This is a genomic window from Streptomyces sp. PKU-EA00015, from assembly GCF_013387495.1.
Classification (GTDB): Bacteria; Actinomycetota; Actinomycetes; order Streptomycetales; family Streptomycetaceae; genus Streptomyces.
The window spans coordinates 1-56,626 of sequence record NZ_JABZEE010000020.1 but is presented as its reverse complement, the minus strand read 5'-3'; the positions used below and the strand labels follow the sequence as shown (position 1 = coordinate 56,626).

48 protein-coding genes, 1 pseudogene and 1 riboswitch are annotated in these 56,626 nt (G+C 71.2%); of the genes and pseudogenes, 27 read left to right on the top strand and 22 right to left on the bottom strand.

Annotated elements, in window-relative coordinates; all coding sequences use genetic code 11:
* A partial coding sequence (locus tag HW130_RS15020) for an ATP-binding cassette domain-containing protein (protein WP_375256536.1) occupies window positions 1-1,072 on the top strand: 1,072 nt, incomplete at its 5' end.
* Window positions 1,069-1,893 carry an ECF transporter S component gene (locus HW130_RS15015; RefSeq protein WP_309140443.1) on the top strand — a complete coding sequence of 275 codons (825 nt, stop codon included), beginning with the start codon at window positions 1,069-1,071 and terminating at the stop codon, window positions 1,891-1,893. The genes HW130_RS15020 and HW130_RS15015, both read left to right, overlap by 4 nt.
* An 84-nt stretch (window positions 1,894-1,977) precedes the next feature.
* On the opposite strand, the gene HW130_RS15010 is transcribed toward HW130_RS15015, so the two are convergent.
* Both HW130_RS15010 and HW130_RS15005 read right to left on the bottom strand, forming a co-directional pair.
* A complete protein-coding gene (locus HW130_RS15010; protein WP_177150058.1) occupies window positions 1,978-2,433 on the bottom strand; it encodes a nuclear transport factor 2 family protein in 456 nt (151 codons plus the stop codon).
* 47 nt (window positions 2,434-2,480) lie between these two features.
* The gene (locus HW130_RS15005; protein ID WP_177150057.1) at window positions 2,481-3,650 is read right to left on the bottom strand and encodes a steroid 3-ketoacyl-CoA thiolase; all 1,170 of its coding nucleotides are present in this window, start codon (window positions 3,648-3,650) and stop codon (window positions 2,481-2,483) included.
* A gap of 280 nt (window positions 3,651-3,930) precedes the next feature.
* Here HW130_RS15005 and HW130_RS15000 point away from each other — a divergent pair, with 280 nt between their 5' ends.
* Window positions 3,931-5,178 carry a cytochrome P450 gene (locus tag HW130_RS15000; RefSeq protein WP_177150056.1) on the top strand — a complete coding sequence of 416 codons (1,248 nt, stop codon included), beginning with the start codon at window positions 3,931-3,933 and terminating at the stop codon, window positions 5,176-5,178.
* A gap of 78 nt (window positions 5,179-5,256) precedes the next feature.
* Here the strand turns inward: HW130_RS15000 and HW130_RS14995 are convergent, their stop codons facing one another.
* The 4 genes from HW130_RS14995 to HW130_RS14980 all read right to left on the bottom strand — a co-directional run bounded on the left by HW130_RS14995 (window position 5,257) and on the right by HW130_RS14980 (window position 9,503).
* Window positions 5,257-5,922 (bottom strand): hypothetical protein, encoded by a 666-nt coding sequence (locus HW130_RS14995; protein ID WP_177150055.1) that lies wholly within the window; start codon window positions 5,920-5,922, stop codon window positions 5,257-5,259.
* An 86-nt stretch (window positions 5,923-6,008) separates the two neighbouring features.
* Window positions 6,009-8,069: an RICIN domain-containing protein gene (locus HW130_RS14990; protein ID WP_256356100.1), complete on the bottom strand. Its 2,061-nt coding sequence runs from the start codon at window positions 8,067-8,069 to the stop codon at window positions 6,009-6,011.
* A gap of 368 nt (window positions 8,070-8,437) precedes the next feature.
* Entirely contained in the window at window positions 8,438-8,686 is a 249-nt protein-coding gene (locus HW130_RS14985) for a DUF397 domain-containing protein (RefSeq protein ID WP_177150054.1), read from the bottom strand.
* Window positions 8,661-9,503, bottom strand: coding sequence for a helix-turn-helix transcriptional regulator (locus tag HW130_RS14980; protein WP_177150053.1), 843 nt, complete (start codon window positions 9,501-9,503; stop codon window positions 8,661-8,663). The genes HW130_RS14985 and HW130_RS14980 overlap by 26 nt, the downstream gene beginning before the upstream one ends.
* A gap of 99 nt (window positions 9,504-9,602) precedes the next feature.
* Here HW130_RS14980 and HW130_RS14975 point away from each other — a divergent pair, with 99 nt between their 5' ends.
* Complete coding sequence (locus HW130_RS14975) at window positions 9,603-10,037, top strand: ATP-binding protein (protein WP_309140442.1); 435 nt, start codon at window positions 9,603-9,605, stop codon at window positions 10,035-10,037.
* A gap of 54 nt (window positions 10,038-10,091) precedes the next feature.
* On the opposite strand, the gene HW130_RS14970 is transcribed toward HW130_RS14975, so the two are convergent.
* A complete protein-coding gene (locus HW130_RS14970) occupies window positions 10,092-12,107 on the bottom strand; it encodes a bifunctional glycosyltransferase 87/phosphatase PAP2 family protein (RefSeq protein ID WP_177150052.1) in 2,016 nt (671 codons plus the stop codon).
* A 263-nt stretch (window positions 12,108-12,370) separates the two neighbouring features.
* Between HW130_RS14970 and HW130_RS14965 the strand changes: the two genes are divergently transcribed.
* The 4 genes from HW130_RS14965 to HW130_RS14950 all read left to right on the top strand — a co-directional run bounded on the left by HW130_RS14965 (window position 12,371) and on the right by HW130_RS14950 (window position 15,429).
* Window positions 12,371-13,510 carry a DUF2330 domain-containing protein gene (locus HW130_RS14965; protein ID WP_177150051.1) on the top strand — a complete coding sequence of 380 codons (1,140 nt, stop codon included), beginning with the start codon at window positions 12,371-12,373 and terminating at the stop codon, window positions 13,508-13,510.
* Window positions 13,511-13,525: 15 nt separating this feature from the next.
* Window positions 13,526-14,221: an O-methyltransferase gene (locus HW130_RS14960; protein ID WP_177150050.1), complete on the top strand. Its 696-nt coding sequence runs from the start codon at window positions 13,526-13,528 to the stop codon at window positions 14,219-14,221.
* 352 nt (window positions 14,222-14,573) lie between these two features.
* Window positions 14,574-14,888: an antibiotic biosynthesis monooxygenase gene (locus tag HW130_RS14955; protein WP_177150049.1), complete on the top strand. Its 315-nt coding sequence runs from the start codon at window positions 14,574-14,576 to the stop codon at window positions 14,886-14,888.
* 61 nt (window positions 14,889-14,949) lie between these two features.
* Window positions 14,950-15,429 carry a GNAT family N-acetyltransferase gene (locus HW130_RS14950; protein WP_177150048.1) on the top strand — a complete coding sequence of 160 codons (480 nt, stop codon included), beginning with the start codon at window positions 14,950-14,952 and terminating at the stop codon, window positions 15,427-15,429.
* 2 nt (window positions 15,430-15,431) lie between these two features.
* On the opposite strand, the gene HW130_RS14945 is transcribed toward HW130_RS14950, so the two are convergent.
* Window positions 15,432-17,507 (bottom strand): MDR family MFS transporter, encoded by a 2,076-nt coding sequence (locus HW130_RS14945; protein WP_177150047.1) that lies wholly within the window; start codon window positions 17,505-17,507, stop codon window positions 15,432-15,434.
* Window positions 17,508-17,660: 153 nt separating this feature from the next.
* Here HW130_RS14945 and HW130_RS14940 point away from each other — a divergent pair, with 153 nt between their 5' ends.
* Window positions 17,661-19,094 (top strand): peptidoglycan-binding protein, encoded by a 1,434-nt coding sequence (locus HW130_RS14940; RefSeq protein WP_177150046.1) that lies wholly within the window; start codon window positions 17,661-17,663, stop codon window positions 19,092-19,094.
* A gap of 137 nt (window positions 19,095-19,231) precedes the next feature.
* Window positions 19,232-19,894: an HAD-IA family hydrolase gene (locus HW130_RS14935; RefSeq protein ID WP_177150045.1), complete on the top strand. Its 663-nt coding sequence runs from the start codon at window positions 19,232-19,234 to the stop codon at window positions 19,892-19,894.
* Window positions 19,895-20,004: 110 nt separating this feature from the next.
* Here HW130_RS14935 and HW130_RS14930 read toward each other — a convergent pair whose 3' ends face one another.
* Both HW130_RS14930 and HW130_RS14925 read right to left on the bottom strand, forming a co-directional pair.
* On the bottom strand, window positions 20,005-20,589 hold the full coding sequence (locus HW130_RS14930; protein WP_177150044.1) for a TMEM165/GDT1 family protein: 585 nt from the start codon (window positions 20,587-20,589) through the stop codon (window positions 20,005-20,007).
* A gap of 375 nt (window positions 20,590-20,964) precedes the next feature.
* Entirely contained in the window at window positions 20,965-21,714 is a 750-nt protein-coding gene (locus tag HW130_RS14925; RefSeq protein ID WP_177150043.1) for an ABC transporter permease, read from the bottom strand.
* Between the two features lie 193 nt (window positions 21,715-21,907).
* On the opposite strand from HW130_RS14925, the gene HW130_RS14920 reads away from it, so the two are divergent.
* The 5 genes from HW130_RS14920 (at window position 21,908) to HW130_RS14900 (ending at window position 27,933) form a co-directional block, all read left to right on the top strand.
* On the top strand, window positions 21,908-22,561 hold the full coding sequence (locus tag HW130_RS14920) for an HNH endonuclease family protein (RefSeq protein ID WP_177150042.1): 654 nt from the start codon (window positions 21,908-21,910) through the stop codon (window positions 22,559-22,561).
* Between the two features lie 88 nt (window positions 22,562-22,649).
* Window positions 22,650-24,332, top strand: coding sequence for an alkaline phosphatase D family protein (locus HW130_RS14915; RefSeq protein WP_177150041.1), 1,683 nt, complete (start codon window positions 22,650-22,652; stop codon window positions 24,330-24,332).
* Window positions 24,333-24,464: 132 nt separating this feature from the next.
* Window positions 24,465-26,483 (top strand): FAD/NAD(P)-binding protein, encoded by a 2,019-nt coding sequence (locus HW130_RS14910; RefSeq protein WP_177150040.1) that lies wholly within the window; start codon window positions 24,465-24,467, stop codon window positions 26,481-26,483.
* Window positions 26,484-26,539: 56 nt separating this feature from the next.
* The gene (locus HW130_RS14905; RefSeq protein ID WP_177150039.1) at window positions 26,540-27,007 is read left to right on the top strand and encodes a DoxX family protein; all 468 of its coding nucleotides are present in this window, start codon (window positions 26,540-26,542) and stop codon (window positions 27,005-27,007) included.
* 296 nt (window positions 27,008-27,303) lie between these two features.
* Window positions 27,304-27,933: a VTT domain-containing protein gene (locus HW130_RS14900; RefSeq protein ID WP_177150038.1), complete on the top strand. Its 630-nt coding sequence runs from the start codon at window positions 27,304-27,306 to the stop codon at window positions 27,931-27,933.
* Here the strand turns inward: HW130_RS14900 and HW130_RS14895 are convergent.
* Window positions 27,905-28,147 (bottom strand): DUF2277 domain-containing protein, encoded by a 243-nt coding sequence (locus tag HW130_RS14895; RefSeq protein ID WP_177150037.1) that lies wholly within the window; start codon window positions 28,145-28,147, stop codon window positions 27,905-27,907. The two genes, HW130_RS14900 and HW130_RS14895, sit on opposite strands and share 29 nt — an antisense overlap.
* A gap of 143 nt (window positions 28,148-28,290) precedes the next feature.
* On the opposite strand from HW130_RS14895, the gene cbiE reads away from it, so the two are divergent.
* Window positions 28,291-29,538, top strand: a complete 1,248-nt coding sequence (gene cbiE, locus HW130_RS14890; RefSeq protein WP_177150036.1) for a precorrin-6y C5,15-methyltransferase (decarboxylating) subunit CbiE — start codon at window positions 28,291-28,293, stop codon at window positions 29,536-29,538.
* Window positions 29,535-30,284: a precorrin-4 C(11)-methyltransferase gene (gene cobM, locus HW130_RS14885; RefSeq protein ID WP_177150035.1), complete on the top strand. Its 750-nt coding sequence runs from the start codon at window positions 29,535-29,537 to the stop codon at window positions 30,282-30,284. Before cbiE ends, cobM begins: the two co-directional genes overlap by 4 nt.
* 449 nt (window positions 30,285-30,733) lie before the next feature.
* Here cobM and HW130_RS14880 read toward each other — a convergent pair whose 3' ends face one another.
* Window positions 30,734-31,855 (bottom strand): cobalt-precorrin-5B (C(1))-methyltransferase, encoded by a 1,122-nt coding sequence (locus HW130_RS14880; RefSeq protein WP_177150034.1) that lies wholly within the window; start codon window positions 31,853-31,855, stop codon window positions 30,734-30,736.
* A gap of 12 nt (window positions 31,856-31,867) precedes the next feature.
* On the opposite strand from HW130_RS14880, the gene HW130_RS14875 reads away from it, so the two are divergent.
* Complete coding sequence (locus tag HW130_RS14875) at window positions 31,868-32,590, top strand: cobalt-precorrin-6A reductase (RefSeq protein WP_177150033.1); 723 nt, start codon at window positions 31,868-31,870, stop codon at window positions 32,588-32,590.
* A gap of 45 nt (window positions 32,591-32,635) precedes the next feature.
* Here HW130_RS14875 and HW130_RS14870 read toward each other — a convergent pair whose 3' ends face one another.
* The 4 genes from HW130_RS14870 to cobG form a co-directional block, all read right to left on the bottom strand.
* Window positions 32,636-34,342 carry a fibronectin type III domain-containing protein gene (locus tag HW130_RS14870; protein WP_309140441.1) on the bottom strand — a complete coding sequence of 569 codons (1,707 nt, stop codon included), beginning with the start codon at window positions 34,340-34,342 and terminating at the stop codon, window positions 32,636-32,638.
* Window positions 34,343-34,584: 242 nt separating this feature from the next.
* On the bottom strand, window positions 34,585-36,015 hold the full coding sequence (locus HW130_RS14865) for a precorrin-2 C(20)-methyltransferase (protein ID WP_256356102.1): 1,431 nt from the start codon (window positions 36,013-36,015) through the stop codon (window positions 34,585-34,587).
* Window positions 36,016-36,083: 68 nt separating this feature from the next.
* On the bottom strand, window positions 36,084-36,710 hold the full coding sequence (locus tag HW130_RS14860) for a precorrin-8X methylmutase (protein WP_177150061.1): 627 nt from the start codon (window positions 36,708-36,710) through the stop codon (window positions 36,084-36,086).
* A gap of 11 nt (window positions 36,711-36,721) precedes the next feature.
* On the bottom strand, window positions 36,722-38,155 hold the full coding sequence (gene cobG, locus HW130_RS14855) for a precorrin-3B synthase (RefSeq protein WP_256356098.1): 1,434 nt from the start codon (window positions 38,153-38,155) through the stop codon (window positions 36,722-36,724).
* A gap of 113 nt (window positions 38,156-38,268) precedes the next feature.
* Window positions 38,269-38,359, top strand: a riboswitch (cobalamin riboswitch).
* A gap of 54 nt (window positions 38,360-38,413) precedes the next feature.
* Here cobG and cobN point away from each other — a divergent pair.
* From cobN to HW130_RS14840, 3 genes are all read left to right on the top strand, one after another.
* The gene (gene cobN / locus HW130_RS14850; protein ID WP_177150031.1) at window positions 38,414-42,049 is read left to right on the top strand and encodes a cobaltochelatase subunit CobN; all 3,636 of its coding nucleotides are present in this window, start codon (window positions 38,414-38,416) and stop codon (window positions 42,047-42,049) included.
* Window positions 42,050-42,506: 457 nt separating this feature from the next.
* Complete coding sequence (locus HW130_RS14845) at window positions 42,507-43,307, top strand: SAM-dependent methyltransferase (RefSeq protein WP_177150030.1); 801 nt, start codon at window positions 42,507-42,509, stop codon at window positions 43,305-43,307.
* A complete protein-coding gene (locus HW130_RS14840; RefSeq protein ID WP_309140440.1) occupies window positions 43,235-43,519 on the top strand; it encodes a DUF664 domain-containing protein in 285 nt (94 codons plus the stop codon). The genes HW130_RS14845 and HW130_RS14840 overlap by 73 nt, the downstream gene beginning before the upstream one ends.
* A gap of 8 nt (window positions 43,520-43,527) precedes the next feature.
* On the opposite strand, the gene HW130_RS14835 is transcribed toward HW130_RS14840, so the two are convergent.
* The 4 genes from HW130_RS14835 to HW130_RS14820 all read right to left on the bottom strand — a co-directional run bounded on the left by HW130_RS14835 (window position 43,528) and on the right by HW130_RS14820 (window position 47,317).
* Window positions 43,528-44,919 (bottom strand): glycosyltransferase, encoded by a 1,392-nt coding sequence (locus HW130_RS14835; protein WP_177150029.1) that lies wholly within the window; start codon window positions 44,917-44,919, stop codon window positions 43,528-43,530.
* Complete coding sequence (locus tag HW130_RS14830; protein WP_177150028.1) at window positions 44,916-45,092, bottom strand: hypothetical protein; 177 nt, start codon at window positions 45,090-45,092, stop codon at window positions 44,916-44,918. Before HW130_RS14830 ends, HW130_RS14835 begins: the two co-directional genes overlap by 4 nt.
* 438 nt (window positions 45,093-45,530) lie before the next feature.
* Window positions 45,531-46,193 carry a response regulator transcription factor gene (locus tag HW130_RS14825; RefSeq protein ID WP_177150027.1) on the bottom strand — a complete coding sequence of 221 codons (663 nt, stop codon included), beginning with the start codon at window positions 46,191-46,193 and terminating at the stop codon, window positions 45,531-45,533.
* On the bottom strand, window positions 46,190-47,317 hold the full coding sequence (locus tag HW130_RS14820) for a sensor histidine kinase (RefSeq protein ID WP_177150026.1): 1,128 nt from the start codon (window positions 47,315-47,317) through the stop codon (window positions 46,190-46,192). The genes HW130_RS14825 and HW130_RS14820 overlap by 4 nt, the downstream gene beginning before the upstream one ends.
* Window positions 47,318-47,535: 218 nt before the next feature.
* Between HW130_RS14820 and HW130_RS14815 the strand changes: the two genes are divergently transcribed.
* Window positions 47,536-47,958: a DUF6223 family protein gene (locus HW130_RS14815; protein ID WP_177150025.1), complete on the top strand. Its 423-nt coding sequence runs from the start codon at window positions 47,536-47,538 to the stop codon at window positions 47,956-47,958.
* Between the two features lie 201 nt (window positions 47,959-48,159).
* On the opposite strand, the gene HW130_RS14810 is transcribed toward HW130_RS14815, so the two are convergent.
* Entirely contained in the window at window positions 48,160-48,657 is a 498-nt protein-coding gene (locus HW130_RS14810) for a hypothetical protein (RefSeq protein WP_309140439.1), read from the bottom strand.
* Between the two features lie 516 nt (window positions 48,658-49,173).
* Between HW130_RS14810 and HW130_RS14805 the strand changes: the two genes are divergently transcribed.
* The 5 genes and pseudogenes from HW130_RS14805 to HW130_RS14785 all read left to right on the top strand — a co-directional run.
* On the top strand, window positions 49,174-49,827 hold the full coding sequence (locus HW130_RS14805) for a hypothetical protein (RefSeq protein WP_177150023.1): 654 nt from the start codon (window positions 49,174-49,176) through the stop codon (window positions 49,825-49,827).
* Between the two features lie 107 nt (window positions 49,828-49,934).
* Complete coding sequence (locus tag HW130_RS14800) at window positions 49,935-50,888, top strand: DUF4344 domain-containing metallopeptidase (RefSeq protein ID WP_309140438.1); 954 nt, start codon at window positions 49,935-49,937, stop codon at window positions 50,886-50,888.
* Window positions 50,889-51,117: 229 nt separating this feature from the next.
* On the top strand, window positions 51,118-51,663 hold the full coding sequence (locus HW130_RS14795) for a hypothetical protein (protein ID WP_177150022.1): 546 nt from the start codon (window positions 51,118-51,120) through the stop codon (window positions 51,661-51,663).
* Window positions 51,664-52,910: 1,247 nt separating this feature from the next.
* Complete coding sequence (locus tag HW130_RS14790; protein ID WP_177150021.1) at window positions 52,911-53,093, top strand: hypothetical protein; 183 nt, start codon at window positions 52,911-52,913, stop codon at window positions 53,091-53,093.
* Between the two features lie 98 nt (window positions 53,094-53,191).
* Window positions 53,192-53,443: pseudogene (locus tag HW130_RS14785) on the top strand (tyrosine-type recombinase/integrase); the annotation flags it as partial.
* Between the two features lie 413 nt (window positions 53,444-53,856).
* Here HW130_RS14785 and HW130_RS14780 read toward each other — a convergent pair.
* Window positions 53,857-56,571: a hypothetical protein gene (locus tag HW130_RS14780; RefSeq protein WP_177150020.1), complete on the bottom strand. Its 2,715-nt coding sequence runs from the start codon at window positions 56,569-56,571 to the stop codon at window positions 53,857-53,859.
* Between the last annotated feature and the right edge of the window lie 55 nt (window positions 56,572-56,626).

The following is a 56,626-nucleotide window of genomic DNA, read 5'->3' as shown; positions in this document are numbered from 1 at the left end:
CCCTTCCCGAACTGGGGCTCCGCCCCAGGCCCCGTACGGCCTTCGGCCGTGTCCTCAAACGCCTGACGGGTTTGTTTTGCCTGCGGCAAATCCAGCCCCGCCTGGGGACACCTCCGGACGGAGTCTGGGGGAGATTGAGGCGCGGGGTCCGGGGCGGAGCCCCGGTTACGGAAAGGGGCGGGGTGGGGAAGACGCCCCGCGCAGCGGCCCCCGCCCCCGCCTCCTCGCCCGCCTCCTCCCCCGCCTGCGCCGCCCCAAGGCACACCCCGCCCCCCAAGCCGACGCCCCCCGCAGCGACGACACCGCCCGCACCCGCGCCCTCTCCGTCCGCCGCGCCCGCGTCGACGCCCTCCGCCGCGTCGACCTCACCGTCGGCCCCGGCGAGACCATCGCCCTCATGGGCCGCAACGGCGCCGGCAAGTCCACGCTCCTCGGCGCCCTCGTCGGCATGGTGGAGCCGACCTCCGGCACGGTCGCCGTCAGCGGGCGCATCCCGCACCGCACGCACCCGCGCGAGCTGATCCGGCACGTCGGGCTCGTTCCGCAGGAGCCGCGGGACCTGCTGTACGCGGACACCGTCGCTGCCGAGTGCGCCGCCGCCGACGCGGACGCGCGGGCCGCGCGCGGGTCGTGCCGCGCCCTGGTGAGCGAGCTGCTGCCGGACGTACCGGACGACACCCATCCGCGCGACCTCTCCGAGGGGCAGCGACTCGCCCTCGCGCTGGCGGTCGTGCTGACCGCCCGGCCCCCGCTGATCCTGCTCGACGAGCCCACCCGCGGTCTGGACTACGCCGCGAAGGCCCGGCTCGTCGGCGTCCTGCGCGCTCTGGCCGCCGAAGGGCACGCGATCGTCCTCGCCACCCACGACGTGGAGCTGGCGGCCGAGCTCGCGCACCGGGTCGTGATACTCGCCGGCGGCGAGGTCGTCGCGGACGGACCGACCGCCGAGGTGGTCGTCTCGTCGCCCGCCTTCGCCCCACAGGTCGCCAAAGTGCTCGCGCCGCAGCCGTGGCTGACGGTCTCCCAGGTCGAGGCGGCCCTGGCCGAGGAGCCCGGGGAGCCGGGAGCGTGAGCGCCCGCCCCCTCCGCCTCGGCCCCCGTTCCGTCACCGCGCTCGTCCTGGTCAGCGCCATCGGGATCGTCGCGTTCGGCTGGCCGCTGCTCGCGGCCGACGGCTCCGGCGTCACGGCGCACGCCCAGGACGCACCGTGGCTGTTCGCCGCCCTGCTGCCGCTCCTCGTCGCCGTCGTCGTGGCGACGATCGCCGACACCGGCATGGACGCCAAGGCGGTGGCGATGCTCGGCGTGCTCGCCGCGGTCGGGGCCGCGCTGCGGCCGCTGGGCGCGGGGACGGCCGGGCTGGAGCCCATGTTCTTCCTCATGGTGCTGAGCGGCCGCGTCCTCGGGCCGGGCTTCGGCTTCGTGCTCGGCGCGGTGACGATGTTCGCGTCCGCGCTGCTCACGGGTGGTGTCGGCCCGTGGATGCCGTTCCAGATGCTGTCGATGGGCTGGTTCACGACGGGGGCCGGCCTGCTGCCGGGGGCGGACCGGCTGCGCGGTCGGGCCGAGTTGCTGATGCTCGCGCTCTACGGGGCACTCGCGGCCTTCGCGTACGGCACGATCATGAATCTGCAGGGGTGGACGTACATCGGCGGGTTGTCGTCCGGCATCTCGTTCCACCCCGGCGACCCGGTCCACGAGAACCTGGTGCGCTTCCTCGCGTACTGCGCGACCACGTCGCTCGGCTGGGACCTCGGGCGGGCGGTCGTCACGGTCGTGCTGACGCTCTCGCTCGGGCCGACGCTTCTCAAGGCGCTGCGCCGGGCGACGCGGCGGGCGGCGTTCGAGGCGCAGGTCACCTTCGAGGGGGATGGCGGGGTCCCGCGCGGGTGAGATCCCGTACGGCACCCGGTCCGCGAGGGTGAGGTCCCGTGCGGCGTCCGGTCCGCGAGGGCTGGTACCGACAACCGTGCCTCCTTACGCGGTGACCACGGGCGGCTCACCCGTGGTCCACACGGCTCGCACGTCCATACGGCTGATCCGCCAGCCGCCGGGCGTGCGCCGCAACTCCGTCTCGTAGACACCGCCCACGGTGAACAGCGGGTTCGCCCCTTCGCCGCGCTCCCGCAGGGTCGAGTCGTGGTGGATGTGCACCATCAGCGCGTTCCACGAGGCGGTCGCGCTCTCCCCGTCGCCTCCGACGTCCACCAGGACGTCGGAGGCGATGTGCTGGGTACGGGCGAACCGGCCGACGGCGACCTCGGCGTGGCGTACGGCGTCGGCGCCTTCGGCGTCGCCGACCGGGGTTGTCGTCCGCACGTCGTCCGTGAAGCAGCCGTCGGCCCACCCGTCCGCGAAGGCGCGGGCGTCCAGGGCCCGGAAGAGGCGGCTGACGAGCGTGCTGATGTCGTGGTGATCCCTCTGTGCGGTCATGACGGCAAGCGTGCTGCCTCAACCGCGCTTGAGGTCAAGGCGCGGGCTCACAGCCGCTGGATGATCGTCCCGGTCGCCTGCGCGCCGCCCGCGCACATCGTGATCAGCGCGAACTCCTTGTCCGAACGCTCGAGTTCGTGCAGGGCTGTGGTGATCAGCCGCGCGCCCGTCGCACCGACGGGGTGGCCGAGGGCGATGCCGCCGCCGTTGACGTTCACCTTGTCCAGGTCCTGGTCGAAGACCTGGGCCCAGCTCAGCACCACGGCCGCGAACGCCTCGTTGACCTCGACCAGGTCGATGTCCTTCAGCGACATGCCCGCCTTGCCGAGCACCGCGCGCGTGGCGTCGATCGGGCCGTCGAGGTGGAAGTGCGGGTCGGCCCCGACGAGGGCCTGCGCGACGATCCGCGCGCGGGGCCTCAGTTTCAGCGCCCGCGCCATCCGCTTGGACGCCCACAGGACGGCGGAGGCCCCGTCGGAGATCTGCGAGGAGTTGCCGGCGGTGTGCACGGCGTTCGGCATGACCGGCTTCAGCCGTGCCAGCGCCTCCACCGAGGTGTCCCGCAGCCCTTCGTCGCGGTCGACGAGCCGCCACATGCCCTGGCCGGCGGCCTGCTCCTCCTCGGTCGTCGGCACCTGCACGGCGAACGTCTCGCGTTTGAACCGCTCCTCGCTCCAGGCGATCGCGGCCCGCTCCTGCGAGACGAGCCCGAGGGCGTCCACGCGCTCGCGGGTCAGCCCGCGGCGCCGCGCGATCCGCTCGGCGGCGTGGAACTGGTTGGGCAGGTCCACGTTCCACTCGTCGGGGAAAGGCTTGCCGGGCCCGTGCTTGGACCCGCTGCCGAGCGGCACCCGCGACATGGCCTCCACGCCGCAGCCGATGCCGATGTCGATGACGCCGGAGGCGATCATGTTGGCGACCATGTGGCTCGCCTGCTGGGAGGAGCCGCACTGGCAGTCGACGGTCGTCGCGGCCGTCTCGTACGGCAGGCCCATGGCGAGCCAGGCGGTACGGGCGGGGTTCATGGACTGCTCGCCGGCGTGCGTGACGGTGCCGCCGACGATCTGCTCGACGCAGTCGGCGGGGATGCCGGTGCGGCCGAGGAGTTCGCGGTAGGTCTCGCCGAGCAGGTAGGCGGGGTGGAGGTTGGCGAGGAGTCCTCCCCGCTTGCCGATGGGGGTGCGTACGGCTTCGACGATGACGGGTTCCGCGGCCATGAGCTCGTCCTCTCCTCGCGCGGCCTCCGGGCGTCCCGGCGCCCTGGGCCTGTGCCTCTGTCTGTGCCTGCGCCTCATGCTCACGAACTGGTACGCGTTCTAGTTCCTTGTGAAGTGTCGTAAGTGCTACCGCCGGTACGCAAGGGTCCTGCACGCCCCCAGTGCACCTTTCCGGGCAACTGCTGCAGCCGTGACCCTTGCCACTTGTAGAACTCGTTACTACCTTTCGGACACCTTCTGATGGGCCGTCAGACCGTCCGACCCGAACGCGGAGCTGCCGATGTCCTGCCCCCATCTGCCCGACGGGTTCGACTTCACCGACCCCGACCTCCTCCAGGCACGCGTGCCCCACCCGGAGTTCGCCGAGATGCGGCGCACGGCCCCGGTGTGGTGGTGCGCGCAGCCGGCCGGCATCTCCGGCTTCGACGACGAGGGCTACTGGGCCGTCACGCGGCACGCGGACGTCAAGCACGTCTCCACGCACCCCGAACTGTTCTCGTCGAACACCAACACGGCGGTCATCCGCTTCAACGAGTCGATCAGCCGCGACCAGATCGAGGTCCAGAAGCTGATCATGCTGAACATGGACCCGCCGGAGCACACCCGCGTCCGCCAGATCGTCCAGCGCGGCTTCACCCCGCGCGCGGTGCGCTCACTGGAGGACGCGCTGCGCCGCCGGGCGCGCTCGATCGTGGAGACGGCGCTCGCCCGCGCCGGGGACGACGGCAGCTTCGACTTCGTCACGAACGTCGCCGTCGAACTCCCGCTCCAGGCGATCGCCGAACTCATCGGCGTCCCCCAGGAGGACCGCTCCAAGATCTTCGACTGGTCCAACAAGATGGCCGCCTACGACGACCCCGAGTACGCGATCACGGAGGAGGTCGGCACCGAGGCGGCGATGGAGATCGTCTCGTACGCGATGAACCTGGCGGCCGCCCGCAAGGAGTGTCCGGCGAAGGACATCGTGAGCCAACTCGTCGCCGCGGAGGGCGAAGGGAACCTGTCCTCGGACGAGTTCGGCTTCTTCGTGATTCTGCTGGCGGTGGCCGGGAACGAGACGACGCGCAACGCGATCAGCCACGGCATGCACGCGTTCCTGACCCACCCCGAGCAGTGGGAGCTCTACAAGCGCGAGCGCCCGTCGACGGCGGCCGAGGAGATCGTCCGCTGGGCGACCCCGGTGGTCTCCTTCCAGCGCACGGCGACCCAGGACGTCGATCTGGGCGGCGCCCGCATCAAGAAGGGCGACCGGGTCGGCCTGTTCTACTCCTCCGCCAACAACGACCCGGAGGTCTTCGACCGTCCCGAGGTCTTCGACATCACCCGCGACCCCAACCCCCATCTGGGCTTCGGCGGCGGAGGCCCGCACTTCTGCCTGGGCAAGTCCCTCGCCATCCACGAGATAGAACTCATCTTCGGCGCCGTCGCCGACACCCTGCCCGACCTGCGCCTGGCGGGCGACCCCCGCCGCCTGCGCTCGGCGTGGCTGAACGGGATCAAGGAACTCCAGGTCAGCGTGGGCGGCTGAGCCGCACCGCCGTACCCGAGACAGGGGAGACGGGGGCATCCCTACGCCCCGCCCCCGTCCCCCGCCGACCCCCTCAGGTCAGCGATCGCCCCGCGCCCCGGCGCGGCGGATGCGCCAGACGACGCCGGCACCGGCCGCACCCGCCAGCACGACTCCCCCTGCCACCAGGAGGGTGGCGGTTCCCCCCGTACCGGAACGGGCGGCTGTGTCGTCGGAGGCGGGAGCGGCGGTGGTCCGCCCCTTGCCGTCGCGTCCCGCGGACTCGGCGGGCGTGGCGGACGCGGGCACTGCCGTACCTTCTCCGGCCGTGGGCCGTACCGTGCCGGGTCCGGCCGTGGGCGAGGCAGGGGTCCCGGGGGAGACCGTGATCTCCTCCTCGTCCCGGCCGAGCCCCGGATGGCCCGCCTCCACGGTGACCCTCCAGCGCCCGGGGGGCAGCGCCTCCGCGGTGGTGTAACCGGTCGCCGAGGCGGGGTCGCGGACGAGCTTCCAGGGGCCGAGGGACCCGCTCCCGTCGGCGCTGACCGCGTTCACCGTGGCAGCGACCCGCTCGTCGACCGGGTCGTTGTCGTTCTCCCAGGTGACGGTCGTCCGCACGCGACCGAAGTCGTGTCCGGTGATCTCCACCTTCAGGGTGTCACCGTGGGCCAGAGCGCCGGTGGCGGTGGTCAGGGACAGGGCGGCGCCCGCCAACGCGGTGGCGACGGCCGGGACGAGGGCTCGGCGCATGACGATGTCCTCCATGGATGAGATGTGGGGGGTGGAACGGGAACGGCCGGCGGGCCACAGGCCCGCCGGCCGTCATGGGAACCGATGCGGGGTCCTCAGGCTCAGGCGGCCTTCTGGACCGTCCACACCTGAGCCGGCGCGCCCGCCGCGTTCTGCAGCTCGATCAGCCACGATCCGTAGTACGGGCGGTTGCTGACACCGAGTACGTAGCGGCTGGCACCGGCCGTCACCGTCACGCCGTTGCCGCTCCGGGCGATCCTCCACCGCTGGGCAGCGATGTCGGCGCAGGGCTGCTGCGCCACATACATGCCGGCGGATGGGGCGCCGCCGACCTGGAGGCACTTGCCGGAGACGGCGGAACGGATACGGGTCTGGCCATTGCCCGCGCTGTCGAAGTACCACTGCTGCTGGGCGTATCCGTTGTGCTGCGAGCCGACGAGGACGGTACCGTCGCCGCTCCTGCCACCCCAGATCTCGGCGGCGTTCCCGGTCGCGCCGTTGCTGAGCAGATAGCGCGTGTTGGGCGTGGGGGTCGTACCACCGCCGTCACCACCGCCGGAGGTGCGGAACGAGGCCGCCTTGCCCCGACCGCTGTCGCGGCCCGAGGAGTCACGCACCGAGACGGAAACCGTGTAGTTCGTTCCCGGCTGCAGGTTGTAGATACGGGCGCTGGTCCCCTGCACCCAGCCGATGGACTGGTCGTTCAGGAAGATCTGGTACCAGGCCGCACCGCTGACCGCGTTCCAGCCGGCGACTGCGGAGTCCGGGCCGATCTGCCCGACGGTGACGGCGGGCCCGGTGCCGGAGCCGTTCGTCGGTGTGGGCTTGGGCGTCGGGGCCGTCGGCGTGGGACCGGGGTTCGGGTCGGGCCCGGTGTCGCCCTTGATCAGGAACTGGTTGTCCGCGATGTTCCAGTGCGTGGCGAGATAGCTGCCCTGCCGGGGGTTGGTGTGGAAGTAGTCGTCATGGTTGCAGTCCAGACGGTTCTCGTACTCCTGGCCCTGGCAGACGTAGCGCATCCTCGGGTAGTACGGGGTGTCCGAGTAGCACATGACGTCGTACTCGTCCGTGCAGTGCGCACCCCGGCTGGTGTTGGGTGCGCTGTTGTTCACCGCACCAAGGTTGTGGCCCAGCTCGTGCGCCGCGGTGTGTCCGCCCCAGCAACCGGTGTCGGTACGGCCGTAGGACGGTCCGAAGTTGCTGAGGTTGTTCTGACCGGGACGCTCGTCCCCGGCGAAGCTGCCGATGCCGCAGTAGACCTGCGTGTCCGCGAAGATCATGTACTTGCGGTCACGGCGGTCGAGGCCCTTGGCCGCGAGCGCCCTGTTCGTGGCGCTGAACTCGGACAGCGCGGAGGCCGGGAGCTCGATGTTGAGCACGGTCGGCGTGCAGTCGGCGGCCGTCACATAGCGGATGTTCCGCACACCGCCGGTGTCCTTGGCACTCTCCGAGTAGATGAGGTCGGCGTCGGCGGCCCACTTGCGGAACGACGGGAAGTACTCCGCGTACCGGTCCCGGCCGGGGGCGTGCACGTACACCACCTGGACACGGTTGCCGCTGTTGCCGTCGCCGTCGCAGCGTACGGTCTGCCCGGCGGGCCCGTTGGCCGCGGGGGCCTGTGAGGCGGAACCCCCGGCAGCGGGAGGGCTGCTCGCCTTGCCGGCGGCGGCGTCGAGTGCGGGTGCCTTGCGCGGAAGCTCTCCCCCGGAAGGCTTCCCGCTGTCCGCCTTGGTCGGATCCTCCGCGGGCGCGGCGGCCTTCACCGCGGGCGGGGTGTCCTTCTTGATGTCGACGCCCTTCGGAGGGGCGTCAGGGCCATGAGTGCAGTGACCGCCGGCCGTGCGGTACACCCCCGCGCACGGATCCCCCTCGTGCGCGGGCTTCAGCCCTTCGTAGATCATGCCCCGCTCGGGCTCGCTCTCGGGCACTTCCTTGAGCGGCTCGGGGTCCTTGTCGCGAGCCGGCTCCTTGGCCGGCTCCGGGGTCGCCGCGAGCGCCTCCCCCTCGGCGATCGACAGCGGTCGGTTTGCGTCCGACCCCGGCTGGATCGCCTGGTAGGCCACTCCGGCCACGACCGCCATGACGGCGAACGCGGCCGTGCCGAGTATGAGCCGGCGGGACTTGCGACGCGGAGGCTTCTTGAGTCTTCTGCGTCCGGACAAACTGCACCTCTTCCTTGGTCAGGGGATGGGTGCGCGAAAGCTTGCCAGACCAAATGAGCGGAAAATTCAGGCAAATGGGATCGACTTTTCCGAAGTCGTTCTGTTATCAACGCTCTTGAACTGATGATCAGTCAACTCGCCTACAGCGCAAGGGAGTTACGCGCGTTGATAACTCGTGGTCTAGTCCCATTTAAGGATGTCGTAATCTGATCGAAATATGGATCGGAGCGTTTTTGAATACCCGTCAACTTGCTTTTTCACCAGGCGGATTCATGCGATCACAAACAGTGCGGCCCCCTTCCCGTCGAGGGAAGGAGGCCGCTGTCCTGGCGATGACGGTGAACAACCGATCCGCTACTGCTCCCGTATCACCGCAAGGAGTCGACGAATTCGGCGAACGCCCCGCGGGAGAGGTGAAGGGCCGGGCGGGTGATGTCCTTGGAGTCGCGCACGGCGACGGCGTGGGTGAGCACGGCGCACTCGACGCATTCGCCACCCTTGTCATCGCTGTGACTCGACTTGCGCCAGGCGGCGCCACCGAGGGGCGCGCACTCGACGCATGAGCCGCCCTGGTCGCTGCTGTAACTCGACTTACGCCACTGCGTCGTGCTCCCCATGGTGTTCCTCCATGACGTCCCGGATCAGCTGCGCCGAGTCCTTGATGGAGAGGGCTGCGGCCTGCAGGTGATCGTAACGGAGCGAACAGTCCTTGACCGTGTCCGGATTGGCCGTCGGATGCCCCGTGCCGTACCCCTCGGTGTAGACGATGACTGGGTCGCTCGCGAAGCGGAACACGTCGAACGGACCCGTCAGTCCAGCGTGCGCACCTGCCTTGAACGGCAGCACCTGGATGTTCACTCGCGGATCGTCCTCATACGACAACAGGCGCTCCAGTTGACCGCGCATCACTGACGGATTGCCGATCTCCTGGCGCAACGCTGCCTCCCCGAGGATCGCCCAGAACACCGGCGGTTCCTCCTTCTCGAAGATGCGCTGGCGTGCGAGTCTGACCGTCGTGCGGTCGTCGAGGTTCGTCGGGTCCATCGTGCCGAGCACCGCGCGGGCGTAGTTCGCCGTCTGGAGCAGCCCGTGCACCATGTGGGTGTGAAACGTCGCGATCTCCGTCGCGCGCGCCTCCAGCTCCGCCACCTGCTGGAACCATGCCGGGAGCTGGCTGCGCAGCACCAGCCCCAGCAGCCGCGACAGCAGCCCGCCCGTACCCAGCGCCGCGTCCACGCGTTCGCTGAACTCCGCCGTCGGCAGCTTCCGGGCCGTTTCCACCTGCCCCACCAGCGAGCCCGTGTAATTGACGATCGCGCCGAGTTGCTTCTGTGTCAGGCCCGCCGTCTCGCGGTGACGGCGCAGTTCGTAGCCGTAGTAGTCGAGCGGTGAGGCGCTCGGATCGAGGGCGTTGATGTGGCGGACGACGGACATGGCGGGACCCCCTGCTCGACTCGCTCAACTCCCGCAACGGGCAAGCACGTTGCGTACGTTCGGTAGCCCAGCGTAGTCACCGCAGGCCAGGCTCGTACCGTGAACGAAGACATTCCCCAGTACGGTATGCGCCTCACCGCAGGCGCCCACTCCGCGCGACACGTCCGGCGGATCGTCCGCTGCTACCTGACGCTGTGGAGATTGCGCGAACTCATCGACTCCGTCGAACTCGCGGTCACCGAGCTGCTGGCCAACGTCGTGCGCCATGTGCCCGGCGGACACTGCGGGTTGCTCATCCTGCGGCATCCCGACGGTGTACGCGTCGAGGTGTCGGACAGCGACGAACGGCTGCCGGTGCTCCGGCACGCCGGCGACGACGACGAAAACGGGCGCGGACTGGCGCTGCTCGACGCCGTCGTCGACAAATGGGGCGTGGAGAGCGGCCGGGGCGGCGTCGGCAAGACCGTCTGGTTCGAGGTCGCCCCGGCCGTCGCTCAAGTGGCGGCACCGGCCGAACTGTCGGAGGATGGCTGAACGCGACGATCCACCCCGGAGGGTGCGGGACGCACGTCCCGTACCTCCCGGGGCTCACGCACGTGTGACGGCGACTTCCTTGACCTCGGCCGCCCTGGCGGGCGGCACGGCACGGGCCGGGAGCTGGAGTTGACGGCGCCCGGCCAGCACGTACGTGAGGCCGAAGCCCGCGCCGACCACGGCCGCGCCGCCGACCGCGTCGAGCACCCAGTGGTTCGCGGTGGCGACGATCGCGCACACCGTGAACAGCGGGTGCAGGAGCGCGACGAGCTTCATCCACAGCTTGGGTGCGAGCATGAGCACGACCAGTCCGCACCACAGCGACCAGCCGAAATGCAGCGACGGCATGGCGGCGTACTGGTTGGTCACGGCGGTCATCGCGCCGTAGTCGGGGTTGGCCAGATCCTGCGGTCCGTGCACCGTGTCGACGAAGCCCATGCCCGGCATCAGGCGCGGCGGCGCGAGCGGGTACAGCCAGAACCCGAGCAGCGCGAGCAGCGTCGCGAAGGCCAGCGAGGTGCGGGCCCAGCGGTAGTCGCACGGGCGGCGGACGTACAGGATGCCGAGGATGCTCAGCGGGATCACGAAGTGGAAGGACGTGTAGTAGAAGTCGAAGAACGCCTCCGCCCAGTCCGTCCGCACCACGGCCTGGTTGACCCAGTGCTCGATGTCGATGCCGAGCGCGCCCTCGAGGGAGAGGATCTGCCGGGCGTGGGACTCCGCCGAATCGACGCTGCCGGTCGCGGCGGCGCGGATGTGCGAGTACACCGAGTAGCCGACGCGAATCACCAGCAGTTCGAGGAGCAGGTTCGGGCGGCTGAGCACGCGCCGCCAGAACGGGAACAGCGGTACGCGGCTCCAGCGCGCGGGCAGAGGCCGGGCGTACTGCGTGGGGACCGGGCGCCGGAAGTACGGCGATTCCAGCGACAGGAACGGCACCGCACAGGCCGCGGCGAGCGCGGCGATGAGCAGGGTGTTGTCGCGGATCGGGTGCAGCACCGCCATGTTGGGCAGCAGCATCTTGCCCGGGAGGGTCGTCACCAGGACGACGAGGACCGGCCACAGCATGCGGTCGCAGGCGCGCTTGCCGACCCGGCCGACGACGGCGAGCAGCACCCACAGCAGCTGGTGCTGCCAGGCCGTCGGGGAGACGGCGACGGCGACGCAGCCGGTGAGCGCGACGGCGAGGAGGACCTGGCCGTCGCGGGCGTAGTGGACGGCGCGGCGCAGGCCGAGGAACGCGACGGCGGCGGCGAGGGCCAGGTAGAGGGCGATCTCCAGCGGCCCCTGGAGGCCGAAGCGGAGCAGGGCGCCGTGCAGGGACTGGTTGGCGAGGCTGTCGGGACGGGCGCCGAGTCCGGCTCCGGCGACATGGTGGACCCAGTACGTCCACGAGTCGCCGGGCAGTGCGGCCCAGGCGAGGGCGGAGAGTCCGGCGAAGGCGCCCGTGGCGGTCGCGGCGGCCTGCCTGCGGCCGGTGAACCACAGCAGCGGCGCGAAGAGCAGAACGGTGGGCTGGAGGGCCGCGCCGAGGCCGATGAGCAGGCCGGAGGTTCTCTCGCCGCGCGCGGCGAAGCAGCCGAGGAGGACCAGCAGGACGGGGATGATGCTGGTCTGGCCGAGGTGGAAGCTGTTGCGCACCGGCAGGGACAGCATCAACAGGCTGATGGCGACCGGCGCGGCCAGCAGGGTGCTGCGGCGCGACACCGGCACGGGCAGGGCGCGCGAGACGACGAGGCCGAGGGCGACCACGAGCAGCAGGGTGCCGAACGTCCAGGCGACGCCGAGGCTCTGCTCGGCGGAGCTGGCGAACGGTTTGAGTACGAGCCCGGCGAACGGGGTGCCGGTGAACCGGTCGGCGTCGTAGAGGCCGCCCGTCACGTGCAGCACACCGCTGGGGCCGATCCAGGTCTCCAGGTCGGTGAGCCGTTCACCGGGCGGCTGCCGCAGCACCGCCGCCGTCTGCCGTACGGCGAGGACGGCGGCGACGAGCCACAGCGCCGCCCTGGCCGCCCCGATCCTCGAGTCCGTCGCCGTGCTGCCGCGCACGCTGCCCTCCGCGTTCGCCACGTCGCGCCGCGCCTCCCCACCGTTGCCACCGTCGTGTCGTCCTGGTCCTGCGGTCCTGCGGTCCTGCCGTCCTGCCGTCCTGCCGTCCTGTTCCGGCCTCACAGAGCGTCGGTAGAGCGTCGCACTGCCCTGTCGGAAAGACACAGGCAACCCCCTCTTCGCCTGACTGTCACCCCGTTACTGTCCGATTTTTGCCGCCGGTCGCATCCGAAAGGCCCTGACCAGCCGGAACCGCCGAGGCGTCCGGCGCCGTCACAGGAGGCATGCGGGGGAACATACAAGAACGCGGGCCGCGCCCGCGCGCGCTCGTCGTCCTGTTGCTGCTGCTCGGCTTCCAGCTCGGGGCTCTTGTCGCACCGGCCCATGCCTGTGGCTGCGGCGCGATGGTGCCCGACCGGAACGCGAGCATCTCGGTGGGCCGGGAGACGTCGGTGGTCGACTGGGACGGCCGTACCGAGCAGATCGTCATGCGCTTCACGGTCACGTCGGACACGCCGCGGGCGGCGTGGATCATGCCGGTGCCGGGGCGGGCCACGGTCGACCTGGCGGACGGGGCGCTCTTCGACGAACTGGTGCGCATCGCGGCGCCCGAGTACCGCGAGCGGCACTACTTCTGGCCGCGCGGCAACGACTGGCCGTTCGACGACGTGGACGGCGCGGGGGCCGCGCCGCCGGGTGCGGCGGCCCGGGACGACGGGGTGGGCGTGGTCGGCCGCGAACGGCTGGGGGACTTCGACGTCGCCCGGCTGACGGCGACCGACCCGGACGCGCTGGGCGACTGGCTGGACGAGAACGGCTTCGAGATGCCCGCCGGCCTCACCGGCGACCTGGAGCCGTACGTCGAACGGGGCTGGGAGTACGTGGCCGTACGGCTCGCGCCGCGAGAGGAGGGCGCGGTGCTGACGGGCACGCTCGACCCCCTGCGGCTGCGGTTCGCGAGCGACGAACTCGTCTATCCGATGCGGCTGTCGCGGCGCGCGGACACGGCCCAGGCCCTCGGCCTGTTCGTGCTCGCCGACCACCGCATGGAGCCGCGCTCGGCGATCGGCGGCAGCGAGCCGGAGGTGACGTACGCGGGGCGGGTGACGTCCCCGGGTGGGGAGCTGGGCCGTCTCACGGGCGGGAAGGAACGCTTCCTCACCGTCCTGGACCAGGAGTTTCCCGACCCGTCCCGGATCAACGGGGACCACGAGCTGCGGGCGGCCGCCGAAGACACACCCTTTCGGCGGGTGGTGTGGGACGACGACCTGCTGACGCTCGGGGGCGTACCGGTGTGGCTGCTGACGTTCGTCGCGGTCGCCGCCGGGGCGTCGGCGGCGGTGCTGCGGGGCGTACGGGCACGGCGGCGCGGGCGACCCGTCGAGCCGCCCGCGCCGATGCGTGTGCCGCCGCGGGTACCGTGAAATAGCGTGGCCCGTATGGCTGAGGACGCTGCGCAGGACCGACTGCAGGACCGGTGGAACGCCGTCGACCGCTTCGTCGGCGAGCTTCTCGTGCCCGAGGACGACACGCTCACGGGGGCGCTGGCCGCGAGCGAGGCGGCGGGGCTCCCGGCGATCAACGTCGCCCCGAACCAGGGCAAACTGCTGCATCTGCTGGCCCGGATCCAGGGAGCGCGCACGGCGCTGGAGATCGGCACGCTGGGCGGCTACAGCACGATCTGGCTGGCCCGCGCGCTGCCCGCGGACGGCCGGCTGATCTCGCTCGAATACGACCCGGCCCACGCGGACGTGGCCCGCGCGAACCTGGCCCGCGCGGGCTGCGACAAGGTCGCGGAGGTCAGGACGGGCGCGGCGCTGGACCTGCTCCCCCGCCTGGCGGCGGAGCCGGGAGCCGGCCCGTTCGACCTGGTCTTCATCGACGCGGACAAGGCGAACAACGCCCGCTACGTGGAATGGGCCCTGCGCCTGACGCACCCGGGAAGCGTGATCGTGGTGGACAACGTGGTGCGCGGCGGCGGGGTGACGGACCCGTCGAGCGAGGACCCGGCGATTGTCGGCACGCGGGAGATGTACCGGCTGGTGTCGGAGGAGCCGCGGCTGGACGCGACGGTGGTGCAGACGGTGGGCGTGAAGGGGTGGGACGGGCTGCTGGTGGCGCGCGTGGTGAGCTGACTTCTCCCCACCCCGCCCCTTCCCGAACTGGGGCTCCGCCCCAGCCCCCATGGGCCTCGCGCCTGCGTGCGCGGGCTTCGCGGCTCCGCCCCGGCCCCCGGCCACGCGCCCTGCGGGCGCGGGCTGCGTCCCAAGGCCGCCGTTTCCGGGCTCCGCGCCGGACGGGCTGATTTCGCTGCGCGAGGTCCAGCCCCGCTGGGGGCACTCCCCCTGGCTTCGCCGGGGGGACCCCCACCCACGGCCGCCAAGCCGTAGGGGGAGTTTGAGGCGCGGGGCGTGGGGCGGGGCCCCGCGAGCGCGTCGCGTGCAGCGTGGCCGCGGAGTGGGCGGGGGCGTGCGGCAGGATGGGGGCATGAGCATCGTGAAGATCAACGTCCTCACCGTTCCCGACGACCAGCGCGACACCCTCGAGAAGCGCTTCGCCTCCCGCGCCGGCGCCGTCGAGTCGTCCGACGGGTTCGAGTGGTTCGAGCTGCTGCGGCCCGTCGAGGGCACCGACCAGTACCTCGTGTACACCCGCTGGCGCGACGAGGAGTCGTTCCAGGCGTGGATGGAGGGCCCCATGAAGGCCGCGCACCAAGGCGGCGGCGAGCGGGCGAAGCCCGCCGCCAGCGGGTCGACCGTGTGGTCCTTCGAGGTCGTCCAGCAGGCCGCCCCCAAGGCCTGACCGCGGGCCCGCGCCCGTAATTCGCTGGCCGGAGGGGCCCGCCGGGGGATACAGAGTCCGTATGACCGAGTGGACCCTTGCCCCGGAGGCCGTCGACACCGACGACGCCTGTGCCCTGCGCCGCGCCTACTACGGCGACGTCGCCGGCAGCTACTGGAAGCGGCCGGCGACCGACGCCGAGATCGACGAGGGCCTGACCGGGGACGGCGCCGAGCGACTCGTTCCGCCCACGGGCCAGTTCGTCGTCGGGCGGTACGGGGGCGAGCCCGCCGCCTGCGGCGGCGTGCTGATGCTGGACGCGGAACGGGCCGAGCTCACCCGCGTGTTCGTCCGCCCCGCCTTCCGTGGCCTCAAGGGCGCCGGGCTGCTCATGGACCTGCTGGAGCACGAGGCCCGCGCGCTCGGCGCCCGCCGCATGGTGCTCAACACCCGGCTGGACCTGCTCGCCGCCCGGGCCCTGTACATACGGCACGGGTACGAGGAGATCCCGGCCTACTGCACCGGCCCGTACATGGAGATCTGGTACGGCAAGAAGCTCTAGCCTCAGTGCCGGTGGGGGTACTCCGCCGCGGGCCGCTCGTGGTCGCCGCGCGGCTCGGGAGTGCGGGGCCGTTCCGCGTCCGATCCGCACAGCTCGCTGGTGAGCTCGCGCACCAGCTGGATCAGGTCGGTCGGCCGGTCCGGCCCCCACCAGTCGCCCAGCAGCTCCGCCAGCGACTCCTCGCGGGCCTGCGACAGCCGGGCCGTCACCTCCGCGCCCCGGTCGGTGAGCAGGAGGTCCAGGCCCTCGCGGCGGGCCAGTCCACGCCCTTCGATCTCGCGGGCCGCCTCGGTGACGGCGCGCAGCGGCACCGGTGTGGTCTCGGCGAGGCGGGCCGGTTCCACCATGCCGTGCCGCCCGATGCGCAGCAGGAGCCAGCTGGACACGGGCAGCAGGTCGTACCCGGCGCGCGCGGTGATCCTCTCGTAGATGTGCCGGCGTCCCTCGCGGGAGCCCAGGACGGACAGCGCGCGGGCCACCTCGTCGTGCGAGGAGCGTTCGACCGGGTTGGAGGCGAGCGTCTGGCTGGGCTCGGGCGCGGTGACCGAGCCGCGCAGCTTGTCCTCCCTGAGGAACCACGAGACGAGGAACGCGACGAGGACGACCGGCACCGCGTACAGGAAGACGTCCGTGATGGACGTGGCGTACGCGTGGAGCACGGACGGGCGCAGCGGCGGCGGGAGTTCGGCGATGGCGCGCGGGTCGGCGGCGAGTTCGGACGCGCCCGCGCCCGGCGGCACCTGCTGGCCGGCGAGGGCGTCGGCGAGCTTGTCCTCGAGCCGGTTGGTGAAGATGGTGCCGAAGACGGCGACGCCGAACGACGCCCCGATGGAGCGGAAGAACGTCGCACCGGACGTGGCGACGCCCAGGTCCTCGTAGCTGACCGCGTTCTGCACGACGATCACCAGCACCTGCATGACCAGGCCGAGTCCGGCGCCGAAGACGAAGAAGGTCGCGCTCATCTGCCAGGTGGAACTGGACTCCTTCAGCTGGTGCAGCAGGACGAGACCGAGGGCGGTGACGGCCGTTCCGGCGACGGGGAACACCTTCCAGCGGCCGGTGCGGCTGACGATCTGCCCGGACGCCGTGGAGGTGACCAGCATGCCGAGGACCATCGGCAGCATGTGCACACCGGACATGGTGGGCGACACGCCCTGCACGACCTGGAGGAACGTCGGCAGGTACGTCATCGCCCCGAACATCGCGAAGCCGATGACGAAGCTGATGACGGCGACGAGGCTGAACGTCCTGATGCGGAACAGCTTCAGCGGCAGCACCGGTTCGGCGGCGCGCCGTTCGACGGCGACGAACGCCACGAGCAGGACGGCCCCCAGCACGGCGAGCGCGATGATCTGCGCCGAGCCCCACGCCCAGGTGGTGCCGCCGAGGGAGGCGACGAGGACGAAACAGGTGGCGACGGAGGCGATGAGGAACGTGCCGAGGTAGTCGATCGTGTGCCGGGTGGCGCGGGCCGGGATGTGCAGGACGGCGGCGACGACGAGCAGCGCGACGACGCCGATGGGCAGGTTGATGTAGAACACCCAGCGCCAGCTGAGGTGTTCGGTGAAGAATCCGCCGAGGAGCGGGCCGAGGACGCTGGTCGCGCCGAAGACGGCGCCGAACAGGCCCTGGTAGCGGCCGCGTTCACGGGGCGCGACGATGTCGCCGACGATCGCCATGGACAGCACGATGAGCCCGCCGCCGCCGAGGCCCTGGAGGGCGCGAAACGCGATGAGCTGGGGCATGTTCTGCGCGATGCCGCACAGGGCGGAGCCGAGGAGGAAGATGACGATGGCGGCCTGGAAGAGCTTCTTGCGGCCGTACTGGTCGCCGAGTTTGCCCCACAGCGGGGTGGCGGCGGTGGAGGCCAGCAGGTAGGCGGTGACCACCCACGAGAGGTGGTCCATGCCGCCCAGTTCGCTGACGATGGTCGGCAACGCGGTGGCGACGATGGTCTGGTCGAGTGCGGCAAGCAGCATGCCCAGCAGCAGGGCTCCGATGGCGACGAGTACGGTCCGGCGGTTCCGGGGCTCTCCCGGGGCCGAGGGCGAGTGCGCGGTGCTCACTTCCTGGGCCATGCGGATCTCCTTTGCGTTCCTTTCCATCGTGGTGGGTGTGTCCGGTTATGGCCTGCCGAGCGGAGGGCGTGGCCGGGCCAGGCGGGGTGGTGCTGTGCGGTGGCGCACCGGACGTCTGCATAATCGGCGGCATTCCTAGGGGAGGGACCGGCCATGACCGGAAACAGCTGTTCCGAGTGCGGCAGACCGCGGAGCGCGGACGGCGGCGCCGGATCCGGATGCGACTGCGCGCGGAGAGCGGTGGAGGCGATGCGGGCGGAGCGTCAGGCGCGTGCCGCCACTGCGGAGGACCTCGATCCGCTGCGGATACGCCCTTACGTGGCGCTCCCGGATCCGGACTTCCCCGACACGGCTCCGCCGCCCCCACCGCCCCCGCTCCCCCACGAGGCACCGCGACCGCAGCCCTTCCGCCCTGCGGACGCCACTGCGCCGGGGGCCGGAGCCGAGGCGGTCCTGTCGGCGGTCCCGCTCCCGCCCGCCGGCCCGCTCCCGCCCGTGGCCGGAGCGGCGGGGGCCGTCGACACCGCGACCACCGGCGCGGTCAGCCCTGCGGGCGGGACGACGCCGGGGGCGACGGGGTCCGCAGCCGTCAGGCCGACGGGCCCGATCGCGCCGGACGGATCGGAGGGCGGGGTCGTCGGCCCCTGGACGGCGGGAGCCGCGGGCGGCACGGGCGCGGTCGTGACACCCGGCGAGGTCTGGCTGACCGGGCCGGTCGGTCCGGCCGGGGCTGTGCCTCCCGGCGCGGACGGGCCCGAGACCGCCGGGCAGGTGGCCGCCGGGCCGGGGCTCGCGCCGGGCGGGCCCGGTGCGCACCACGTTCCCCTACCGCAGGCCGGGCCGGAGGACGCCGCCACCATGGCTTTCGGGGTCGTACGAGCCCCCGGCGAGCCCGGCGCGGCGTGGGACGACGACGCGCACGAGCTGCCTCCGCTCGACGGCCACGCCCCTGACGCCGCCCCGCCCGCCGGCCGCGCGCCGCGGCGGCGCGCGACCGTCGCCGTCGTCGTCGGCGCGGCCGTTCTCGCCGTCGCGGGGACCGTCGCGTTCGCGGGCGGCCTGTTCTCCGGGGAGCGCGAACCGGACCACGTGTCGATGCCCGACCGGGACTCGAGCGGGCCGAGCCTCAACGTCGGCCCGGACGCGCCGTCCGCTCCTCCGTCGGTGACCGGTTCGCCCTCCGTCTCCTCCTCCGCATCCCCTTCCGCGTCGGCGTCCTCGTCGGGGCGCTCCTCCGCACCGGCCTCGGCGGACGGCACGGCACCCGCCGGGTCCGCTCCCGCGGCCCCGGCCCCGAGCGCGCCGCCGTCGACCGCCGTGGGGACCGGCAGCGTGTCGGAGGAGCAGCCGAGGCGGTCCTCGGCGAAAACGCTGCAGAAGGGCGACAGCGGGCCCGCCGTGACCGAGCTCCAGCTGCGGCTGGCGGAGATCCGGCTGTACGAGGGCCCCGCGGACGGCGAGTACAGCGAAAGCGTCGAGGACGCCGTGGCGCGGTACCAGCAGGCACGCGGCATCAAGGGCGACCCCCTCGGCGTCTACGGGCAGAAGACGCGCCGGTCCCTGGAGGCGGAGACGAGCGAGCCGTGACGAGGCCGGCGCGGAGGCGGGGTGGCGCGCACCCGCCCTTCTTTTGTATCGTGTAGGAACAAAGTGGTTCCGCCCGTACTCCCTGACCGGCGGGCGGGACCGCTCTGTCTTCTTCCCCGCGCCCTGGAGCCACGCCGATGCCGGCCACCACCACGCCCGTCCTGATCGCCCGTGCCCTGCTCCTGGACATGGACGGCACCATCGTCAACTCGGACGCCGTGGTCGAACGCTGCTGGCGCGCCTGGGCCGTCGAGCACGGGCTCGACCCCGAAGAGGCGCTCAAGGTCGTCCACGGACGCCAGGGCTACGCGACCATGGCCGTCCTCCTCCCCGACCGGCCCATGGAGCAGAACTACGCGGACAACCGCGTCCTGCTCGCCCAAGAGACCGCCGACACGGACGGCGTCGTGCCCGTCGAGGGCGCGCCCGCCTTCCTGGCCGCGATCGCCGGCCTCCCGCACGCCCTGGTGACCTCGGCCGACGAGGCGCTGGCCACGGCCCGGATGAACGCGGCAGGACTGCCGATGCCCGCGGTGCGGGTGACCGCCGAGTGCGTGGGCGCGAGCAAGCCCGACCCGGAGGGCTTCCTCAAGGGCGCGGCCGAGCTCGGGTACGGCCCCGCCGACTGCGTGGCGTTCGAGGACTCCGAGGCCGGGATCACGGCGGCCCGCGCGGCGGGCATGCGCGTCGTCGGCGTCGGCCCGAGGGCCGCGGCCTTCGCCCCCGACCTGTACGTGCCGGACCTGACGCACCTCGCGGTGACCGCCCACCCTGACGGCACGATCGAGCTCAGCGCCTGACGGCGTCCGCCTCCCCGCGCCGGACCTTGCCCGCAGGGGCGAGGTCCGGCCTGTGCGGACGGCCGCGACCGGCGAACCGCCGGCCCGCCCCGGGGCGACCGCCGAGGCGGTCAGGCCGCGACGGCCTCGTACAGGCTGAACGCGGCCAGGGCCAGCATCAGCGCGGCGGCGATCCTGGTGATCAGCCGCAGCGGCACGTACTTCATCAGCGTCCGGCCGCCGAGGATCCCGATCCCGGCGACGACCCACAGCGCCAGCACGGCGCCGAGCCCGACGGAGAGCGGGTTGTCGTAACGGGCCGCGAGGTTGGCGGTCATGATCTGGGTCAGGTCGCCGAACTCGGCGACGAGGATGAGCATGAACCCGGCCCCCGAGACCTTCCAGAAGGACTGGTCCGCCGGAGCCTTGATGCTCTCCTCGTCGCCGTCGTCCTTCTTCAGGAGCAGCATCAGCGCACCGGCGAGGAACAGCAGGCCGACGACGGCCTGCACCAGCCGGTGCGGCAGCAGGGTGAGCACGCTGCCGGCCGCGACGGCGAGCCCGACATGGACGACGAAGGCGGCGGCCACCCCGGCGAAGACGTACGAGGCGCGGTACCGGGTGCCGAGCATCAGACCGGCCAGGGCGGTCTTGTCGGGCAGCTCGGCGAGGAAGACGACACCGAACGTGATCGCCATGACGGTAAAGCTGATCATGGAGGGAAAACCTCAATCGGTCGGGCGCGGCCCTGCCGAGAGTCCTGAGCGTTTCAGGGGTCGCTTCGGCACGGCAGCGCCATGAATGACATGGACACTGCGGCCGAAGGTCTCGCTGGCGGTCTCGGACGAGTCCGCCTCCGGGCGCCGGCCGGGCACGAGGCCCGGCAGTATGTCGACGTTCCGGCGAAGAGCTACTCCCCTTACGGTCCCCCCAGCATACGCGACCGTCCGGCCGGCCCGTCAGGGACCTCGGCCCCGGTCTCCGGGGCCTTCGTCGCACCGGGCACGGGCAGTGTCGCGGTGCACAGGGGCGGCGGGAGGGGGCCGTCGCCGAGCCGATGGTCCGGCCTGCGACGGGCCGCGCCGCCGCGGTCAGGGAGTGTCCGTGCCGTCCCGGTGCAGCCGGCCCCGGGCGACGAGCTCCAGGACCACCGCGACGGCGACGGCCTGGACCGCCATCAGGGCCACGAGCACGAAGAGTTGCACCGCGCCCGCCTCCACCGGTGACGCGCCGCCGAGCAGCATGCCGACGAACGCGCCCGGCAGCGTGACGAGCCCGACGGTCCTGGTCTGGTCGAGACCTGGCAGCAGGGCGTCGGAGGCGGGCTCGCGGGCCACTTCCATGCGGGCGTCCCGGTCCGGCAGGCCGAGGGCGAGGCCCGCTTCCACCTCGCCGCGGCGCTGGGCCAGTTCGTCCAGGGCCCGGCGACCGCCGAGGACGGTCGCGGTGAGCGCACCGCCGATGAGGATGCCGGTCACGGGGACGAGGGTGATGCCCTTCACGGGCACGAGCCCGGTCAGCAGCAGGGCCGCGACGACGGGGAGGACGCCGGCGGCGATCGGGAGCGCTGCCCACCACCAGGTGGAGTTGACGGTGATGCGGCGTCCGGCGGTGCGCACGGCGACGGCGTACATCAGCAGCAGGAAGGCGAGGAGGAGCGGTACGGCTTCGACGACCCACCCGATCGCGAGGGAGACGACGGCGAGTTGGGCCGCGGCGCGCACGCCCGCGACGGCGATCGCGCGGGAACGGCCCAGGTGGGCGAGGGCGGCGACGGTCGCCGCGACGGCGAGCAGGACGGCCAGTACGGCCCCGAGGGTGAGGTTGACCGGCAGCAGCACGCGGCAACCCTAGCCCGTGGGACGGACGGTGCCGGAGCGTCAGAACCCTTGATGTGACGTGCTCATGTCGTCACTCTGTTACCTGGCGCCCATCCCCGAGCAACCTGGCGCCGCCAGCATGGCCACGCCTGGGCCCTCCCGCACCGAAGGGCGCGGGGGCGGCCACGATCCCCCCACTACCCAAGGAGTTCGCATGTTTGGTGTCTACGCGCGTCGCGCCCGCCGGGCGGCCGTCCTCGCCGCAGCCTCCGCCGTCGCGGCCACCGGCCTGCTGGCGACCGCTCCCGCCGCGCAGGCCGCGCCGCCCACTCCTGTCAGCGCCTCCACCGCCCGCAGCTACCTCAGCCAGCTGACCGTCGCCCCCGAGGGCTCCTCGACCGGCTACAGCCGTGACCTGTTCCCGCACTGGATCACCCAGTCGGGCGCCTGCAACACCCGCGAGGTCGTCCTCGAGCGCGACGGCTCGAACGTCGTCCAGGACTCCAGCTGCGCGGCCGTCAGCGGCAGTTGGTACTCCCCGTACGACGGCGCCACCTGGTACGCGGCCTCCGACGTCGACATCGACCACATCGTCCCGCTCGCCGAGGCGTGGCGCTCCGGCGCGAACAGCTGGACCACCTCCAAGCGCCAGCTGTTCGCCAACGACCTGACCCGCCCGCAGCTGATCGCGGTCACGGACGACGTCAACCAGGCCAAGGGCGACCAGGACCCGGCCGAGTGGCTGCCCTCGGTCACCTCGTACCGCTGCATGTACGCCCGGATGTGGGTGCACACCAAGTACTACTGGAACCTGAAAGTCGACTCCGCCGAGAAGAGCGCGCTCCAGTCCATACTGAACGGCTGCTGATCGCAGCCCCCGGGCCCGCGCAGGCCGCGTGGAACCAGGCCGCCCCTCCCGTCGTTCCGTACCGTACGGGGCGACGGAAGGGGCACACATGGCCGGGCTGCGCCTGGGGCCGCTGCTGCGGTACGTGGACTGGGACACGGGCACGAGCGCGACCGTCTGGGTCGAGGCGGACCGCCCGTGCACGGCCGAGGTGCGCTGCGAAGGCGGCGGCCACGGCTCCTCGCGCACGTTCGCCGTCGCGGGCCACCACTACGCGCTCGTGGTCGTGACCGGTCTCACGCCGGGCACGACCTCGGGCTACGAGGTGCTGCTCGACGGCGAGCGGGTGTGGCCGCTGCCCGACTCGCGCTTCCCGCCCAGCACGATCCGTACGCCAGATGCGCCCTCGGCGGACGTCGTCGTCTCCTTCGGCTCCTGCCGCTGGGCCGCGCCGCCGGCCGGCGGGCACGACCCGGTGGGCCCGGACGCGCTGGACACCCTGGCCGCCGCGCTCGCCGCCGATCCCACCGCCCGGCGGCCCGACGTGCTGCTTCTGCTCGGCGACCAGGTCTACGCGGACGAGACGTCGGACACGACCCGCCGGTGGATCGCCGGGCGGCGGGCCGCGGCCGGCACGGGCGCCGCGGCGCCGGCGGAGCAGGTCGCGGACTTCGAGGAGTACACCCGCCTGTACGACGAGTCGTGGCTCGACCCCGAGCTGCGCTGGCTGCTGTCGACGGTCCCCAGTTGCATGATCTTCGACGACCACGATCTGGTCGACGACTGGAACACCAGCGCGTCCTGGCTCGCGGACATGCGGGCGAGACCGTGGTGGCAGGAGCGGGTGACCGGCGGACTCATGTCGTACTGGGTGTACCAGCACCTGGGCAACCTCTCCCCCGCCGAGCTGGACGCCGACGAGCTGTACGGGCAGCTGCGGGCGGCCGGGGACGGGACCGACGCGCTGCGGAAGTTCGCGCTGCGGGCGGATGCCGACCCGGCCTCGGTCCGCTGGAGCTACCGCCGCGACTTCGGCCGTACCCGGGTGCTGATGGTCGACACGCGGGCCGGACGCGTGCTGGAGGAGCAGGCCCGGGCGATGCTCGACCCGCAGGAGGCCGCGTGGCTGCGCGACCAGGCGCTCGACGGCCGGGGCTCGCTCGATCACCTGCTCGTCGGCAGCTCGCTTCCGTGGCTGCTGCCGCCCCTGATCCACGACGTGGAGGAGTGGAACGCGGCGCTGTGCCGGGGCGGGCGGGGCGCACGCTGGGCGCGGCTGAGCGAGCGGGTGCGCCAAGGCGCGGACCTGGAGCACTGGGCGGCGTTCCCGGCGTCGTTCGAGAAGCTGACGCGCCTGATCGCGGAGGCGGGCGCCGGTGAGGACGCCCCCGCGACGGTGTGCGTGCTCTCCGGCGACGTGCACCACGCGTATGTGGCGGAGCCGGTGTGGCCGGCGGCCGGGCGGCCCGCGGCACGGGTGCTCCAGCTGACGTGCTCGCCGCTGCACAATTCGGTGCCCGCGGCGATCCGGGTCGGGTTCCGGTTCGGCTGGAGCCGGTTCGGGAGGCGGCTGGGCCGCGCGCTGGCCCGGCACGGCCGCACGGGCACCCCGTCCGTGAACTGGCGGCGTACGGGCGGTCCGTGGTTCGGCAACCAGCTGATGACCCTGACGCTGCGGGGCCGTTCCGCCGCGCTGCGGCTCCAGAAGGCGGAGGGCCTTGAGGAGGTGCGGGGCGGAGCGGCGCGGCGGCTGACGACCGTGCTGGAGCGGACCCTGACAGGCGGCCCCTGACGGACGGCCCCTGACCGGGCGTCGCGTTCCGGCCGTGCGGGCGTGTGACGTGGACCCGGCCCGGTGGCCTGCGGCGTGACACCGGCATGATGAGGCGGACGATCCGCTTCCAGCGCCCGTCGCGCACCCCACATGCCCCGGGAGTCAGTGTTGTCCGCAGGTTCCGCGCAGTCCCCCCGCCCCTTTGCGATAGCCCTCGTCGGAGCAGGCCCCCGCGGCACGTGTTTCCTCGAACGGCTCTGCGCCTCCGTCCCCGACCTCGCCCCGGACACGCCCCTGACCGTCCATGTCGTCGACCCCGCCGCTCCCGGCGCCGGCCGTGTGTGGCGCACCGACCAGAACGCCGAGCTGCTCATGAACACGGTGGCCTCGCAGGTGACGGTGTTCACGGACGACAGCGTCGCCTGCGAGGGGCCGATACGCCCGGGGCCGAGCCTGTACGAGTGGGCCGCCGGCCGGTGCGGCGAACGACTCGGCCCCGACGACTACCCCACCCGCGCCTGCTACGGGCGCTACCTGGAGTGGGCCTTCGCCCGCACGGTGGGCTCGGCGCCGGAGACGGTGGAGGTACGGGTGCACCGGGCTCTCGCCGTACGGCTGGAGGACGACCGTGACGCCCCGGCCGACGTACGGGACCCGCTGCAGTCGCTCCGGCTCGACGACGGCACGATGCTGTCCGGGCTGAGCGCGGTCGTGCTCGCGCAGGGCCATCTGCCGGTGGTTTCGCGCCAGTCCACGGCTCAGCTCGCCGACTACGCGGCCCGCCGGCCGGGGCTGCGCCACTTCCCGCCCGCCAACCCGGCCGACCTCGACCTGTCGGGCATCGCCGCCGGGGAGCGGGTGCTGCTGCGCGGCCTGGGGCTCAGCTTCTTCGACCACCTGGCCCTGTTGACGACGGGCCGCGGCGGCTCGTTCGTCCGCGACGGGGAGCGGGGGCTCGTCTACCGTCCGTCCGGGCGCGAGCCGGAGCTGTACGCGGGCTCGCGGCGGGGCGTGCCCCACCAGGCGCGCGGCGACAACGCCAAGGGCCCGTCGGGACGGCACGAACCGCTGGTGCTGACTCCGGGGGTGATCGCCGGCTTCCGTGAGCGGGCCGAGGCGGGGCACCCGGCCGACTTCCTCTCGGAGATCTGGCCGCTGGTCGCCAAGGAGGTGGAGACCGTCTACTACGCGTCCCTGCCGGCGGTCCGGGAGCGTGAGACCGCGGGCGCGGTCACAGGCTTCCGGGAGCGGTTCCTGGCGTCGGGGCACGGCAGTGCGGAGGAGGCCGAGACGCTGCAGGCGTTCGGCGTGGCGGAGGCGGACCGCTGGTCGTGGGACCGCCTCGCGCGCCCGCACCGGGGCGAGGTCTTCACCTCCCGCGCCGGTCACCGGGCCTGGCTGCTCGCGTATCTGCGCGCAGACGCCGCGCACGCCGGGCTCGGCAACGTCGAGGGCCCGGTGAAGGCGGCTCTCGACGTGCTGCGCGACGTCCGCAACGAGCTGCGCCTGATCGTCGACCACGGAGGTCTGACCGGTACGTCCCGCCGCGACCACCTCGACCGCTGGTACACGCCGTTGAACGCGTTCCTCTCCATCGGCCCGCCCCGGCGCAGGATCGAGGAGATGACGGCGCTGATCGAGGCGGGCGTCCTGGAGGTGGTGGGGCCGCGGATGTCGGTGGGCACCGAGGCCGGGCTGTTCACGGCGCAGTCGCCGGACGTGCCGGGGTCGGCCGTGACGTTCACCACGCTGATCGAGGCGCGACTGCCGGAGCCGGATCTGCGCAGGACGGACGACGAGCTGCTGGGCCGGCTGCTGAAGACAGGCCAGTGCCGCCCCCACGCCATCGACGGTTACGAAACCGGAGGTCTGGATGTCACACCGCGCCCGTACCGTCTGGTCAACCGTCAGGGGCGGGCGCATCCACGCCGGTTGGCGTTCGGCGTGCCCACCGAGGGCGTGCACTGGGTGACCGCGGCGGGCGCCCGGCCGGGAGTGGACTCGGTGACGCTGTCGGATGCCGACGCGGTCGCGCGTGCGGCCCTGCGCTCGCTCGCCCCGCCGCTCGCGGGCGCGGGCCGCGGTCCGGGCAGGGACCTCGAGGCCGGCGTCGAGAGCGGGGCGGAAATCGGACGACGGCCGAATGTTGAACTTGCAAGTATGAATTAGGTCCGCCTAACCTGGACCTCCTCATCGGTTCCGTCCCCCATGACCGAAGGAGTCCCATGGCAACCCCCACATTTCCCGGTCGGCTGCATCAGGCGCAGCCGTACGCACTCGGGCTGTTCCGCATCGTCTTCGGCCTGCTGTTCCTGTGCCACGGCGCCGCCTCGCTGTTCGGCGTGCTCGGCGGGATGAACGGCACCACCGTGGAGACCGGCGTCTGGCCCGGCTGGTACGCGGCGGTCATCCAGCTCGTCGCCGGCGCGCTGGTGCTGCTCGGCCTCGGCACGCGCATCGCCGCATTCCTCGCGTCCGGCTCGATGGCGTACGCCTACTTCTCGGTGCACCAGCCGGAGTCGCTGTTCCCGCTCCAGAACGGCGGCGAGGCGTCCGTCATGTTCTGCTGGGCGTTCCTGCTGCTGGTCTTCACCGGCCCCGGCGCGCTCGCGCTCGACGGCCTGTTCGGCGCGCGCGGCGCCGAGCGGGAGGGCGGGGGCACCCGCGCGCAGAAGACGGCCGTGACCGCCTGACGTCCCAACCGCTCTTCCCCGGGCGGCCGTTGGGTTGCCCGTGTCCCAGCCGGGCTCCGCGCGCGGAGTGGTGGCGGCGCCCGGTCCCTCGTCACGAGGGGCCGGGCGCTTCGCGTTCCTCGCGCCTGTCGTACGCGCCCCCTGGGGGTTCACGCGGTGTACGACATCTCGCTCCCCTCCCGCACCCCTCCCGATCTCTGCGCGTCACCCGGGCGTACGCTGTACAGCTGTCAAGCCGCCCCCTGACGCCCCTCGCGACACAGCGGCCTTGTCACCGGAACCGGGGAGAGAACAAGGTGCTGGAGAGTGTGGGGTCGCTGACCGGCAGCCCATGGATCTACGCCGTCGTGGCCCTGTCCGTCCTCCTCGACGTCTTCCTGCCCGTCCTGCCCAGCGGTGTGCTGGTGATCACGGCCGCGACCGCTGCCGCCGCGGGCTCCACGGCGACCGTCGCGGGCGCGGCGGGGCAGGTGCAGCGCGAAGTACCCTCCCTGCTCGTCCTCGTGCTCTGCGCGGCGACCGCGTCCGTGCTGGGCGACCTGGTCGCCTACCGGCTCGCCTGGCGCGGCGGCGACCGCTTCGACCGCGCCATCGCCCGCTCCCGCCGCCTGACCAGAGCGCAGGAACGTCTCGGCGCCGCGCTCAGCCGCGGCGGCGGAGCGCTCGTCGTCATCGCCCGCTTCGCGCCCGCCGGACGGTCGGTCGTCTCGCTGGGCGCGGGCGCCGCACGACGCACGGTGATGGAGTTCCTCCCGTGGTCGGCCCTGGCCGGTCTGGCCTGGGCCGGCTACAGCGTCGGCCTCGGCTACTTCGGCGGCCAGTGGCTCGGCGCGAGCTGGGTCGGCGCGGCGGTGTCGGTGCTGGCGCTGTTCGCGGCCGGGTCGCTGGCCGCCTACGTCATGCGGCGTCCGGCGCCGACCGCCTGACGGCCCCGCCGCGCACCTCGAGCCCTTCGAGGAGCCTGCGGGTGGCCTCGGTGATGTCGTCGACGGCCTGCTCGAACACCTCCCGGTTGTGCGCGGCGGGCGCCCGGAAGCCGGACACCTTGCGCACGTACTGCAGAGCGGCGGCGCGCATGTCCTCCTCGGTGGCCTCCTCGGGGAGCACGGGCGGACGAAGGGTCTTGATGCTGCGGCACATGCGTCCAGTGTGCCGCGCGCCACTGACAGCCCGCGAGTGTCGGGCCTGGGGAGGAAAAGCGGCGGGGGCCCGTCAGGCCGGTCCCGGGCGGACAGTAGAGTGCGGCTCCGTCCCCTCCCCCGCTTCCCGAGGTACCCGACTCCGTGACCCCCGCACCGCGCCCACCTGCAGTGACCGTCGTCGGGATCGGCGCGGACGGCTGGCCGGGGCTCGCCCTCGCCTCCCAGGACGCCCTGCGCGGAGCCGAGGTGATCATCGGCGGTACGCGGCAGCTGGCGCTGCTGCCCGGCGAGTGCGGCGGGGAACGGGTGCCGTGGCCCAGCCCCCTGCGCCCCGCCGTCCCCGGGCTCCTCGCCGCGCACGCCGGGCGCCGCGTCGCCGTCCTCGCCAGCGGCGACCCGTTCTTCCACGGCATCGGGCGCGCCCTCGCCGACGAGCTCGGGCCCCACGCGCTGCGCGTGCTGCCGCATCCGTCCTCCGTCTCGTACGCGTGCGCCCGGCTCGGCTGGCCCGTCGAGGACACCGGCGTCGTCACGCTCGTCGGCCGCCCGGCGGCCCGCCTCGCCGCCGCCCTGCACGACGGGCGCCGCCTCCTGGTGCTCAGCACGGGCGCGGACACGCCCGCCGAGGTCGCCGCCCTGTTGCGGGACCGCGGCTACGGCCCGACGCGGATGCGCGTGCTCGCCCAGCTCGGCGCCGACGCCGAACGGCACGTCGACGGCACCGCCGACACCTGGGACACCGACGCAGCCTGCGCCGTCGACCCGCTGAACGTCATCGCCCTCGACTGCCGCCGCGCGCCCGGCGCCCTGCGGCTGTCCGCCGCGCCGGGTCTGCCGGACGAGGCGTACGAGCACGACGGCCAGCTCACCAAGCGCCATGTCCGCGCCGCCACCCTCGCGGCGCTCGCGCCCGCGCCCGGCGAACTCCTGTGGGACATCGGCGGCGGGTCGGGGTCGATCGCGATCGAGTGGATGCGCACGCATCCGTCGTGCCGCGCGGTCACCGTCGAACGCGACGCGGTGCGCGCCGAGCGCATCGCCCGCAACTCCGACACCCTCGGCGTGCCCGCCCTGCGCGTCGTGCGCGGAGCGGCGCCCGAGGCCCTGGCCGGGCTGCCCGCGCCCGACGCCGTGTTCATCGGCGGCGGGCTGACCGTCCCCGGCCTGCTGGACGCCTGCTGGGACGCGCTGGCGCCCGGCGGCCGGCTCGTCGCCAACACCGTGACGCTGGAGTCCGAGGCGCTGCTCGCCGAGCGGTACCGCGCGCTGGGCGGCGAGCTCGTACGGCTCGCGGTCGCACACGCCGTGCCCGTCGGCGGGTTCACCGGCTGGCGCCAGGCGATGCCGGTCACCCAATGGTCCGTCACCAAGAGCGGAGAACTGTCATGACCGTGTACTTCATCGGTGCGGGCCCCGGAGCCGCCGACCTGATCACCGTGCGCGGCGCGCGCACGCTGGCGTCGTGCGGCGTGTGCCTGTACGCGGGCTCCCTGGTCCCCACGGAACTGCTGGCCGAATGCCCGCCGGACGCGCGCCTGGTGGACACGGCCCGGATGGACCTGGACGCCATCACGGCCGAGCTGGTCCGCGCCCACGAGGAGGGCCACGACGTCGCCCGGCTGCACTCGGGAGACCCGTCGGTCTTCAGCGCGGTCGCCGAGCAGATGCGGCGGCTGGACGCGGCGGGTGTGCCGTACGAAGTGGTCCCGGGCGTACCGGCGTTCGCGGCGGCGGCCGCGGCGCTGAAGCGGGAGCTCACGGTCCCGACCGTGGGCCAGACGGTGATCCTGACGCGTGTCGCCCAGCAGGCGACGCCGATGCCGGAGGGCGAGGACCTGGCGACGCTGGGCAGGAGCGGGGCGCTGCTGGTGCTGCACCTGGCGGCGCGCTATGCGGACCGGGTCGTCGACGAACTGGTCCCGCACTACGGCAAGGACTGCCCGGCGGCGGTCGTGGCGATGGCGAGCCGCCCGGACGAACTGGTCCTGCGGGGCACGCTGGAGGACATCGCGGACCAGGTGAAGTCGGCGGGGGTGACGCGGACGGCGGTGATCCTGGTGGGCCGCACGCTGGCGGCGACGCAGTTCCGCGACAGCCATTTGTACTCCCCGGAACGCGACCGCCACACCTGCTGACGGGCCTGCCCCGGGGGGCGCCCGGCACGGGTGCGCGGCCCAGGCCCCCGGGATGCGCCCGGCACGGGCGCGGCGCAGGCCCCTGGGCCGAGAGCGCCCCGAACGTGCGACGCCCCCGTTGCGTTGTGCCCACCTCCCCCGGACTCCGTCCGGGGGTGCCCCCATCGCGCAGCGGAACAGTTGCCGACAACCGTGGCCAGATCCCGCGCGGCGAAGCCTGCGCGAACGGCGCCGGGGCAGAGCCCCAGGGCTCGCGCTGGGGTTCGGGGCGCAGCCCCACAGATCCCGCGCGGCGAAGCCCGCGCACGACGCGGGGGCCGGGGCGGAGCCCCGGTGCTCGTCAGAGTTTCGGGAAGGGGCGGGGCGGGGGAATCACCCCACGCGGCACAGCCGCGCCCGCGCCCTCGGGGCGCAGCCCCAGGACCCGCGTACGGCGCAGCCGGGACGGCTCACGGCCCCGCCGGGGCCGACCGGCCCACCACCGTCCCCGCGCGGTCGATGCACACCACGTCCACCGTCACCGGCGCCCCCCGCAGGACCGACAGGGCCTCGTCGCGGGCCCTCGCCGCGACGAGGTCGCCGAGCGGGACGCCCGCCACCTCGCACAGGCGCAGCGCCGCCAGGCCCGTGTTGGCCGTGGCGATCTCCTCGGCGAGGGACTCGGACGCGCCGCCCGCGCGGGCCAGATCGGCGAGGAAGCCCTTGTCGACCTGGGAGCGGGCCGAGTGCAGGTCCAGGTGACCGGCCGCCAGCTTGGAGAGTTTGGCGAAGCCGCCGCAGACGGTGAGCCGGTCGACCGGATGCCGCCGCACGTACTTCAGCACCGCGCCCGCGAAGTCGCCCATGTCGAGCAGGGCGATCTCCGGCAGGTCGTAGAGCGTCGTCACGGTCTTCTCGGAGGTCGAACCCGTACAGCCCGCCACGTGCGTCAGGCCCGCCGCGCGGGCCACGTCCACACCGCGGCGGATGGAGTCGATCCAGGCCGAGCAGGAGTACGGGACGACGATGCCGGTCGTCCCGAGGACGGACAGGCCGCCGAGGATGCCGATCCGCGGGTTCCACGTGGAGCGGGCGATCTCCTCGCCGTCGTCGACGGAGACGGTGATCTCGACGTCCCCCGTGCCGCCGTGCCGGCCCGCCACGAGCGCGACGTGGTCGCGCATCATCTGGCGCGGAACCGGGTTGATCGCCGGTTCGCCCACCTCCAGGGGCAGGCCGGGCAGCGTGACCGTGCCGACGCCGGGCCCGGCCCGGAAGACGACTCCGGAACCGGCCGGCAGCAGGCGGACCGTCGCCCGTACGAGCGCGCCGTGCGTCACGTCCGGGTCGTCGCCGGCGTCCTTGACGATCCCGGCCATGGCGGACGACGAGCCGGTCAGGGCTTCGACGGCCAGGGCGAAGGAGGGTGTCTGGCCCTTCGGCAGCGTGATCGTCACCGGGTCCGGGAACTCCCCGGTGAGCAGCGCCGTGTACGCGGCCGTGGTCGCCGCCGTGGCGCACGCCCCGGTCGTCCATCCGGGCCGCAGACCGGTGTGCTTGAGTTGGGCGTCCCGCCCGCCGCCTGAACTCATGAAAGGACTCCCGTGCACGTACTCATTCTCGGCGGGACCACCGAGGCCCGCGCCCTCGCCGCGACCCTGCACCCCGAGGTCCGCGTCACCAGCTCACTCGCCGGGCGCGTCGCGAGCCCCCGGCTGCCGGCGGGCGAGGTACGGGTCGGCGGGTTCGGCGGTGTGGACGGCCTCGTGGACTGGGTGCGCGCACACCACGTGGACGCGGTCATCGACGCCACCCATCCCTTCGCCGAGCGGATCAGTTTCAACGCGGCCCGGGCGGCCGCCACCGCCCATGTTCCCCTGCTGGCACTGCGCCGCCCCGGCTGGGTCCCGGTCGAGGGCGACGACTGGCACCCGGTCGGCTCGCTGACGGAGGCGGCCCGCGCACTGGACGGCCTCGGGGAGCGGGTGTTCCTGACGACCGGGCGGATGGGGCTCGCCGCCTTCGCGGACTGCCCGCAGTGGTTCCTCGTCCGGTCGGTGGACGCGCCGGAGACCCCGATGCCGGCCCGCACAGAAATCCTCCTGGCCCGGGGCCCCTTCACCCTCGACGGCGAGAGCGAGTTGTTGCGCACCCACCGCGTCGACGTCCTGGTGACGAAGGACAGCGGCGGCGCGGCGACCGCCCCGAAGCTCCGCGCGGCCCGCGATGCGGGCATCCCGGTGGTGGTCGTGCGCAGACCGCCGGTGCCCGAGGGCGTGCGGGTGGCCGCGACGGTCGAGGAAGCGGCGGCCTGGGTGCACGGCTGAGGCCGCCGCCCCCTCCCGGGTGCGGCGGCCTCGTCCACGGATGCCTCAGCTCGCGGCGGGAGCGCCGAGCTCCGTGACCTCGACCCAGGAGACGGCGTCGAAGTCCCACTCGACGAGCGAGTTGTCCCAGTCGTCGCGGGCGGCCACGGCATACCGCACGGTCTCGCCGTCCGGGATCGCCCCGTAAAGGAGCGACGTTTCCGTCTCTCCGACGTACGCGACGTGCCGGTACAGCCACACGCCATCGCCGGAACCGTCGCCGTCCGGGTGCCAGTCAGCCCGGTAGACGTCGTACCGCATGAGGTCGGGCTCCGTGCTCGGCGTCCACTCCAGGAACACGCCGTCCTCGCGGGCCGTCGCCTTCAGGCCGGTGACGGGCGCCGGGGCGACCAGGTCGCCGTCGGTCGTCGCGGACGCGGAGGCCGACACGGGGGACTCGTTGCCCGCCTCGTCCACGGCGGTCACCGTGTAGGTGTACGTCGTGCCGTGGTCGACCGTCATGTCCGTGTAGGTACTGCCACGGACCTCCGTGTACAGGGAGCCGAAGCGGTACAGGCGGTAATGGTCGACGTCGTCGCCGGTCGAGGGGGTCCAGCCGACGACGATGCCGTTGCGCGGCTCGAACCGGGCCGTCACGTCCGTCGGCGAAACGGGCGCGTAGTCGCCGCGCGTGGCGGAGACCACGGTCCGCGTCGCCGACGTGTTGCCGGCCGCGTCGGTGGCGGAGACGGCGTACGTGTAGCCCGTCCGCTCGGTGCCGGTGGTGTCCGTCCAGGAGGCCGCGGTCACCGTGGCCAGCTGGAGCACAGGGTGGGTGCCCCCGGTGTCGGTCTGCCCCTGCTGCTGCCGGAAGACGGTGTACTTCGTCGCGCCGGTGACCGGCTGCCACGCCAGCGCCGTCCCGCCCTGCCCGTCCGTCGCCGTCAGCCCGCCCGGTGCCGCCGGCGCGGTCCGGTCGACAGTGGCGACGGTCACGTCCGCGCTGCCCGAGGACTCGCGGCCCGCCTTGTCGACGGCGCGGACCTCGTAGAGGAACGACTCGCCGGTGGCAGGCGCGTAGTTGACGAAGGACGTGCCGGTGACCAGGGCCGTGCCGCTGACCTTCGCCCAGGCGGTGGAGCTCAGCCGGCGGTAGACGCGGTAACCGGCGAGGTCCATCTCCTTGTTCGCCGACCAGCGGAGCGTGGCCTTGTTGACGGTCCGGTCGTACGCGACCGAGGCGCCGGTGGGCGCGAGCGGCCGGACCGTGTCGACGGTGGCCGACGTGCGGGGCGCGTAGGTGAACTTGACGTTCGCGGAGCCCGTCCAGGCCACGTAGTCCACGCGGATCGTGTGGCGTCCGGCAGGGACGGTGACGTTGACGGTCTTGCTCTGCGTGGTGGAGACGTTCCGCCACAGGTCGATCTTGCGCACCCCGTCGAGGTACACGCGGACGCCGTCCTGCGTCGCGGCGGAGAACGTGAACGGCCCGCCGGAGCCGAAGTCGCGGGTGACGGACCACCGGACGGAGAAGTTGTCCCTGGGCAGGGTCACGCCGGCCGGGTCTCCGGTGCCGTAGTTCTCGTTGACGGTGGTGTCGCAGCTGGTGAGCTTGGGCGTCCCGCTGAACGAGGTGTTGGCGAAGAACTGCGCCTTCCAGACCGGAGCGGTGCAGGTGACAGCCGCGGAGGCCGGGGTGGCGGTGAGGAGACCGCCCGCTGCGGTGAGGGTGGCCGTCGTGGCCAGCGCGCTCAGCCGGGTACGAGTGTTCACAGGGTATGGGGCCCTTTCCGGACCACGCGGCACAAGGCCGGGGCTGTTCAACACGAGATGAAGGAGCGATGCGCGGGGGGAGGGGGCGGTGCGGGTGGGGCCGGTGTTCCGCCGGAGGAGGACTGTACAGCCCCAGTTCCGCTCTCTACGAGACACGGCCGGCCCGGGCGTCGAACCCGCCTGCGGGAGCGCGGGGAAGGCCGTCCGCGTCGCTCACCCGGACGCGGACGGCCTCGGCGCCTTCACCCGTAGCGGCGCGGCGTCCAGGCGATCGTGCGGCCGTCGCCACGCTCGACCGCCTGTGTCCGGGAGGAGCCGATCAGCAGCAGCGTGCGCATGTCGACCTCGGAGGGCTCCAGCGTCTTCAGGGTCACCACCCGCACCGACTGTTCCGGGCCGCCCACGTCCCGCGCCACGACCACCGGGGTCTCGGGCGAACGGAGTTCGAGCAGCAGGTCACGGGCGGCCGCGACCTGATGGGTACGGGAGCGGGAGCCCGGGTTGTAGATCGCCAGGACCAGGTCCGCCGAGACCGCCGCGCGCAGGCGCTCCGCGATGACCTCCCAGGGCTTGAGCCGGTCGGACAGCGAGATCGTGGCGTAGTCGTGGCCGAGCGGGGCGCCGGCGGCGGCCGCCGCCGCGTTCGCGGCGGTCACGCCCGGCAGCACCCGTACGGGCACGTCCCGGTACTGCTCCTGGGAGGCGACCTCCAGCACCGCCGTGGCCATGGCGAAGACCCCCGGGTCGCCGCCCGAGACGACCGCGACCCGCCGTCCGCGCCGCGCCAGGTCCAGGGCGAACTCGGCGCGTTCGGACTCCACCTTGTTGTCGGAGCCGTGCCGGATCTGGCCGGGGCGGTGCGGGACGCGGTCCAGGTACGTGGTGTAGCCGACGAGTTCGTCGGCGTCGGCGAGCGCGCGGCGCGTCTCGGGCGTCAGCCACAACGGGCCGGCGGGCCCCGTGCCCACGACCACGACCTCGCCGCTCTCCGGCTCCGGCCGCGGGTTGGCGATACGGCTCGGCACGACGGCGACGGAGAAGTACGGCACCGACTCCGGGTCGATGTCGGCCAGTCGCCCGGTCCGTTCGCCGTTCATCGTGGCCCGCTCCACGTACCGGGCCTCGTCCAGCCGGCCCGAGGTCTCCATCGCGCGGCGTACGGCGGGGAAGGTGCGGCCGAGCTTCATCACGACGGCCGAGTCGGTCGCGGCGAGACGGGCGGTCAGCTCCTCTTCCGGCAGCGTGCCGGGGATGACCGTGAGGACCTCCTCCGCCTCGCACAGCGGGGTCCCGAGCCGGGCCGCGGCGGCACTGATGGAGGTGACGCCGGGGACGACCTCGGTCGGGTAGCGGTGCGCGAGCCGCTTGTGCATGTGCTGGTAGGAGCCGTAGAAGAACGGGTCGCCCTCGGCGAGTACGGCCACCGTCCGCCCGGCGTCGAGGTGCTCGGCGAGCCGGGCCGCCGCCTCCTCGTAGAAGTCGTCGAGCGCGCCGCGGTACCCGCCGGGGTGGTCGGTCGTCTCGACCGTGATCGGGTACATCAGGCGCTCCTCGATGTGGTCGGGGCGCAGATGCGGGGCGGCGATGGAGCGGGCGATGGAACGGCCGTGGCGCGCGCAGTGGTACGCGATCACGTCCGCCTCGGCGATGATGCGCGCGGCACGCAGGGTCATCAGCTCCGGGTCGCCGGGGCCGAGCCCGACACCGTAGAGGCGCCCCGTCGTCTTCTGGTCGTCGCTCACTACTCCGCCTCGCTCGCGATCGCGTTGACGGCGGCGGCGGCCATGGCGCTGCCGCCTCGCCGGCCGCGCACCACGAGGTGCTCGAGGCCCAGCGGGTGGGCGGCCAGGGCGTCCTTGGACTCGGCGGCGCCGATGAAGCCGACGGGAACGCCGATGACGGCGGCGGGGCGGGGCGCCCCCTGCTCGATCATCTCCAGGAGCCGGAACAGCGCGGTGGGGGCGTTGCCGACGGCGACGACGGAGCCCTCCAGCCGGTCGCGCCACAGTTCGAGGGCGGCGGCGCTGCGCGTGGTGCCCATCTCGGCGGCGAGCGCGGGCACGGACGGGTCGGAGAGCGTGCAGATCACCTCGTTGTCGGCGGGCAGCCGCTTGCGGGTGACGCCGCTCGCCACCATCTGCGCGTCGCACAGGATCGGCGCGCCGGCGCGCAGGGCGGCGCGGGCGTGCAGGACGACGTCCGGGGAGTGGGCGAGGTCGCGGACGAGGTCGACCATCCCGCAGGCGTGAATCATGCGGACCGCGACCTGGGAGACCTCGGCCGGCAGCCCGGCGAGGTCCGCCTCCGCGCGGATCGTGGCAAAGGACTGGCGGTAGATCTCCGCGCCGTCCTTCTCGTAGTCGAACACTGTGCTCTCGCTCACTTCGTCGGTCGTTCGGTGGGGTCGGTGGGATCGGTGCGCGCCGCCGCGAGGGCGTCGGCGAGTCGGGTCAGGGGGACGGTGTGCCGCGGCACTCCGGGTGCGGTCAGGTCGTAGCGGCCGTCGCCGGTCGCGACGACGTCGACCCAGGCGCCCCGGGGGTGCCCGCAACGGCGTTCGCAGCCGGACCAGTACACAGGCAGTCCGCCCGCGCCGGCGGCGATGCGCGCGGTGGCGTCGGCCCGTACGTCGGCGAGGGACTTGGCGCAGCCGGGCCGTCCGGTGCAGGCGCCGACGCCGGTCCAGGGCGAGTCGGGCCCGGTGACGAGGCCCGCGTCGGCGAGGCCGGGCAGGAGTGCGCCGGGAACGCCGGGAAGGACGACGCCGCGCCAGGGTGTGACGCGCAACTCCCCGGTGCCGTACGTCTCGGCGGTCCGGGCGAGCAGCCGCCACTGCGCGACACGCATCCGTCCGAGGGCGACGCCGACGTGGAGCGAGGCGGCGCCTCGCGCACCGTGGACGACGCCGGGCACGGGAGTGGTGGGCTCGCCGCCCCGTCCGGGCCCGGCGGCCACGTCGGCGTCCCCGTCGCGCGCGGCCGGGCCGGCGTCCGGTCCCGGCCGGGACCGGGGCAACACGAACGCACCGGGCGACGCGTCCGCGTCCGCACACGCACACGCACACGCACACGCACCCGCACCCGCCGCGATACCCGCATCGCCCAGCCGGCGCGCGAGTTCCCGGCGCGACACCGCGTACTGCGGAGGGAGTTCCCGCACCCGCCACGCCCTCGTGCCGCCGGCGTCCGCCGCGTCCAGGAACGCCTCGGCCGCGAGCAGCAGCGCACGCGCGCCGTCCCGCCTGCCGACCGTCAGCGTCTGCTCGCCGAGCAGGATCCGCACCCGAGCCCCGCCCGGCTCTGCGAGCAACATCACATCCGCGCCGAGCCCCGCCATGTCCCCACGGCCGTCGTCCAGCGCGAACAGGAACCGGCCCGACAGCGCCGTGGCCCGCTCGCTCGCGCACAGCAGCGCGTCCAGTTCGCGTACGAGCGGCTGCACGTCGAGGTGCCCGCGGCCGTCCAGCCCGGACAGCGGCGAGGCGACGACGTTGCGCACGCGTTCGTGGGCGGGCGCGGGCAGCAGCCCGGCGGCGTCCAGCAGTGCCGCCAACTCCCCGCCGCAGCCCCCGCCGAGGCCCCTCAGCTGAAGGTTGCCGCGGGAGGTGATGTCGAGCGCGCCGTCGCCGAGCCGCTCGGCCGCGTCGGCCAGCGCGTACGCCTGCCGGGCGCTCAGCACCCCCGCGGGCACGCGGACGCGCGCCAGCGCACCGTCGTCCGCGGTGTGCAGTCGCAGCGCGCCGGGGCAGGCATCACCGCGGTCCCGTACGGGAGTTTCGTCCCGGTCCGGGCGGTTCGAGGGGGCCGAAGGCATGGCGGCGAGCATACCGACCATCACACGAGCCACCTGCTGCCGGAGACGTGACGGCCCTTACTATGCTGAACGGCGGGCCACACGGTCCGTCACCGCCGAAGACGGCGTCAGGGGAGGAAGCCCGGTGAGATCCCGGCGCGGTCCCGCCACTGTGAGCCCGGCAGCAGCGCAGCACGCGCACGCGACCGGGTGAGCCAGGAACTCCCGCCGTTTTCCACCGCCCGGGGCGCGGAAACCCCGAGGAAGGCCAGACGTCGCATGCCGCTCACTTCCGAGGGACTGCCCTCGCAGCCCCGCATCCTGCTCCTGTCGACGTCCGACACCGATCTGCTCAGCGCCCGCGCGGCAGCCGGACCGGTCGCGTACCGCTTCGCGAACCCCTCCCGCCTCCCGGTCGGGGACCTCCCCGGTCTCCTGGAGGGCACCGACCTCGTCGTCGTACGCCTCCTCGGCGGGCTGCGCGCCTGGCAGGAGGGCATCGACCTGCTCCTCGCCCAGGACCGCCCGGTCGTCGTCCTCACCGGCGAACAGGCGCCCGACGCCCAGCTGATGGAGACCTCCACGGTCCCGATCGGCATCGCGGCCGAGGCCCACGCGTACCTCGCGCACGGCGGCCCGGCCAACCTGGAGCAGCTCGCCCGCTTCCTGTCCGACACCGTGCTGCTCACCGGCCACGGCTTCGAGCCCCCGGCGGCCGCGCCCACCTGGGGCCGCCTGGCGCGCACCCCGCGCCGGGAGACCGACGGCCCGCTGATCGCCGTGCTCTACTACCGCGCCCACCACATGAGCGGCAACACCGCCTTCGTGGACGCTCTGTGCGGTGCGATCGAGGACGCCGGCGGCCGGGCCCTGCCCCTGTACGTGGCGTCGCTGCGCGCCCCCGAGCCGGAGCTGCTGGAGCAACTGCGCAGCGCCGACGCCCTGGTGACCACGGTGCTCGCGGCGGGCGGCACGCGCCCGGCCGAGGCGTCGGCCGGCGGCGACGACGAGTCGTGGGACGCGGGCGCGCTCGCGGCCTTGGACGTGCCGATCCTCCAGGCGCTGTGCCTGACGGGCCCGCGCTCGGCGTGGGAGGACAGCGACGAGGGCCTGTCCCCGCTGGACGCGGCCAGCCAGGTGGCGGTGCCGGAGTTCGACGGCCGGCTGATCACGGTCCCGTTCTCGTTCAAGGAGATCGACGAGGACGGCCTCCCGGCGTACGTCGCCGACCCCGAGCGCGCCGCCCGCGTCGCCGGGACGGCCGTGCGCCACGCCCGGCTGCGCCACATCCCGAACGCGCGCAAGCGCATCGCGCTGGTCCTGTCCGCGTACCCGACCAAGCACTCCCGCATCGGCAACGCGGTCGGCCTGGACACCCCGGCCTCCGCCGTCGCCCTCCTCAGGCGCCTTCGCGCCGAGGGATACGACTTCGGGCCCGAGGCGGACATCCCGGGCCTCGTCTCCGGCGACGGCGACGAGCTGATCCACGCGCTGATCGAGGCCGGCGGCCACGACCAGGACTGGCTGACCGAGGAGCAGCTCGCCCGCAACCCGGTCCGTATCCCGGCGGCCGACTACAAGCGCTGGTACGCCGAACTCCCGGCCGAACTGCGCGAGGCCGTGGAGGAGCACTGGGGCCCGGCGCCCGGCGAGATGTTCCTGGACCGCTCCCGCAACCCCGAGGGCGACATCGTGCTGGCGGCCCTGCGCCGCGGCAACCTGCTGATCCTCATCCAGCCGCCGCGCGGCTTCGGCGAGAACCCGATCGCGATCTACCACGACCCCGATCTGCCGCCCTCGCACCACTACCTGGCCGCCTACCGCTGGATCGCCGCGTCGGCCGACGACGGCGGTTTCGGCGCGGACGCGATGATCCACCTGGGCAAGCACGGCAACCTGGAGTGGCTGCCGGGCAAGAACGCGGGCCTGTCCGCGGCCTGCGGCCCGGACGCCGCGCTCGGCGACCTCCCGCTCGTCTACCCGTTCCTCGTCAACGACCCGGGCGAGGGCACCCAGGCCAAGCGCCGGGCGCACGCCACGCTGGTCGACCACCTGGTGCCGCCGATGGCGCGGGCGGAGTCGTACGGCGACATCGCGCGCCTCGAACAACTCCTGGACGAGTACGCCCAGATCTCCTCCATGGACCCGTCCAAGCTGCCCGCGATCCGCGCGCAGATCTGGACGCTGATCCAGGCGGCGAAGCTCGACCACGACCTCGGGCTGGACGACCGTCCGGACGACGACGGCTTCGACGACTTCCTGCTGCACGTCGACGGCTGGCTGTGCGAGGTGAAGGACGCGCAGATCCGCGACGGTCTGCACGTCCTGGGCGGCGCGCCGACCGGCCCGGAGCGGGTCAACCTGGTCCTGTCGATCCTGCGCGCCCGTCAGATCTGGGGCGGCACGACGTCGCTGCCGGGCCTGCGGGAGGCGCTGGGCCTCGACGAGTCGGCGGCGACCCGGACGACGGCCGACGAGGCGGAGGCCACGGCCCGCGCACTGGTCGAGGCGATGGAGGCGGCGGACTGGGACCCGGACGCGGTGCCCGCCTCCCACGGCGAGCAGGTCGCGGCGATCCTGCGCTTCGCGGCGCTCGAAGTGGTCCCGCGCCTGTCCCGTACGACGGACGAGATCACCCACGCGGTCCACGCGCTGAACGGCGGCTTCGTCCCGGCGGGCCCGTCCGGTTCGCCGCTGCGCGGCCTGGTCAACGTCCTGCCGACGGGCCGCAACTTCTACAGCGTCGACCCGAAGGCCGTCCCCTCGCGCCTCGCGTGGGAGACGGGCCAGGCGCTCGCCGACTCCCTCCTGGAGCGCTACCGCGCGGACAACGGCGAATGGCCCACGTCCGTCGGCCTGTCTCTGTGGGGAACGAGCGCGATGCGCACGGCGGGCGACGACATCGCCGAAGCGCTCGCCCTGCTGGGCATCCGCCCGGTGTGGGACGACGCGTCGCGCCGCGTGACGGGCCTGGAGCCCGTCCCGCTCGCGGAACTGGGCCGTCCGCGCGTGGACGTCACCCTGCGCATCTCGGGCTTCTTCCGGGACGCGTTCCCGCACACCATCGGCCTGCTGGACGACGCGGTGCGCCTCGCGGCGTCCCTGGACGAGCCGGCCGCCGAGAACCACGTCCGCGCCCACACCCAGGCCGACCTGGCCGAACACGGCGACGAACGCCGCGCCACCACCCGTATCTTCGGCTCGCGCCCCGGCACGTACGGCGCGGGCATCCTCCAGTTGATCGACTCCCGCGACTGGCGCACGGACGCGGACCTGGCCGAGGTCTACACGGTGTGGGGCGGCTACGCGTACGGCCGCGGCCTGGAGGGCCGGCCGGCGCGCGCCGAGATGGAGACGGCGTACAAGCGGATCGCGGTCGCGGCGAAGAACACGGACACGCGCGAGCACGACATCGCGGACTCCGACGACTACTTCCAGTACCACGGCGGCATGGTGGCCACGGTCCGCGCCCTGCGCGGCACGGCCCCCGAGGCGTACATCGGCGACTCCACCCGCCCGGAGACGGTCCGCACCCGCACCCTGGTCGAGGAGACGTCCCGCGTCTTCCGCGCCCGCGTGGTCAACCCCCGCTGGATCGAGGCAATGCGCCGCCACGGCTACAAGGGCGCCTTCGAACTGGCGGCGACGGTCGACTACCTCTTCGGCTACGACGCGACGACGGGCGTGGTCGCGGACTGGATGTACGACAAGCTGACCCAGACGTACGTCCTGGACCCGGTGAACCGCGCCTTCCTCCAGGAGGCCAACCCCTGGGCCCTGCACGGCATCGCGGAACGCCTCCTGGAGGCGGAATCCCGCGGCATGTGGGAGAAGCCGGACCCGGCGGTGCTGGAGGGTCTGCGGCAGGTGTTCCTCGAGACGGAGGGCGACCTGGAGGACGGGGCGGACGAGTAGGCCGGTCCGGTGGGCGCTGTCGGTGCCCGTCGGTACGGTCCTGCCATGACAGCGGGAATCGACCTGACCCTCGACTGCACGGACGCGCAACTCCTCGCCGGTTTCTGGAAGACGGCGCTGGGCTGCATCGACGAGCCCCCGCCGCCGCCGTTCACCGACCGCGAGGAGTGGCTCGACCGGTTCGACCTGCCGGAGCGGCGGGCGGCAGCGTCCTGGAGGTCTTCGACGGCATCACGTCCTGATGGCGGACCCGGAGGGCAACGAATTCTGTGTCGGGGCGGGGCCGGCGACGGCCTGAGTAGCGCCTCTCCCCTTCCTCGGGTGAGTAAATCCCTTACGCTGGCGACCGGTTGCACCAGCCCGGGACCCGGCGTACCCCCCGGATCTGCTGGTCAGCGCGCCGTACCGCCCCACGAACCGCTTCCCAGGAGGGTTTCTCGTGTCGGAACACCACCCCATGTCTGACGCTGCCGCGGAGATACGCGCCCGGATCGACACGAGCAGGCCGCACTCCGCGCGCTTCTGGAACTACTTCGTCGGCGGCAAGGACAACTACGAGGTCGACCGCCAGACCGGTGACCACATCAAGCAGATCTTCCCCGGCCTGGTCGACGTGGCGCGCACGAGCCGGCACTTCCTCGGGCGGGCGGTGACGCACCTGGCGGGCGAGCAGGGCATCCGGCAGTTCCTGGACATCGGCACCGGCCTGCCGACCGCCGACAACACCCACGAGGTGGCGCAGCGGGTGGCGCCGGACTCGCGCATCGTCTACGTCGACAACGACCCGATGGTGCTCGCCCACGCCCGCGCCCTCCTCACGAGCACGCCCGAGGGCCGCACGGCGTACCTGGACGCCAACCTGTACGCGCCGGACGACATCCTGAAGGCGGCGGAGTCCACGCTCGACTTCTCCGAGCCCGTCGCACTGATGATCCTCAACACACTGGGCCATGTCGCCGACTACGCCGAGGCGCGCGACCTGGTCGCGCGGCTCATGGCGGGTCTGCCGTCCGGCAGTTACCTGGTGATCAGCGACAGCACCTCGACGAGCGACGGCATGATCGCGGCGTCGAACGCGTACAACCAGAGCGGGGCGATCCCCTACTACGTGCGCAGCGTGGAGGAGATCGCCGGCTTCTTCGACGGCCTGGAGCTGGCGTCCCCGGGCGTCGTCCAGGTCACCAAGTGGCGCCCGACCGACACAGAGGACGATGCGCTGGCAGTGGACGCGTACTGCGGAGTGGGCCGCAAGCCGTAACCCCGGCGCGCACGCCCCGCCGCCGCACGGGCCGGCGGGGCGGCGGCCCCACACCCCGCGAATCCCCCAGCCTTCGCCGCATCCTGATCGACCTGATCGAGGAGTACGCCCGCCATGTCGGCCACGCGGACCTCATCCGCGAGTCGGTCGACGGCCTCACGGGCGAGGACCCACCGGGCCGAGAGCGCCTTGCGGTGGGGCGCACCACCTGACCCCTCGCCTATCCGGCCAGGTCGAGCTCAACCTTCTGCCGGGTGCCCCAACCGGTCTTGTAGCACGTCGCCATGGCGTACCAGCGCACGACCCGGAAGACGGTGAAGGCGAAGATCTGGGCGATGGGGGCGGCCAGGAAGGTCAGGAAGTGGGACCAGAACGGGTCGTCGCTGCGCTTGAAGCCGAGGTACCGGAGGGCCTGGCCGTACCCGATGAGCACCGGGATGAGCAGCAGCTCCCACATCCACGCCTGCTCCACAGCGGGCAGATAGACGAACAACACCACGAAGATGACGGTGGACAGCACCATCTGTATCCAGCCGAGCAGGTGCCCCCAGTACGCGTAGTTGTCCAGGCGCAGGTATCGGAAGCGCCAGAAGGTGCGGATGAAGGCTCCTCGCATCCACCGGGTGTACATCCGGAACAGCTGGCTGAAGTTGTCGGGCATCAAGGTGGTGGCGAAGGCGGTGGGCTGCTGCACTGCCTTGCCCCGCTGAAGGGCGTAGATGGTCAGCATGGAGTCGTCGGAGAACTCGACCTTGCGGCCCAGGAAAGTCTCATTGAGGTAGCCGTCCAGGTTGTCGTCGAGGATCCCCGCACGGTAGGCCGCAAGAACGCCGGAGTTCACCAGGACGCCACCCAGGGCGCTCTGCGCAGACCGGTCCACCAACTGGCCCACGACGAACCACAGATCGGTCATGCGCACGAGCATGTCCCTCCACCTGCGCTGCTGCCCTTGGCCGTTCACATTGCCGCGCAGGTTCGAGGCGAGGACGATCCCGGCTACCGACTGGATGTCCTTGTCCGCGAACGGTTTGAGGATCTCCGCGAAGGCGTGCTCGTCCAGGTTCGCGTCCGAGTCGACCGTCACGTAGATGTCCGTGGTGACGCCGGCCCGCTGGGCGCCGGTGACGGCAAGACCCTGGGCATGGCGCTTGCCGGGTGTGGGGGTGGACTCCCAGATGAGGGGAATCCGCAGCGCTGCGCACTGCTTCTCGAACCAGGCTTCGACAGCGGAGTAGTCCACCGAGTTGTCGTTCTCGATGACGACGATGCACTGCGGCAGGCGGGACTGGCGCAGGATGGAAGCGAGGCATTCCCTGAAGGCGTTGGGGCCCTCGTTGCGGACCGGGATGGGGACGGTGACCCGCAGCTGTTCGAGCTGCTTCTGCTGCCGCGGGGTGACCTTCTTCGGCCGTTCGGAGAAGTACAGGACGCACTGCCACATCAGCATGAGGAAGGCGAGGGCGTAGACGGTGGCGAAGTGCTGCCCCTGGCCCTGCCAGGTGGTGATGCCGGAGTGGATGTGGCGGACCAGCCAGACGGAAAGGGCCGCCCCCGAGAGGGCGACCCCTGCCAGAATGCGGGTCCGAGTACGGCGTACTCGGATCAGATTCATACCTCAGAAACCCCCTTGTTCCTGCGGTAGCTCGTTCGAACGAGGACGGCGCCACCGATGACGATCAGGACAGCCAAGGCCAGCAGCCACAGCTGCTGGAAGGCGATCCCACCCACGGTGATGGCTCCGGCTCCGGTAGCGGCGAGGCTGCCGCTCCCCCCTGTGTAGTTCATGTGTACTACTCCTGGATGGACGGTGTGGACAGGTGACGCGTCCCGCTCGCCGTGGGGGGAGGGGCGAGTGGGTATGGAACGCGTCTGCACGTGTCCTCACCCCTGCCTGCAGGCCATGCGTGGGGCACGGCTCACGGGCGGTGGGGAAGGGCGAGGGGTCAACTCATCGGATACTGAGGGTACTTACACAGTCACACCAATACTCCATGATTCCACCACTTCTTCATCACAATTCGAAACATCCAGGCAGATCCAGGGACGCCTCCCCGCGCCCGAGCCCGGCGGCTTGCCCTCCATGACCCGACTCCACACATGAGCTCACCCCGTGGCCGCTTGCCGGCGGCGGAGTCCTGCCGCCCGACCGTCACGCGGCAGGCGATCACTCAGCCGCTGTCGGAGCCGGCGGCGACGCCGACGAGCTCCGCACCTTGCGATTGCTCAGGAGCTGCGTCGGGCCACCAGGCCGGATTCGTAGGCGAAGACCACGAGTTGGGCCCGGTCGCGGGCACGGAGCTTGGTCATGGCCCGGTTGATGTGGGTCTTCGCGGTCAGCGGGCTGATCACCAGACGGCCCGCGATCTCGTCGTTGGACAGACCATGCGCGACCAGAACAACGGCCTCGCGCTCGCGGCTGGTCAGCTCTTCCAGCCCCGTGCCGACGCCGGTGGGCAGCGGCTGGGCGACGTACCGGTTGATCAGCTTGCGGGTGATCGAGGGTGCGAGCAGGGCGTCGCCACGCGCGGCGACGCGTACGGCGTGCAGGAAGTCTTCCGGCATGACGTCCTTGACCAGGAATCCGGCAGCGCCGGCGCGCAGCGCGTCGAAGACGTACTCGTCCAGGCCGTAGTTGGTCAGGATGACGACGTGCACCCCGGCCAGAGCAGGGTCCGCGGCGATGCGCCGGGTCGTCTCGATGCCGTCGACGACCGGCATCCGGATATCGACGAGCGCGACGTCGGGCACGTGCTCTGCGGCGAGCTCCAGGCCCTCGCTGCCGTCGGCGGCCTCGGCGACCACCTCGATGTCGTCCTCGAGATCGAGGAGCGCGCGGAATCCGCTGCGAATGAGTGGCTGGTCATCGACCAGCAGGACACGGATCACGACGCTCCGTCCAGGGGGAGTTCGGCCTGGACGGTGAAGCCGCCCTCGCCGCGTGGTTCCGCCCGCAGCCGGCCGCCGAGGGCGGTGACGCGCTCGCGCATCCCCAGCAGCCCGACGCCGGGCGTCGGCGCGGTGACGGGTGTGGCCTTGCCGTCGTCGTCGATGCGTATCGCGAGGGCGTCCGGACGGTGGTCGATCCGGACCGACGCCGTGCCCGCGTCCGCGTGACGGGCGATGTTGGTCAGCGACTCCTGAACGATCCGGTAGACGGTCCGGCCCACCGCGGCCGGCACGTCGTGCCGATGTCCCGCAATCGTCAGCGTCGCCTCCAGGCCGGCCTTGCTCGCTCGTTCCACCAGTTCCGGGACGTCGTCGAGCCCACGCGGCGGGGTCGTGTCGTCGTCGCGCAGCGCCTCCAGGGTCGCGCGCAGCTCCCGGCTCGCCTCACGACCGGCTTCCTGGATCGCCAGCAGGGCCTCCGGCACCTGTTCGCCCCGCTTGCGGGCCACATGGACGGCGACTTCGGCCTGAACCTTGATGACCGAGATCTGGTGGGTGAGCGAATCGTGCAGCTCTCGCGCGATGTGCAGCCGCTCCTCGTCGGCGCGGCGCCGCGCTGTCTCCTCCCGGGTGCGCTCGGCCTCGTCCGCCCGCCGCTCGGCCTGCCGCAGCGCCTCACCCGCGGCGCCGGCCGCGATCAGCCAGGCCAGCTCCAAGGCGCCTCGGGCCTGCGCGAACGCTTCGCCCGTGTCGTGCAGGCCCGAAGCCAGGGCCGCGAGCGGGAGGAGGGCCAGCATGGCCAGGCTCGCCGCCAACGTGACGGTGCGGTGTCCCGCCCGCACGGCTGCGTACACCGCGCACAGGTACGCGACAGCAGGCACATCGAAACCGACCGCCTGGTACCCCACCGCGCACAGCCCGGCGACGGCCAGGACGGCAACCGGAGCCCGGTGGCGCGCGGCCAGCGCAAGCCCGCCCGCCGTCAGCAGCGCGTACCCGAGCACGTCGAGGTTCGTGGCGGAACGCTGCCCGGACAGCCCGGTGACCAGCAGCGCCACCGCCACGCCGACAGCGATGACCCAGTCTCCGAAACGGGCCCGGACACCGGACTGACCTGCACTCATGCGCGCACCCTAGCGGGCTGCCGCCGCGGGCGAGTCCCCCTCGTGGACGAGCAGCCGACTACCGCACACGCAGTACCTTCGCGCCTCCTGCGACGTCCGTGGCAGCCGGATGCGGCATCGGCGGCAGTGCGAAGTGTCTGCGTCCGCCGGACGACCGGGGTGGGGTCCGGCAGACATGATCGGGCGACACCAGCCGCAGGAAGAGAAGGAGCCCGTTCATGTCTGTTCGTCGTCTGCTCGCCGCCGCCGCGGCCGCCCTGCTCGGCGCCACCGGGCTTGCCGCACCGGCGGCGGCGCACGCCTCGGTCCAGCCGGTCGCCGCCGGCTTCTACGACTTCAGCCTCGGGCGGCTCGGGGCCTCCACGGGAGCGCTGCTGGGGCTGGCCGGCGTGGTCGTCGCCGGACTGGCGCTGGCCCGCCCCACCGGTCGTCTCGGCGCTGCCAACGGATCACTCCGGGCCATGGTGGCCATGGCGGCGGGACTGATCAGCATGGCCCTCGGTGGTCTGGTCGCTGCCACCGCCGACGGTGGTCTGGGCACCGGCAACGGGCTGGGCGGGGCGTACGTGGCCATGCTGGTGGGGCTGATCGCCACGCTCCTCGGCGGGCTGGCTCTGCGCCGCTCCCGCCGCACCGGCTGACCGCAGCGGATGAGAGCGCGGTTGTGGTCGGCCTGAAGACCGATCAGCTGCCAGCGGGCGGGCGCGAGTTAGACCCCTCGTGCAACGGCGGCGTTCTGGCGTGACCTCGTCTCCTGATCTCGCACGATGGCGGGAGCAGGCAAGCACTGAGTTCATGGCCGGCCATCCGGTTCGAGTCGGGCCAGGTGGGCTGACTCCGCTCTAGGAGATCACCCCGCCGGAAGCCTCGATCAGCCAGTACAACGAGCCGGTTCCATACGGCCAGCCGGTGGTGGCGACATCGATCCAGCCGGTGTCCGGCCCGCTACTGGCGGCGTCCCACCACCACCAACTGCGGTCGTCGCCCTCGCCGTCGATGGGGTCGAAGTAGTAGAGCCAGTTCGACAGCCTCCAGGGGCCTTGGGAAGCGGCAACCTTCTCGTCCCAGGTCTTCGCCTGCCACCGCGCCAAGCGAGTGGCGAAATCCAAGGAGGGATCCGGCGATCGTTCAGGTGCGCATGCCTGCACGAACCAAGGAGGCAGCAGCTGTGGCCAGGCTTCCTCAGCAGGCCATGGATCCACGTGCTCGATCACCCGCCCGAGCACGTCACGAGCCCGCTCGATCACCAAGTCCGGTTCGTCGGCCGAGAACTGCACGCGCACCACGAACGCCCGCTCGTCGGGCTCCGGCCCGCTCCGGATCCGCCGGAGTTCGTTCACTGGATTCTCCATGGAGGAGTGTGTCGTATGCGAACTGCCACAGGCGACCGGCTCCGGGGCCCTTGACTCCCGGGCAATGTCGCTGGTCAGCACATGACCGCTTCGCGGTCGACAGAGGTCTGTCCGCAGGCAGCCCATGGGGCCTGACGACCGCGTTGGGCGTGGATTTGTGCGGTCCGAACCCGGATATGCCGTTCACAGCGTGACGGACGGTCGCTGGGAGTTCACTGCGACTGCCTGACCGGCAAGGCGGTACATGCTACGGACCGGGGGCGGCTGCCCCGGCCGTCCCGGCGTGGGTGAGGCGACTGTGGCGCGGGATCGCGAGACCCCGGCACGCACGCCCGCTCGGCCGTCGCTCCACGCCACCGGGGACGACGTGCGGCTTCATCACGCATGTGATGCGCTTGATGGAGTGGACGACCCGAGGTACTACCCCGGCCCGGCCCTTGGCGGGCCTTTCCCCACAGGCGGTCCCCGCGCAGGAGCGGAGACAGGCTGTGACAAGGAGAAGCCATGTCCGACACGACGAAATCGGCACGGCACCTGAGCGGCCTGCGGAACGCTCGCTATGGCGAGGTCCTTCTCATCTCGCCGGCCGAGGACGGCCGTCTCAAGGCAGCCGTCTACAACACCTTCGGTCTCAACGACTGTCCGCCGGAGCGATGGAACGCGCTCGACCCCCGTGCGCTGGCCGAGCAGTTCAACGTGCCGATGGTGTTCCTGAACGGACCTCGCTTCTGGACGATCGACGAGGTCACGGCATTCGCGTGGGGGGACACCGCGATGTTCGACGGCCTGGAGGCTCGCTGTGTGGCCGAAGTCCACATCCCCGTGGAGATCGACCTCACCGGGGCGACGGCCAGGAAGTTCTACGTCGACTCCACGGTGAAACGGGACACCGAGTACGTCCTGGCCGGCGGCAAACCGGTGCACGCGCTGCTCGCCCCGGGCGACCGCACATATGTCCTGCAGGCGTACTCCCACACCGTGGACGACAGCCAGACGTTGGACTCCCTGGCCACGCTCGGCCGGCGCCTGCGACTCCCGCAAGGCTGGCAGTACCGGGTCCACACGCCGGAAGACGACCTTGTCGTGCGGACCGTCGCGGGAGACGCCCACGTCGTGCAGGACGAACTGGAGAACACCTACATGCTCCTCGCCCACTGAGCCGTGGCCCGGCGGCAGGCGCTGCGACTGGGCGGTATGCGTCGTCGAACCAGGCATCGACCAGCGGGATGGTCCCAACGTCCTGACCAAGGAAAGGGCTGACCAGGGTGCTGAACAGCGTTGGATACTCGGCCATGTTGAGGACTGCTGTCGCGGGAGCGCTGCTCGCCGCCGGCCTCGCAGTCACCTCGAGTGGCGGCGACAGTGCCAAGGCTGACACGAACGGCAAGGTCACCGTCGTGTACGACAACGCGGTCAAGCCGAAGGACCGGCAGGCTGTAGCGGTGGTCCGGAAGTCCCGCGTGCTCGAGCAGCTCGCCGAGTGGGTGAACAAGTCGGTCGCCCTCCCGCATGACCTGGAGGTGAAAGTCACCGACAAGGTCCCACCGGGGGTTACGGATGCGGTCACCCAGCCCGACGGCAGGACGATCTTCGTGCCCCCGTCGTTCCTGACCCAGATCGAAGGGGTTCTCAGCGACGTGGTCAAGACCGTCAAGCGTCCCGCCCTGTTCCCCAAGGACAGTTTCAACGCCGATGACTTGACTGCGCTGTCGACCCAGTTCGTCTTCGGCCACGAGATGGGCCATGCTCTGCAGCGTCAGCTTCTGCTTCCGAACCTCGGCCTCGAGGAAGACGCCGCCGACGGGTTCGCGTCGTTCTATACCGTCAACGAGGTGGGGCCGGGTCCGTCGCTGGCAGCCGCAATCCTTTTCGACGAGATCGCCCGCGAGGAGGGCAAGCTGACGCTGGAGGGGCTCTCGAGCGATCACCCTGTCACCCAGCAACGGGTCTTCAACTTCCTTTGCTACCTCGAGGGGAGCGACCCGAAGAGGTTCCACGGACCCCTTGTCGGTGCAGGCTACCTGCCGAAAACCCGCGCCCCGTTGTGTCCGCAGGCATGGGCGATGCTGGACTTCGGCTGGTGGACCCAACTCAAGCCATATTTCAGCGGGGCATTCAAGGATCAGGGCGACAAGACGCAGGAGAAGGCACGCGACCATCTGATCGCGGAGACGAAGGCCTTCGAGAAGCAGCTTGACGAGCTCCGTAGCGCGCAATGAGCATTCAGAGCCATCGGCTCGCATCTCCGGCCATGTAACGGCTCTGAACTCCGGCACCCGGCAGACCTCCAACGGCTCGTCCGGCCGGTCGGCCCAGCTCCACCAAACATGCCGACCGGTGCACTTCCACAGCGACCGACAGGCCCGTCGGTCACCGCCCCGCCGTTGCCAGGCCGATCGATGCTGACAGTAGGGTCTTCCCGGGAACGAACTGTTCGATGGGGGGGCCATGTCGGGACAACTGTTCACGTTGATAGGCGTGCTCGTCGGCGCGGCAGCGTCCTACGCGGGCGGAGCCCTCATGGAAAGATCGCGCTGGCGTCGCCAACTCTCGACGCGATGGGATGAACGTCGCCTGGAGTCCTATCTCCGGTACGCCGACGCGATCAAGAGATTCACCTCCTTGGCAGGGCGCTTAGCGGCAGGCAAAGGGCTGTTCGATGTCCCTCAGCCACTCGCGCAGGAAGCCGGCTTGACGATGTTGGCCGACGCCGAGCTGGAGCGCGGCTACGCGTTCGAGGCTGTCCTCCTCATGGGAGACGCCGAAACCATCTCGGCGGCCAGGGCGCTGCAGCGCCACGCTTGGGTCCTGGAGCAGTTCGCTCGTGACCAGCGCTCGGGAACGCCGGAGGACTGGACGCAGGCCTTCAGGCAGTTTCAGGAGAAGCGTGACGTGTTCTACCTCGCCGCTCGAAAGAGCTTGGGCGTAACCGCAGAGTTTCGACTCCGGACTGAGGACCCGGCCATCCTGGGGGCAGATCCGCGGCAGGTGTAGAGGTCGGTGGACTCTCGATGTCTGAGACAAGCGTGGCCGGCCAGGGCTTGGAGCACTTGTCCGGAAGACGCCGTATGCGGATGGCGGCTGGTTCCCCGTGAGTCCCCGCTCGATCTGGCACGGATCTGGCACGCGGGCCCTCCGCCTTGACACGTTCACGAGCAATGGCAGCACGACTCCGAAGCCATTGCCGTGGTGTCCGACAGCGAACGTCTCACTTTGCATTCGTAGCCGACGGCGTCCACGGATGGCTTCATCGCTGAGAGGGTTCTGCTGCGCGGGTCGCGGTCGGCCCAAGCGGAATCCCACAGGTGCCGTCCCGGGTCTACTCGCGGAGCCGGGCGATGGTGGCAGCCAGTTCGTCGTGCTCGTCCAGGACGGCCTGGTGGAAGGCTACGGCGACGTCGAGGGTGGGCGTCATCGAGGTGAGGCCCGCGACATCGAGTTCGGCGCGTAGGGCGCGGACACGGTCATCGAGCAGGGGGTGCCGGCGTCGCGGATGAGCGAGGCGATGGCGGCGTTGATCGTTGCAAGTCCGGGTACCGAACCGGCCGTCGGGCAGTACCGCAGCCAGCCGCGGTCGGCCAACCTGCCCCGAGGCCTTGCCCCCTGCCCACGTTGGGTCAGCAAAAATACGGCTCTCCAGGAGCTCCTGGAGAGCCGCACCTCAGCACGGCACCCGAATCACACGGCTACGCGCTTCCAGCCAGACTGATTCAGAACGCCATGTCCCAAGGGCCCGCAGGGGCCTTCGCACCTGGCAGCGTAGAAACTGATCATGTCGGGCTCCTCCAGCTCAAGGTTGCACTTCACCGTGGTGTTTGCGCCCTTGGTGTTCTCGCACCATCCGTAACTTCCGCGGTCCGTGGCGTAGTAGCCGCCCGCTCGGTGGCCATCGGCCTTGGTGTCGGTTATGTACACGTCATCACCCGTGGACTGCCAGCACATCTTGGCCCCGGTGGTACTAACGCAGGTCTCCGCAGCGCTTGCCTGCGGAACCAGCACCACCCCAACCAGTGCGATCACTGTGGAACTCATGGCAGCCGCACGCCCGAAAGTACGCCGGATTCCCATATTGCAAACCCCCGTTGGAAGGAAGACCTCATCGACCACCGGAGGCTAGCATGATCCTTTACGGCATCCCGAGCACGTGATCGAACGCCCACCACGCCTCGCTGCCGGCACCTCCATTCCGCCCAGCAGATAGGGGCAGATGCGCCTGCCAGGGTGAGGCCAGAATCACCGCCATGTCGGACACCTTCTGGGACGCCCTCGGTGCCACCGGCGGCACCTTGGCCTTCGGTGGCGTCGTCTTTGCAGGCCTCACGCGCGCATCGCTGGAGGTCAGCCAGCCCATGACCGCCGACGCGATCCGCAGCCGACTCGACTCCCAGGCCCCGGGAGTCACCCTCAAGCCGGCCCAAGGGTGACCAGGGGGAGCACCAGGTCGGTGTAGCGGCTTTGGGCTGGAGCTGCCATGGGGCGAGAGAGCGGGGCCCGTAATGTCCGCGACTCGGGCAGTCTCTGGAGCCTGTACCGCTCCTTCACCCCCGTCGCCGATTCGGCCGGCCTCCGCGTCATCCGGCTGCACGACGCCCGGTACGGCTGCGCCACCCTGCTCACCGCGGCCGAGGTCGCTCCCCGCGTCGTGATGGAGATCCTTGGGCACAGTCAGATCGCCGTCACGATGAACGTCTACACGCACGTCGTCCAGGACACGCAGCGGGAGGCTGTCAGCCACATGGACCGGATGCTCAAGAGGCGGCCCGGCCGTGAGTGAACGTCCCCGTTGATGTCAGATGTGGATGTCAAAGGCCCCCAGCCATGATCGGCTGGGGGCCTTTTCACTGGTGGGCGCGGACGGTTTCGAACCGCCGAACATCTGCTTTGTAAGCCTGGCACTGCACTCGAATGCGTAGTCGCAGGTCACCCTACGCCCGACGGTGTCAGATCTGATCGACGGTGTTGGCGCCGCTCACAGCCTCGACTGACCGTGGTTGACCGCTCGATCTGGCACGGATCTGGCACGGTTGTGCACGCGACCGGTAATAGGCTCGGAACTTGGCCGACGCCTCCGTTGCCGGGTGATCAACCTCCGTAGCGGGTGCGCAGGTGGTCGATGGTCCGAGGCATCAGCCCGATGCCTCGGCCGATGGCATGCAGACGATCAACCACAGCGCAATACGGCAGACGCTACGGGGCCATCGTCGACAACGGCAGGCCAAAGTCGTCTTCATATCGACGGAGACTCTGGTCTTGCGATGCGAGGAGCTCGTCGAGCGTGTCCGTAAGCAACGCTTGTAGAGGCGGGTACTCAGTACACTGGAGACACTCCTCTAGAAATGAGATCCACTGGGCCGAATCTCGCCCATTCTCGCTATTCACGTTTGACCGCAAGGCGATTCTTACGGATCCCACAGTTCGCTGATCCCGACAGGAAAGAATCGCGTCGTGAAGAATACTCCAATCCTCACGCGTTCTCGGTGCTCGCACCGAGAACATACACAGACCCGCATTCCTTTCTACGTCCACCTTTGATTTCGCTAGCATGCGATGCATCCGGGCGAATCCATTGACACGAATACGAGAGTCGCGCGCAGCATTCCCTCCACGAAGGGATGAGTCGTAAGAGTGCATGTGGCTAAAGTCTCTGATCATTACCAGCGCGCCTTCTCGAATTTCACTATCCGATTCGGAAGACAGAGTGTCCAGCAGCCTCTTAAAGGTTGCGGAATTGCTGTGTCTAGGAATCCGGACCACGCCGGAGCTGAGAGATTCGTGGTTGCGTCCAACTACGGCGCAAGCCTTGCGGAAGGTGGAATTCGGTATTTCTCCTGACTCAAGGCATGAACGCACAGCAATAGGGATTAGATCGGCGCTACCTGCGACGCTGGGCGAGTCGAGAAGAGCGGTAAGCATACCCAACCGCATGTGGTGCAGTTCAGAGGTCTTTATCCAATGCGGCATATCCGTGTACAGCCTGATGGCGAGTTCGCTCAATACCGAGGGGACTGGGGAGGCTGTAAGAGCGTGCCTAATGGCTTGTTCAAAAACCGTGCTATCTACTGCGTACTTTTCGGGTCTACTCCTGACTGCGAGCGCCCAAGCATAATCTACGAGGGGGGGGAAAAGTTCCACCGGGATGTCAGGGAGTGTCTGATCCGTCGATAGATTCTCCTGAAGGCTTCGGATGAAGTCGGAAGAGTTCTGAGAACGCTCCAAGGCCGGTGTGCCTAGCAGGCTTTTGAGGAGTGCGTCGCAAAGTCGACGCCATCGGGCAGCTCCCGTCCTGCCTCCCCAATTGATCAGGGCATGCTCGGCGAGTCTCCAATCATCCTCGCCCCCCTTCACGATTGCTGCATGGATGAGGTCAACAACCGGGGAAGCCTCGTAGGGGATACCACCAAACATTGGCACTAGAGACGAAAATTCTGCCGGTAGGTCGCGGAAGAATTTTATGGCCGCACTTGCCGAGCCAGGCGTCACGTGACCTAGGAAGACGTGGCACAGCCATAGCGGGGTGGTGGCAAGTCTCCTATCGAATGGAGAATCCTCGGCTCCCAGGAGCGCGATGCGACCCGCCATTACATCGTCTGAGGCGACGACCTGTTCTTCCGGGACAATCCAACCTGCGGAGCCGGCAGATCGGACAACTGAATGTGCCTGAAGGACAGCCATAGAACGCAAGATCAGAAAGGCGCAGTCTGCTGGCCACGGGAGTTGAATGATGTCGCTCAAGAAGTCGCGTTCTTCTGTTCTCACCCAAGAAAAAGCCCCGCGCCGCACGGCTTCTAGTACTGCTTGAGACACAAATTCATCGGTCATGCCGGCGTGCTTCAAGTCCTGGCATGCCCTCCAGATTGCTTGTAGCCGGAGACGGGAGAGTACGCGGCCAACGGCTGATGTCCCTAGAACAGAAGCAACCTTCCGCACGGTTTCCATCGCTTGCTCGGCACCAGGCCGGAGATCGAAGTAGAGAGCAAGCGCTTCTTCAGTGAGGTCTGCGTTTTCTGCCATTCGCTCAAAGGCGACGATGATATGCCGGTTCCGTGAGTCCAAGCGGTGAAGCGTGCGCAGCAATGGTCCCAGGTATGCTGAGCTCAAGACGGCGATCTTCTTCTCAAGGAGCGGTATTGCAAGATCCCTTTGATCTTCAATCGGAAGGCGCAGCAGAAGATCTTGAACCTGCTGACGCCGGTTCTCGGAAATGTGCCTATCGAAGATCTCAACACCAAGTTCGAGGAGTGCATTCTGCCTCCTCCTGTTGGGGCCGAAGGCGCGGTCAGCTGCAAGTTCCAGGGCTAGGGCGCCACCGCGGTGAACAAATATGTCTGGAACGTCGCGATCAATTCCTCGACACACCTCAATAATATTTGCAGCTTCTCCGGCATAGTTCCTGCCTACACGGCCGACAAAGAAGAGTGCGACATTTCTCCAGTGCGGAAGACGGGCAATCGCCTCGAACCTGCTGTAGCGTTGAGCGGTGTCTGCAGAGGTGTCTGCTAGATGGCACGCGGCGAAAAATTCTTGGATCGACCTTAGTTCAAAGCCAAAAACGTCGGCTGCTGGTTCGACGATAAGAACCAAGCGCTCGCCGGCCTCAGTGGTGATTGCATTCAGTTCCGCTTGACGCTTGCTTGGCGATGAAAATGGGTCATGCCATGTCAGGAACTGGAGCACATGCTTTTCATAGTCTTGCCGAGGGAGTACTGAGGCCATTGCCTCAGCCCGAGTCGTCTTCTCGTGCAATATGTAGCCGACATACTTGTGAAGTCCGAGCAGTAGTTCCTTCTCGGACTGGATAATGTGCCTCCCCTTCGCCATTTCTCGCCTATACATGATGTCCAAATACTCATTGAATAGCGCTTCACGCTGCCGCGGCGGCGTCCCCCCCGACGATATGATCAACAACAGGATCGTAACCTGTAGGGGCGTGTTTGTGAGAAGCCGAATCTGTTCGTCC

Coding starts and splice junctions, on each gene's coding strand:
- HW130_RS14880 (WP_177150034.1), bottom strand. CDS start 31,855: ATGAGTTCAGGCGGCGGGCGGGACGCCCAACTCAAGCACACCGGTCTG.
- HW130_RS14915 (WP_177150041.1), top strand. CDS start 22,650: ATGGCCGGGCTGCGCCTGGGGCCGCTGCTGCGGTACGTGGACTGGGAC.
- HW130_RS14935 (WP_177150045.1), top strand. CDS start 19,232: ATGCCGGCCACCACCACGCCCGTCCTGATCGCCCGTGCCCTGCTCCTG.
- HW130_RS14980 (WP_177150053.1), bottom strand. CDS start 9,503: ATGTCCGTCGTCCGCCACATCAACGCCCTCGATCCGAGCGCCTCACCG.
- HW130_RS15005 (WP_177150057.1), bottom strand. CDS start 3,650: ATGGCCGCGGAACCCGTCATCGTCGAAGCCGTACGCACCCCCATCGGC.
- HW130_RS14965 (WP_177150051.1), top strand. CDS start 12,371: ATGCGGGGGAACATACAAGAACGCGGGCCGCGCCCGCGCGCGCTCGTC.
- HW130_RS14945 (WP_177150047.1), bottom strand. CDS start 17,507: ATGGCCCAGGAAGTGAGCACCGCGCACTCGCCCTCGGCCCCGGGAGAG.
- HW130_RS14920 (WP_177150042.1), top strand. CDS start 21,908: ATGTTTGGTGTCTACGCGCGTCGCGCCCGCCGGGCGGCCGTCCTCGCC.
- cobG (WP_256356098.1), bottom strand. CDS start 38,155: ATGCCTTCGGCCCCCTCGAACCGCCCGGACCGGGACGAAACTCCCGTA.
- HW130_RS14895 (WP_177150037.1), bottom strand. CDS start 28,147: ATGTGCCGCAGCATCAAGACCCTTCGTCCGCCCGTGCTCCCCGAGGAG.
- cobN (WP_177150031.1), top strand. CDS start 38,414: ATGCCGCTCACTTCCGAGGGACTGCCCTCGCAGCCCCGCATCCTGCTC.
- HW130_RS15010 (WP_177150058.1), bottom strand. CDS start 2,433: ATGACCGCACAGAGGGATCACCACGACATCAGCACGCTCGTCAGCCGC.
- cobM (WP_177150035.1), top strand. CDS start 29,535: ATGACCGTGTACTTCATCGGTGCGGGCCCCGGAGCCGCCGACCTGATC.
- HW130_RS14820 (WP_177150026.1), bottom strand. CDS start 47,317: ATGAGTGCAGGTCAGTCCGGTGTCCGGGCCCGTTTCGGAGACTGGGTC.
- HW130_RS14910 (WP_177150040.1), top strand. CDS start 24,465: ATGCCCCGGGAGTCAGTGTTGTCCGCAGGTTCCGCGCAGTCCCCCCGC.
- HW130_RS14795 (WP_177150022.1), top strand. CDS start 51,118: ATGTCGGGACAACTGTTCACGTTGATAGGCGTGCTCGTCGGCGCGGCA.
- HW130_RS14930 (WP_177150044.1), bottom strand. CDS start 20,589: ATGATCAGCTTTACCGTCATGGCGATCACGTTCGGTGTCGTCTTCCTC.
- HW130_RS14905 (WP_177150039.1), top strand. CDS start 26,540: ATGGCAACCCCCACATTTCCCGGTCGGCTGCATCAGGCGCAGCCGTAC.
- HW130_RS14815 (WP_177150025.1), top strand. CDS start 47,536: ATGTCTGTTCGTCGTCTGCTCGCCGCCGCCGCGGCCGCCCTGCTCGGC.
- HW130_RS14960 (WP_177150050.1), top strand. CDS start 13,526: ATGGCTGAGGACGCTGCGCAGGACCGACTGCAGGACCGGTGGAACGCC.
- HW130_RS15000 (WP_177150056.1), top strand. CDS start 3,931: ATGTCCTGCCCCCATCTGCCCGACGGGTTCGACTTCACCGACCCCGAC.
- HW130_RS14950 (WP_177150048.1), top strand. CDS start 14,950: ATGACCGAGTGGACCCTTGCCCCGGAGGCCGTCGACACCGACGACGCC.
- HW130_RS14835 (WP_177150029.1), bottom strand. CDS start 44,919: ATGAATCTGATCCGAGTACGCCGTACTCGGACCCGCATTCTGGCAGGG.
- HW130_RS14845 (WP_177150030.1), top strand. CDS start 42,507: ATGTCTGACGCTGCCGCGGAGATACGCGCCCGGATCGACACGAGCAGG.
- HW130_RS14940 (WP_177150046.1), top strand. CDS start 17,661: ATGACCGGAAACAGCTGTTCCGAGTGCGGCAGACCGCGGAGCGCGGAC.
- HW130_RS14805 (WP_177150023.1), top strand. CDS start 49,174: ATGTCCGACACGACGAAATCGGCACGGCACCTGAGCGGCCTGCGGAAC.
- HW130_RS14985 (WP_177150054.1), bottom strand. CDS start 8,686: ATGGGGAGCACGACGCAGTGGCGTAAGTCGAGTTACAGCAGCGACCAG.
- HW130_RS14790 (WP_177150021.1), top strand. CDS start 52,911: ATGTCGGACACCTTCTGGGACGCCCTCGGTGCCACCGGCGGCACCTTG.
- HW130_RS14955 (WP_177150049.1), top strand. CDS start 14,574: ATGAGCATCGTGAAGATCAACGTCCTCACCGTTCCCGACGACCAGCGC.
- HW130_RS14995 (WP_177150055.1), bottom strand. CDS start 5,922: ATGGAGGACATCGTCATGCGCCGAGCCCTCGTCCCGGCCGTCGCCACC.
- HW130_RS14865 (WP_256356102.1), bottom strand. CDS start 36,015: ATGACCCTGCGTGCCGCGCGCATCATCGCCGAGGCGGACGTGATCGCG.
- HW130_RS14830 (WP_177150028.1), bottom strand. CDS start 45,092: ATGAACTACACAGGGGGGAGCGGCAGCCTCGCCGCTACCGGAGCCGGA.